Raw genomic sequence first — 47,307 nt, forward strand, 5'->3', positions numbered from 1 at the left:
GTGGGCGGTCTGAAAATCACCCGTTACGCCGCTCTCCGCACCCACCCCCTCCACCGCCCCCTCCCGCAGCGCGTCCCTCTCGCCTTGGTCGGGTGAGGGGGAGGGGGGTGGTTGCTGTGGGTGGGTGGGGGAGGGGGGTGGGTGCTGTGCGGGGGTGCGGGGGTGTGGGGGTGTGTGCCGGTTCGGTGACCGGGGTGTTGTGGGTGGGTTGCAGGCCGGGGGGTGGGGTGCCGGGGTGGGGTGGGGTGGTGGGAGGGTGGCGGGGGTTGAACGGGAGTGGGGGCGGCGGTGGGCGGACGGCTGGTGGGCGCGGCGGTGGCCGGGGTGCTGGTGTTCGGGGGCGGGGTGGCGGTGGCCGGTCCGGCCTCGGCGGTGCCGGTGGTGCGGCCGACGGCGTCGGCGTCGGCGGGGGTGGGGGGAACGGGCCCCGGGCGGGTGCACTCGGTGCGGACCGGGTTGAGGGCGCACCAGATCACCGAGCACTCCGCCGTTGCGCGGCACAAGCGCAAGGCCCGGCGCAGTGTGGTCGGCCGGGCGCTCGACGCGCTGTTCGGCTGGTTCGCCCTCGCCGCGCTGGGGGTGCTGCTGGTCGTGGTGCTGCTGGTGTACGCGCTCAGGCGTCGGCGGCAGGCGGGTTGAGGGCCCGTAGGGCGGCGTCGACCAGGCGGTCGGCGTGCTCGTGGGTGAGCGGGCCGATCCGGTACTGCCAGCGGTAGTAGATCGGGCCGTAGAGCAGTTCGACGGCGAGGTCGAGGTCGGCGTCGGGGGCGAGTTGGCCGGCCTCGCGGGCGGTGCGGAAGCGGTCGCGGGTGACCTCCAGCAGCGGGTCCAGCAGCCGGGTGCGGTACTCGGCGTGCAGCGCCGGGTCGTTGAGGATCTCGGCGATGATGGCGCGGTAGGTGCGGTCGGTGCCCGGGTCGGTGAGTTCGTCGCTGGTGGGGCGCAGGACGGCCCGTAGGTCGGCGGCGAGGTCGCCGGTGTCGGGGAGCGCCAGGCCGCCCTCGTGCTGGTTGGCGGCGAGGAAGGCGTCGAAGACGACGGCTCCCTTCGAGGGCCACCACCGGTAGATGGTCTGTTTGCCGACCCCGGCCCGGGCGGCGATCGCCTCGATGGTCAGCTTGCCGTAGCCGATCTCGGCGATGAGTTCGGTGGCGGCGGCGAGGACGGCGGCGCGGGAGCGCTCGCTGCGGCGGGCGGGGTCGGGGGCGGTTCTGGAGGCCATGGGGAAAAGTCTATGCGCAATGGCTAGACGAGACGTATCGTCTTGCCATGCCCGATGGCGAGACGGTCCGTCTCGTCTCATTCGCCGTTCCCGGAGGTTCTCATGACCCGCCCCCGCCCCGCACACATCCTGATGGTCTCCGTCCCGGCGCACGGGCACGTCAATCCCGGCCTCGCGGTGATCGCCGAACTGGTCGCCCGGGGCCACCGGGTCAGCTACGTCAACGACCCGTCCTTCCGGGAGGTCGTCGAGTCCACCGGCGCGGTGTTCGTCCCCTATCCGAGTGCGCTGCCGCTCGCCGACGACCCGGCCGGCTGGCCGGCGGACCCGGTGGCGATCCAGGACGTGTTCCTGGACGACGCGCTGTCGATGTGGTCCGTACTGCTGGAGAACTTCGAGGGCGACCGGCCCGACCTGGTGCTCTACGACATCGCGGGCTTCGCCGGGCGGGCGCTCGGTGAGCGGCTGGGCGTGCCGGTGGTGCAGCTGTCCTCCAGCTTCGTCGGCTGGGACGGCGTGGAGGAGGACCTGGCCGAGGTCTTCGAGGCGATCCGCAACGGCCCCGGCGGTTCCGAGCACTACCGCCGGTTCGGGGCGTGGCTGGCCGGGGCCGGCGCGGTGGAGCGCGACGTGGAGGCCTTCAAGAACCGCCCGGAGCGGTGTGTCGCGCTCGTCCCGCGCGCGCTCCAGCCCCATGCGGACCGGGTCGACGGGCGCCGGTTCGACTTCGTCGGCCCCTGCTTCGGCGACCGCTCCCACCAGGGGCGGTGGGAGCGCCCGGCGGACGCCGAGAAGGTGCTGCTGGTCTCGCTGGGCTCGGCCTTCACCGATCGGCCGGCCTTCTACCGGGCCTGCGTCGAGGCCTTCGGCGACCTGCCGGGCTGGCACGTGGTGCTCCAGATCGGCAAGCACACCGACCTGGCGGAGTTGGGGGACGTGCCGGACGCCGTGGAGGTGCACCGGTGGGTGCCGCAACTGTCGGTGCTCGCCCAGGCGGACGCCTTCGTCACCCACGCGGGGATGGGCGGCTCCAGTGAGGGGCTGTTCCATGCCGTGCCGATGATCGCGGTGCCGCAGGCCGTCGACCAGTTCGCCAACGCGGACGCGTTGGAGGGGCTCGGTGTCGCCCGTCGGCTGGATACGGGGGCGGCCACCGCGGCGGCGCTGCGGGGCGCGTTGCTGGAGCTGGTCGGGGATCCGGCGGTGGGGGAGCGGCTGGCGGTGCTGGCCGCCGCGGGTCGGGCCGAGGGCGGTACGGCGCGGGCGGTGGACCTGATCGAGGCCGAGTTGAAGGGGTAGGGCGGGCGGGGGTGCCCCGGGCGTGCGGTCCGGATCCGGGCGGCGGAGAATCCGCACAGCGGAGAATCCGGATGGCGAGCAGCTGTTGTCATATCTTCATTCACCTGGTGTGATTGTGTATATGGATATGCACAGTGCTGTGGCCCCCGACGCTCCGCTGGTCCAGGTCGGCAAGGCCGACGTCAGTGCGGAGGACGTACTGGCCGTCGCCCGGGGCAACGCCCGGGTCGAGATCGGCCCCGACGCGCTCGCCGAGATGGCGGTCGCCCGCGCCCGGATCGACGCCCTCGCGGCCGAACCGCGCCCCGTCTACGGCGTGTCGACCGGCTTCGGCGCTCTCGCCGTCCGGCACATCAGCCCCGAGCTGCGCGCCCAGCTGCAGCGCTCGCTGGTGCGCTCGCACGCCGCCGGGATGGGCCCGGCCGTCGAGCGCGAGGTGGTCCGCGCGCTGATGTTCCTGCGGATGAAGACCCTGGCCTCCGGCCGTACCGGCGTCCGGCCGCTGGTCGCCCAGACCATGGCCGCCCTGCTGAATGCGGGCATCACCCCGGTCGTGCGGGAGTTCGGCTCGCTCGGCTGCTCCGGTGACCTCGCGCCGCTGTCGCACTGTGCCCTGGTGCTGATGGGCGAGGGCACCGCCACCGGCCCGGACGGCGAGGAGAAGCCGGTCGCCGAACTGCTCGCCGCCGCCGGGATCGAGCCGGTCGAGCTGCTGGAGAAGGAGGGCCTGGCCCTCATCAACGGCACCGACGGCATGCTCGGCATGCTGGTGATGGCCATCGCCGACCTCCAGCGGCTGTTCACCACCGCCGACATCACCGCCGCGATGAGCCTGGAGGCGCTGCTCGGCACCGACAAGGTGCTCGCCCCCGAGCTGCACGCCCCGATCCGCCCGCACCCGGGCCAGGCGCTCAGCGCCGCCAACATGCTCGCCGTGCTCAAGGACTCCGGCCTCACCGGCCATCACCAGGACGACGCGCCGCGCGTCCAGGACGCCTACTCGATCCGCTGCGCCCCGCAGGTCGCCGGGGCCGGCCGGGACACCCTGGCGCACGCCCAGCTGGTCGCCTCGCGCGAGCTCGCCGCCTCGGTGGACAACCCGGTGGTGCTGCCGGACGGCCGGGTGGAGTCCAACGGCAACTTCCACGGCGCACCGGTCGCCTACGTGCTGGACTTCCTCGCCATCGCCGCCGCCGACCTCGGCTCGATCTCCGAGCGCCGCACCGACCGGCTGCTCGACAAGGCCCGCTCGCACGGCCTGCCGGCCTTCCTGGCCGACGACCCCGGCGTGGACTCCGGCCTGATGATCGCCCAGTACACCCAGGCGGCGCTGGTCAGCGAGAACAAGCGGCTCGCCGTCCCGGCCTCGGTCGACTCGATCCCGTCCTCCGCGATGCAGGAGGACCACGTGTCGATGGGCTGGTCGGCCGCCCGCAAGCTGCGCCAGGCCGTCGACAACCTCGGCCGGATCCTCGCCGTCGAGCTGACCGCCTCGGCCCGCGCGCTGGAGATCCGTCAGCAGGCCGACACGGCCGGCCGGATCGCCCCGGCCACCGCGGCCGCGATGGCCGCCGCCCGCGAGGCGGGGGTCGGCGGGGCGGGCCGGGACCGCTTCCTCTCGCCGGACCTGGAGGCCGCCGCCGCGCTGGTCGCCTCCGGGGACCTGGTGCGGGCGGTGGAGCGGGTCACCGGGCCGCTGGCCTGAGACGGCAGCGGTGCGGGACGGCTGGGGCTCAGTCCCAGTCGTTCCGCGACCGGCGGTCGTTCCGCTCGTCGCGGTCGCGGCGGTTGCCCAGCGCGGCGGCGAAGTTGACCCCGACGATGCCCGCCCAGCAGGCCAGCAGTCCGGCGAAGCCGCCGCCGGCCGGGTTGCTCGCGATCGCGGTCAGCGGGATGCCCAGGGCCAGCGAGACCACCGCGAGCTTGTTGCCGGACCGGTTGGAGGACCAGCCGCGGTGGGGGCGGCCGTGGTGCCGGTCCCGGTGGTGGGACGGCTCGTAGTCGTCCAGCCGCGCGGCCACCGAGCGCTCCACCCGGGCGTCCAGGCGGGCGTCGAGGCGCTTCATGAAGGAGTCGAGGAGCTCGTCCTCGTACTCCTTGCCGAGTTCCTTGCGGGCCTGGAGGGTGGCGTCGAGGTCGCGCCGCAGTTCGTCCTGGCGAGTGTCCATGCCAGTAGCGTGGCGCCACCGCCGGGCCCGGTCCATCCGTTCGCGGGGGGAATCCGGGCGGGCTCAGGGAGAAATCAGGGTTACCCCGAGGCCGCACCCGGAACGTCCGCTCTTCGGTGCCTTCTGTCCGGCACGACGTCCGAACCGTGGGACGTCTCATGAAGCGTCCCGTCGTACGAGACGTCTTTGCCAGCGGCGGCACTCTGCTGCACAGTCGTCGTCCGAACCGCACGCATCCGGAGGTACCGCTGATGACCGCCACCGACGAGGCCGGCACCGTCGGTCCCTCCGCCCGGCTGCTCCAGCTGTTCGAGGGCCACCGGCTGACCCCCACCCAGCGGCGGATCGCCCACTCGCTGGTCCGGCACGCCAACGAGGCCCCGTTCCTGTCCAGCGTCGAGGTCGCCGAACTCGCCGGGGTCAGCCAGCCCTCCGTCACCCGCTTCGCCGTCGCCCTCGGGTACGACGGCTACCCGGCACTGCGCAAGCAGCTGCGCGAACTCGGCGCCGGCGAGCCCGCCGCGCCCGAGACCCCGGACGACGCGGTGCGCAACGAGCACCAGCAGGCCGTCCTCGCCGAGATCGCCCACCTGCGCCACCTCGCCGAGCTGCTCGCCGACCCCGAACCGATCACCCGGGCCGCCCGGCTGCTCGCCGCCTCCCGCCCGCTGCCGGTGCTCGGCCTGCGGGCCGCCTCGGCCCAGGCGCGCGGCTTCGCGTACTTCGCGGCCAAGGTCCACCCGGACATCCGGCTGCTGGACGAAGGCGGCAGCATGCTCGCCGACCGGCTGGAACAGGCCACCGCGGCGGGAGCCACCGCGCTGCTCTGCTTCGCGCTGCCGCGCTACCCGCGGGAGTTGATGGACGCCCTGGTGGTCGCCCGGGACTGCGGGCTGACCGTGCTCACCGTCGCGGACAGCGCCTTCTCGCCGGTCGCCAAGCTCTCCGACCTGATGCTGCCGGCCGCCGTCGGCACCGGGCTGGTCTTCGACACCGCCTGCGCGCCGATGATGCTCGGCCGGGTGCTGCTGCAGAGCATGTGCGACGAACTCCCGGGGGCGGAGGCCAGGTTGGAGGCGATCGAGCAGTCCGCGGCGGCCCGGGGCCTCTTCTTGGAGTAGGGCCCGGCCTGGAGTAGGCCCGGCCTGGAGTAGGCCCGGCCCGGAGTGGGCCCGGCCTGAGTGGGCCCGGCCCGGAAACAACGGCCGAAGGACTACTCGTCACGAAGCCGGGCATCCCCTAGTGCAGGGGGTGCCGCCCATGCGCGTGATCCACGAGATGAAGTTCGTCGCCCGCCTTGCCTCGGGCTCCGACGAATGGTCCTGCCCCGCCTGCGGACGCCGCGTCACCCTGCGGCGCCTGCCCGAACCCGAACTGACCGTCCTCGACCCGGGCGACGAGTCCGCCGTGCACGTCGGCGTCATCGAACCCGACGCCCGTGCGTCGGCGGCCGCCGAGAAGTACGGCCTCGGCCCGGTCCAGAACATCCCCCGCCCACCGACCCCGCCCGCCCCCGACGCCGCCGACCGCCGCTGGCTCGCCGAGATCGGCATCGACTGGGACGGCGACGAGGCGGCGTGAATCAGGCGCGGGGGGCGTAGAGCGGCAGATCAGAGGTGTCCAGCTCGGCGGGCAGCGGAGCGGGCAGCGGGACGGGCTCGCCGTACTTGCCGTGCAGGACGCCCTGGTACTCGCCGTCGCGAGGGTGCGTACGGAGGGTCCAGGTGCCCTTGCGGGGGTCAACCGCGAGCAGGACCGGTACACCCGCGATCGCGTACCAGCTGGTTTTGGCTGTGATGAGACTGACTCGCTCAGAGGTGGAGATGACCTCGATGGCGAGCTCGACGTCGTGCGGGTCGGCCAGCCACTCGTCGTCGTCCTCCCAGTCGCGGGGCAGGACGACGAGGTCGGGTGTGGCGTAGTCCTCCGCATTGTCGGGCATGGTGATCGACGAGACCTCGTAGGCGCCCAGGCTTTCGGGGAGTCCGGCGTCGAGTTGGCGGGATAGGCGCTTGGTGGTCCCTGCGTGCTTGCCGCGAGGAGTCGGGGACATCACCAGGGTTCCTCCGATGATCTGGACGCGAAGTCCGGTGCTGCGCTCGATCTCCTCCGCCACGTCCCGGAGTCTGCCGGGCCGCACGCTGATGGCCGTCATCGTGTCCTCCGCTCCCTGGTACTGGGCCGAGTGGCTGGTGTTCGCCCGGGTTCAGGCTAGCGCGCCAAGTCGGCCGGTGCCGTTGCTGATCGGATTGTTTCGGGGTCTGGTCGAAAGCCGGTTGTCTAGTTATATTCAGTCGAGCAGAACTTGAATGAATCCATCCGCAGGGAGGCCGGGACATGGTGCAGCAGCAGACGAGCGGGCCGCGCGAGGTGCGTGCGGCGCGCGGGACGGGGCTCACGACGCAGGGGTGGCAGCAGGAGGCTGCCCTGCGGATGCTCATGAACAACCTCGACCCCGAGGTGGCCGAGCACCCGTCGAAGCTGGTGGTGTACGGCGGCACCGGAAAGGCCGCGCGGGACTGGCGCTCCTTCGACGCCATGGTGAGGACGCTGCAGGGGCTCAAGCAGGACGAGACCATGCTGGTCCAGTCCGGGCGGCCGGTCGGCGTCATGCAGACCCACGAGTGGGCGCCGCGCGTGCTCATCGCCAACTCCAACCTGGTCGGCGACTGGGCCAACTGGGAGGAGTTCCGCCGGCTGGAGAGCCTCGGGCTCACCATGTACGGCCAGATGACCGCCGGCTCCTGGATCTACATCGGCACCCAGGGCATCCTCCAGGGCACCTACGAGACCTTCGCCGCCGTCGCCAACAAGCGCTTCAACGGCAGCCTGGAAGGCACCATCACCCTCACCGCCGGCCTCGGCGGGATGGGTGGCGCCCAGCCGCTGGCCGTCACCATGAACGGCGGCGTGGCGATCTGCATCGACTGCGACCCGTCCCGGATCTCCCGCCGGATCGAGCATCGCTACCTGGACGTCGAGGCCAAGGACCTGGGCCACGCGCTGGAGCTCGCCACCGCCGCCCGCGACAAGAAGCAGCCGCTCTCCATCGGCCTGCTGGGCAACGCCGCCGAGCTCTTCCCGCAGCTGCTCGCGATGGACGCCCCGATCGACATCGTCACCGACCAGACCAGCGCCCACGACCCGCTGAGCTACCTGCCGGTCGGCGTCGCCTTCGACGACATGGCCGACTACGCGGCCGCCAAGCCCGCCGAGTTCACCCAGCGCTCGCGCGAGTCGATGGCCGCCCACGTCGAGGCCATGGTCGGCTTCCTGGACCGCGGCGCCGAGGTCTTCGACTACGGCAACTCGATCCGCGGCGAGGCCCAGCTGGCCGGCTACGACCGCGCCTTCGCCTTCCCCGGCTTCGTCCCGGCGTACATCCGCCCGCTGTTCTGCGAGGGCAAGGGCCCGTTCCGCTGGGCGGCCCTGTCCGGTGACCCGCAGGACATCCACAAGACCGACAAGGCCGTCCTCGACCTCTTCCCGGAGAACGAGTCGCTGGCCCGCTGGATCAAGCTGGCCCAGGAGAAGGTGCACTTCCAGGGCCTGCCCGCGCGCATCTGTTGGCTCGGCTACGGCGAGCGCGACAAGGCCGGCGAGCGCTTCAACGACATGGTGGCCTCCGGCGAGCTGTCCGCGCCGATCGTGATCGGCCGCGACCACCTGGACTGCGGTTCGGTGGCCTCCCCGTACCGCGAGACCGAGGCGATGCTGGACGGCTCGGACGCGATCGCCGACTGGCCGCTGCTCAATGCCATGGTCAACGTCGCCTCCGGCGCCTCCTGGGTGTCCATCCACCACGGCGGCGGCGTCGGCATCGGCCGCTCGATCCACGCCGGCCAGGTCACCGTGGCCGACGGTACGGCGCTCGCGGGCGAGAAGATCCGCCGGGTCCTCACCAACGACCCGGGCATGGGCGTCATCCGGCACGTGGACGCCGGCTACGACCGTGCCGTCGAGGTCGCCGACGAGCGTGGCGTGCGCGTTCCCATGGGTGAACTGTGACCTCTACGTTCAACGAGATGTGGGCGGAGCTGCTCCCCGTGGGCCGCTCCGCCGCCTCCGGCGGCTACCGCCGCTTCGCCTGGAACTCCGCCGACGCCGAGTGCCGCGCCTGGTTCGAGCAGCAGGCCCGCGACCGCGGCCTGACGTACGAGCTGGACCGCAACGGCAACCAGTGGGCCTGGCTGGGCGACCCGCACGGCCAGGGCGCGGTCGTCACCGGCTCGCACCTGGACTCCGTCCCGGACGGCGGCGCCTACGACGGCCCGCTCGGGGTGGTCTCCTCCTTCGCCGCGCTGGACGAACTGCGCGCCAGGGGAGCGGAGTTCACCAAGCCGCTGGCGATCGTCAACTTCGGTGACGAGGAGGGCGCCCGGTTCGGCGTGGCCTGCATCGGCTCCCGGCTGACCGCCGGGCTGCTGTCCCGCAGGGCCGCGTACGAGCTGCGCGACGCCGACGGCCTGCGCCTGCCCGACGCGATGGAGAAGGCCGGCTACGACCCGACCGCGATCGGCGCGGACGAGGAACGGCTGTCCCGGATCGGCGCCTTCGTCGAACTCCACGTCGAGCAGGGCCGCTACCTCACCGAGGAGCAGCCGGTCGGCGTGGCCGGGGCGATCTGGCCGCACGGCCGCTGGCGCTTCGACTTCCACGGCGAGGCCAACCACGCGGGCACCACCCGGATCGAGGACCGCCGCGACCCGATGCTGACGTACGCCAACACCGTGCTCGCCGCCCGCAAGAAGGCGAAGCTGGCGGGCGCGCTGGCCACCTTCGGCAAGGTCGCGGTGGAGCCCAACGGCACCAACGCGATCGCCTCGCTGGTGCGCGGCTGGCTGGACTCCCGGGCCGCCGACGAGCGGACGCTGACCGAGCTGGTCGCCGAGATCGAGCGGGCGGCCGCCGAGCGCGGTGAGCGCGACGGCGTCCGGGTCGAGCTGACCCGCGAGTCGTACACCCCCGTGGTGGACTTCGACGGCCCGCTGCGCGACCGGCTCGCCAAGCTGCTCGAAGCCCCGGTGCTGCCCACCGGCGCGGGACACGACGCCGGGATCCTGGCGTCCGCGATCCCGACCGCCATGCTGTTCGTGCGCAACCCCACCGGGGTCTCGCACTCCCCGGCCGAGCACGCCGAGGAGGCCGACTGCCTGGCCGGGGTCTCCGCCCTCGCCGACGTACTGGAGGACCTGGCGTGTCAGTGACCCCTTCGGTCAGCTACTGGGCGGAGCACGCCTGGCTGCCGCACCACAACGGGCCGGTGGTCGAGCCGGACGTGCTGATCGTGGTCGGCGCCGACGGGCGGATCGCTCGGGTGGAGCCGGACAGCGGGCCCTGCCCGCCCGGCGCCGTCCGGCTCGACGGACTGCTGCTGCCCGGCCAGGCCAACGCCCACTCGCACGCCTTCCACCGGGCGCTGCGCGGGCACGTCCAGGTCGGCTCCGGGACCTTCTGGACCTGGCGCGACACCATGTACCGGTTCGCTGGCGCGCTCGACCCGGACAGCTACCTGGCGCTCGCCACCGCCGTCTACGCCGAGATGGCGCTCGCCGGGATCAGCGCCGTCGGCGAGTTCCACTACCTGCACCACGCGCCCGGCGGCGCCCGCTACACCGACCCGAACGCGATGGGCGAGGCGCTGATCGAGGCGGCGGGCCGGGCCGGCATCCGGATCACCCTGCTGGACACCTGCTACCTGTCGGCCGGCTTCGGGGCCGAGCCCACCCACCCGCAGCTGCGGTTCAGCGACGGCGACGCCGAGGCCTGGGCCGCCCGCGCGGACGCGCTCAAGCCGCGTGAGCACGCCCGAATCGGGGCCGCCATCCACTCCGTCCGGGCCGTCCCGGCCGAGCAGTTGGGCACCGTCGCGCACTGGTCGGCGATGCGCCAGGCGCCGCTGCACGTCCACCTGTCCGAGCAGACCGCCGAGAACGACGCCTGCCTCGCCGCGCACGGCGTCACCCCGACCCGGCTGCTCGCCGACCACGGCGCGCTCGGCCCGCGCACCTCGGCCGTGCACGCCACCCACCTCACCGACGAGGACGTCGAGCTCCTCGCGGACTCGGGGACGACCGTCTGCATGTGCCCCACCACCGAGCGGGACCTCGCCGACGGCATCGGCCCGGCCCGCCGGCTCGCCTCGGCGGGCAGCCCGATCTCCCTGGGCAGCGACAGCCACGCGGTGATCGACCCGTGGGAGGAGGCCCGGGCGCTGGAGCTGGACGAGCGGCTGCGGACGCGGACGCGCGGCCACTGGACGGCAAACGGGCTGCTGCGGGCGGGTGGGGAGGACGGCCACGCCTCGCTCGGCTGGCCCGAGGCGGGGAGGATCGAGGCCGGGGCGCTCGCCGACTTCACGGCGATCGCGCTGGACTCGGTGCGGACGGCCGGGCCGCCTGCGCGGCTGGGCGCCGAGATCGCGGTGTTCGCGGCCTCGGCGGCGGACGTCCGGCACCTGGTCGTCGGCGGGCGGCACGTCGTCCGGGACGGCGTGCACCAGCTGGTGGCCGACGTGCCGGGGGCGCTGCGGGCTGCCATCGGCGCGCTGGACTACTGAGCCCGTTTCAATCCCCTTAGGAAGGCGTTGTCTTGAGCACCAGGACCACCTTGATCACGGGCATCGGCAGCCTGGTCACCAACGACCCCGGGCAGGGCGGCGGGCCGCTCGGCCTGCTGAGCGATGCGGCCGTGGTCATCGACGGCGGCATGGTTGCGTGGGTCGGCCCGGCCGCGCAGGCCCCGGCGGCGGACGAGCGCTTCGACGCCGAGGGCCGGGCGCTGCTGCCCGGCTTCGTCGACTCGCACGCCCACCTGGTGTTCGCGGGGGACCGGACCGCCGAGTTCAACGCCCGGATGTCCGGGCAGGCGTACTCGGCCGGGGGTATCCGGACGACGGTGGCGGCCACCAGGGCGGCTTCGGACGCCGAACTGGACGCCAACCTGGCCGGGTTCGTCCGGGAGGCGCTGCGCCAGGGCACCACCACCATCGAGTGCAAGTCCGGCTACGGGCTGACGGTCGAGGACGAGGCCCGGGCTCTGCGGATCGCGGCCGCCCACACGCCGGAGACGACGTACCTGGGCGCGCACATCGTGGCCCCCGAGTACGCCGAGGACCCGGCCGGGTACGTCGAGCTGGTGACGGGGGAGATGCTCGACGCCTGTGCGCCGCACGCCCGTTGGGTGGACGTGTTCTGCGAGAAGGGCGCCTTCGACGGCGACCAGGCGCGGGCAGTGCTCACGGCGGGGATCGAGAAGGGCCTCACGCCTCGGGTGCACGCCAACCAGCTCACGTACGGGCCGGGCGTGCAGCTCGCGGTGGAGCTGGGGGCTGCGTCGGCTGATCACTGCACGCATTTGACGGACGAGGACGTGGCGGCGCTGGCCGGGTCGGCGACGGTCGCGACGCTGCTGCCGGGGGCGGAGTTCTCCACGCGGGCCGAGTACCCGAGCGGGCGGCGGCTGTTGGACGCGGGGGCGGTGGTGGCGCTGTCCACGGACTGCAACCCGGGGTCGAGTTTTACGAGTTCGATGGCGTTCTGCATCGCGGTCGCGGTGCGGGAGATGGGCATGACCCCGGACGAGGCGGTGTGGGCGGCCACGGCCGGTGGCGCCCACGCCCTGCGGCGGACGGACGTGGGGACGGTCGCGGTCGGCTCGCGGGCGGACCTGCTGCTGCTGGACGCGCCCTCGCACGTCCACCTGGCCTACCGCCCGGGCGTGCCGCTGACGGCCGCGGTCTGGCGCGCGGGCGTCCGCGAGGTCTAGGAAACCTGTAGACGGCCCCCGCGCCCCCGGGGTGGCGGGCGCGGGGGCTCTGCGTTAGGGCCCGTCTTCAATGCTGATCAAGTGATGATGGATCATGTTCGTCATAGTGCGTCATCATGAGCTCTTGGACGCCGAGTGGGCTGTGCTGTCACGATTCCTGCCTACTTCGAGGGTGGCCGGTCGTCCGCGCTCGGACGACCGGCTGGTGCTGAACGGGATCGTGTGGAAGCTGCGGACCGGCACGTCCTGGCGGGACGTGCCGGAGCGCTATGGCTCCTGGCAGACCTTGTACACGCGTTTCCGCGGGTGGGCGCTGGACGGCACGCTCTCTCGGATGCTCCACGCGATCCCGGCTGAGAAGGACACGGCCGGGGACATCGACTGGCTGGTGTCGGTCGACTCCATCATCGTGCAGGCCCACCAGCACACCCCAGGCGGCAGAAAGGGGTACCTGATCGGGACGAAGCGGGTGATCACGCCCTCGGCCGACCCTGCGGAGACCTGGGCACCACACTCCACCTGACCTGCGACGGGCGCGGCCGCCAACTCGGTTTCGTCCTGTCGGGCGGCAACACCAATGACTGCACCCGCCTCGAGGCCGCCCTGTTCGACCGTGACGTCTACCGGCTCCGCAACGTCGTCGAACCCTGCTTCAACTGCCTCAATCAATGGCGGGGCCTGGCCACCCGCTACGGCAAGACCAGCAAGTCCTACCAAGCCGCCGTCACCATCGCCTCAATCGTGCTCCGGATCTGATCTTTGAAGACGACTCCTAGCGGCGCAAGGACCGAGGTGGCGGTTGGTTGGTCAAGACGCCCCAGGACAGGCTGTCCGGCCCGGCGTTGCCAGGTCACAGAGGACAGTTGCCCGCCGTTCGTTCGGGCCCGATTCCCCGGGGCGAACGGAACCCGTCAAGCCCGTACCGCTCGCCACCATCGCCATGCACAGGTCCGTACGAGCGGGTTTGACCGAACCTGCCCGCCCCTGCAACTCGACAGCTGTCGGGGGACCCGACCGGAGTGGGCACCCTCGGCGATCCTGCGCACGCGATGCCTCTGCCGTTGCCGAGGGGCGGCCGGAACCAAGGTCGCATCGCTACTGTCCCATGAGAAGCTGGGCTGTTGATCCCACTTACGACCGAGGGGAGAGGTTCGTGGCAGAGGGATTCAAGGTGGATCTGGAAGCGTTGGACAACGCGGCCTCGGGCATCACGGACACCCTGGCAAAGCTGCACTTCAAGAAGGTCAGCGATCTCGACCACAAGAAAGAGGACATCGGGCACAGCCACCTAGCCGATGTCCTTGGGAAGTTCTGTACCCGCTGGGAGATCGGCGTCGAGAACCTGGCAAAGGACGCCACACAGGTCTCCCAACGCCTGAACGCGAGCGTGAAGGCCTATCGGGAGATGGAAGGGCAACTTGTCGGCCATCTTCACGGCACGCTGAGCCGCGACAGCGGCGACGACCCGGGGGCAAAGTAGTGGCCAAGGAGCTGGGGCAGACTGCTAGCGCGAACGATCTCGTCCCGGGAGACCCGGACGCGATCGCTTCGACCGCCGCCTGGCTCAAGAGCTATGGCGACACCCTCCACTCGACAGGCGAGGGGCTCAAGCGGATCGACACCGCTGATGGATGGTCAGGTGAGGCTGGCGAAGCGTTTCGAGGGGCCTTCAAGGGCGAGCCGCAGAAGTGGCTGGAAGCAGGTGACTGCTTTCATGATGCATCCACTGCTCTCACCGCCTATCAGACGACACTGACATGGGCCCAGGGGCAGGCCACGGATGCGATCCGTCAGTGGAACGAAGGCCAGGCCGCCACCGACAAGGCCAAGTCTGATCACCAAGACGCGGAGAAGAACGCCGGCCACGCGCTGCCCTTCACCGACCCGGGCGAGGCTACTCGGACAAATGCTCGACAAACACTCAGCACCGCGAGAAGTCAGGTGAAGAGTGCGGGCGACACGGCTGCCGACAAGATCGCCAAGGTTCGAGACAAGGCGCCAGAAGAGCCGGGTTGGCTCGACAAGGTAGGCGACTTCTTCTCCGACGCCGGGGACCTCCTCCTGGACGCCGGCAAGGTCGTCGTCGAGGATCTGGCCTCCGTGGGCAACGCCATGATCCACGACCCAGGCGCCTCACTCGAAATAGCGGGCGGTCTAGGGCTCGCGACTCTTGGGGCCGGCGGCGAGGTGTTGGGGTTCGGACTGGACATGACCGGTGTTGGCGCGGCGATCGGCGTGCCGGTAAACGTGGCCTCAGCGGGTGTCATCGCCACTGGTCTCAGCATCGCCGGCGTCGGCGCCAGCCAAATCGCCCAGGATGCGTTCGGGCCCGACCGGGTTCACATGGAGGGAAACGGCGGGGGTGGCGGAGGAAGCAGTTCGCCCAGTATGGAAACCCGGCCTTCGGGGTCACCCGACCCGAACGCCACCCCGGGAGGTCGCGTCACCCCCATCGAAAAGAGTGACGATGCGACGACGGTTCGCTCGATCACCCGGGAGAACGAGTCTGCTGACATCCTGGCAAAGAACGGCTACAAGGTCGAGCAGAACCCCAAGGTGCCTGGCGACAAGAACCCCGACTATCGCGTCGAGGGAGAAATCATGGACTGCTACGCGCCCACGACCGACAAACCTCGTGCCATCTCCCACAAGATTCAGGAAAAGGTGGACTCGGGCCAGGCTGACCGAATTATTCTGAATATGTCCGACACTCCGGTCGACATGGCTGCGATGCGAAAGCAGCTGAACGACTGGCCAGTCAATGGCCTCAAGGAGGTCAAAGTGATCGACAAGTCTGGCAACATAGTCCACCTCTACCCGTGACCCAACTGAGAAAGACGGCCGATATGGCTATTTCCTACAGCTTCGAATTGGCGACGCCACTCAGCGCCGGCGAGGTCGCGACGAACCTTGCGGCAGTCGTACAGGGACTGCGGCTGTCCGACGCATCAGCAGACGCCGACACGCTACTCGGCGACGGCGCACGGACGCTGAACGGCACTCGCATCCAGGTGATACCGAAGAGCCCAGCCCCATGGGGGGATCCGCTCATCGGAGGCCGTGTTTTCAGCCCGACCGTCGCGGTCATCTTCCGTCTCGACAAGATGGCCAATATCGCTGGCCAACAGGACGTCGTCGTTCGGCTTGCGGTCGAATTGTTGTTGAGGATTCCCGATGATGCGGTCCTTCACTATGACTTCGAGGAGATCTGGCTGACGCGCCGGGATGGTGGGCTGAGCATCAACGAACGTTCCGACCTCTGGCCCCAACACCGCCTCGCCATCCTCTCCCTGCCTTACCGTCGGCAGACCCAGGAGTTCGACTTCTCGGAGGAAGGCTGAAGGGTGCGTCCGTGACAAGGCACCTACGCGGGTCACGCACAAGCGGCTGAGCCTTTTATGCATTGGCTGCCCGCGAAGCTGATCGTGGGCCGCCAATGCCGCTCCAGATGAAGAACCGGTGAACCGGCAGCCTTCTGGCCACTGCGGCCACCGCACGTTGCCACCCGATCTGCCAAGAAATCGCACGTGTCCCAGGAGTAGGCCGAGGCCCGAGGCGCGGACGAGTGGCCGCCCGAACAGAAGAGCCCCCGACTCGGAAGGGTCGGGGGCTCTTCTATTGGAGGACAGCTCACGCGTCGCTGAACTCGCCGTCCACGGTGGCGTGGACGAACGTGGCCCACGCCTCGGAGGTGAAGCGCAGGCGGGGCCCGTCGGAGTCTTTGGAGTTGCGGACTATCCCCGGGCGACTGTCGTCGACTTCGATGAAGTCCCCGCCCTGTCCGTTGCTGTAACTACTCTTCCGTCACCGGGCAAGGTGTTTCCTCGGAGCGCATCGGTAAATCCTTTCATGCCGATCTGATCGCGGCCTCAGAGTCACCTGGAGAAAGGGAGTGAGCCCTGAACAGATCGTAGAGCCCCTGGCGGTGTAGGGCCCACGGCCCCCGGGTGGCGGGCGCGGGGCTCTTCGCTAGTCGAACTCGCCTGCTTTGGCGCCCTGGAGGAAGACGGCGAACTTGGCAGGCGTGGTGCGGACGATGACCTCACCATCGTCTGACTCACGGAGTTCGACCGCCCCATCGAGTGCTCGAACCTCAACGCAGTTGTTGTTCGCCTCACTGAAACTGGACTTCTGCCACTCGGTGCTACTCATACCTGTCGTTCATTTCCTTCATGATTGAGCGAATATGGTCTCGCGACTCGCTCTCCGGGAGTGCGACTGCTTCGATGCGCTCAAGGATTGCGCGGTAGCCCGCCAGCTGGGCGGGCGAGTCGAAGATGTGGGAGCCGTGTGACGAGTCGGCCTGGACGGTGTCCAGCTCCGGCACTGGCCCTTCCGCGTAGAGAAGGTTCTCGCTCGGGCCCGGGAAGTCGGCTGTGTCAAACGGGACTACTCGTAGTGAGATCCCCGGAAGCTCGGAGTCCTTGACGAGGGAGTCAAGCTGGCTTCTCAGTACTGTCGGTCCGCCGTACTGGATGCGCAGCGCTGCTTCGTGGACAAGCGCCAGATAGGGCGTCTCGCCGGACCGAAAGATCTGCTGTCTCCGCAGACGGAAGTTCATCCTGCGCTCGATTTCTCGGTCGGAGAGAGGTGTGAAACCTCTCGCGAACACTGCCGTGGCGTAGGAGCTCGTCTGGAGCTGTCCAGGGATGATGCCGATGGTGAAGCTCTTGAGTCGCTTGGCGTGACCTTCGATCTCGGCCACATCAATCGGCGCAGCTGAAAGTTCCTCCCGATACTCGTCCCACCAGGCCACGTTCCGCTCCCGGGTCATATCTGCGAGTGCTTCGACTAGAGGCGTGTTGACGCACATGCAGGCTTCCGCGATCTCGTTCAGGCGCTCCACGCTGACGGCTGACTTACCGTTCTCCATCTGGGTCACCAAGGCGGGGGTCACGCCGAGCAGGCCGGCGAGGTGACTGCCACCGAAACCGGCCTGCTCTCGCATCCGTCGAAGTTCGGCACCGAGCCGACGCTGACGAAGTGTCGGGATCCGGTTGGCCATGGCGTCCTCTCTGCGGGTACAGGCGCCAGTCTGCCGTGCAGTGCGTGCGCGCTGCCACCGGGCCCGGTACACGATCGGGGGAACGTTCGCGCAACCAGCTTAACTTTAAGGGCCAGTGCGCTATCGTCGCCTCAGCTCGATCCGACGGATCGTCAGTAATGCCTGCATCAAGGGCAGTAGGCGCCTGCTGCCCTCCCGCGCGCCGCAGAGCAGCCGCCGCCCCGGCCTGGCTCACGGCGACGTATCCGCCGTCTCCCCTCTCCCACACCACAGCCTCCCGGAGGTTCCCGTGTGCACCCGTAACACCCCCTCTCCCTCCCTCGTCCTCGTGCTTGCCCGGCAGGCCCTGCGGGACGCCCTGGCCCGCAGCGGCTGGAACCCGGACACCATCCACGACGCCGAACTCGCGCTCACCGAGCTGATCGTCAACGCCTGGCGGCACGGTGGCACCCCCGTGCCCGTCGTCTGGTTCTCCCTCCTCGGCCCCACCCTCCACGTCGCCGTCTCCGACGAGAGCGACGCCCTCCCCCAGCCCCGCACCCCCACCCACCTCGCCGAGACCGGACGCGGCCTCCAGCTGGTCGAGGGCCTCACCCACCGCTGGGGCGTCGACCCCCAGAAGTGCGGCAAGACCACCTGGTACCAGCTGGACGCCGCCTCGTGACCCGCGACCCCATCGCGCCCGACGACCCCCGCATGCGCGACTACACCGAACCCCAGATCACCACCCTGCTCGGCGAGTTGCACCGCCGCGGCCTCCCCCACGGCCTCCTCTGGGGCTCCGCCGCCCCCGGCGAGACCACCCTCGACGGCCGCATCCTCATCGACTTCGGCAACGCGCCCGTCAGCACCCTCCTCAACCTCCTCCACCTGCTCCGCGACCTGGAGCGCGACGAGGCCTGGCACCGGTGAACTACTTCATCGGCGCGATCCTCCTCGCCCTCCTCGCCCTCGCCCTCACCACCGTCGCCCTCGGCGCCATCGCCACCCTCAAGATCCAGCCCCCCGAGGACCGCGACTGAAACACGCGAAGGCCCCCGCCCACCCCGGGCGAGGGCCTCGCGGGCGACTGGCTAGGCGGCAGCCGACCGCGCGAGCGGGTGCCCGGGACGGGGTACGAGGGCGAGGCCGAGCAGGCAGCCTGCCACCAGGCCTGCGCCGTGGTTGTTCTGCAGGAGGCACAGCAGCATTCCCGCGGCAGGGATCAGGAGCACGTACCAGGTGTCCCGGAACGGTCGGCGCGGCGGGTTCGCGCCCAGCAGGCAGCTGACGGCCAGGGCGCCCAGCAGGGCGCAGACGGCCACCGAGTCGCCGCCGCCCTGGGTCGACCAGCCGGCGAGGCTGACCACGTGCGCCAGGATGCCGCCGACGAGGAAGACGACCAAGGTCCGCCACCACCCGAGGGCGGCCTCGGTGACGGCGCCGACCACGAGCAGGGCCGGCAGGTTGATCGCGATCTGCGTGATGCCCGAGGACTGCACCAGCAGCGCGCTCCCGGCTCGCCACCACTGCCCGTCCGACAGGGCGCCCGGTTGGCGCATCAGGTCGCCGACGACGGAGGGCACCGCGTACTGGACCACGGCCATCACCGCCATCACCGCGAACAGCGCGAGGGTGACCCAAGGGCGCCGCGCCAACGCCGCGCGGACCACGGCCAGCACTTCACCCGGCCCGGCGCCGCCGCCCGCGGGGCCACCGGTTCCGGAGCCGTTCGCCGGCCCGGCCAGCACCAGTGTCCGCACTCCCACGCTGACCACCACAGCGGCGCTCGCGTACAACCCGATCTCGTGCGGCGACATCGCCCATCCCCCCGTTCGAACAACTCGGGGCAACTCACCCCGTCAACGTGGCCCATCCTGGCAATCGGGCGCCGCCGCGCACCAGGCCCGATGATCACCGGATGCCCATGACAGCCGTCACAACGTGCAAGATCAGCGCGCCAGAACGAGTGGCCCGAGCCGGACGTGAAGCGCTTGCTGTCCGCCTTCGCGGGCGCCCGTGAGGACCCTGGGGACAGGGCCGCATCCCGCAGCTGACAGCGGCACAAAGCGAAGTGACAAGCGTGAAGATCACGAGGAGGATGTGCCCGGCTTCCTGCGCATGCGCAGGAAGCCTCCAGCATCCGATCCACAGGGGGGTCTTCCGTGCGCCAGCGTCATCTCGCCGGCCTTGCCATCGCCACCGTCACCGCACTGGGGGCCGGTTTGCCCGCCCCCGCGTCCGCGGTCGCCGACAGCACCACGCTGTTCGTCAACTCGGCCACGGGCTGTACCGATACGGGCAGCGGCTCCCAGGCCGCGCCGTTCTGCACCGTCCAGGCCGCCGTCGACGCCGCCCGGCCGGGCCAGACCGTCCAGGTGGCGGCGGCGAAGTACCGCGAGCAGGTCACGCTCAGCCACTCGGGAGAGCCGGGCCATCCGATCACCGTTCGGGGCGGCAACATTCGGAACGGCCAGAAGACACTGTCGTTCGTCGGAGTCAACCCGGGCGGGACGACCCCGGACTACGGCTTCGTCCTCAACGGTGTCCACGACGTCACGATCACGGGTTTCGGCATCGGGGGCGCCCTCGGATCCGTCCAGCTGAACGGCACCCAGCAGGTGACCCTGGACGGCAACATCATGGGCGGCGGATCGTCGTCGGGCCCGCAGACCGTCGGCGTCCACCTCAGCGGGACGGCCCAGGGCACCACGATCAGCCGGAACATCATCAAGGGCAGGCCCCACTTCGCCGTAGTCGTCGACGCGGGTGCGACCGGCACCGTGCTCACCACCAACGCCGTGGACAACCAGGCGGGCGGCGCCGGCATCCAGGTCACCGACGCCCCGGGGACGGTGATCACGAGCAACACCGTCAGCTCGGTCTGCGGCCCGGCCATCGGCCTGCTGGGCGACTCGTCCAGGGCCGTGGTCGAGAACAACGTCCTCGCCACCGCTGCCGACACCGGGCACAACGCCCCCGCCTGCGCCCCGGACCAGAGCACGGCGAAGCTCTCCGTCTCCACCGGCTCGGTACCGGGCACCGTCGCCGACTACAACCTGGCCGAACCCTTTGCCGACGGGCCGATCTACAGCTGGGCGGGCAGCAGCTACGCCACCGCGGCCGACTTCACCAAGGCCGTCCCGCAGCAGGGCGCCCACGACCTCACGACCGAAGCGCACTACAGCGGGAACGCCGACACGGAACTCCCCATCGGCTCCAACTCCGCCGCCGTCGACTCGGCCGACGCCGACGCACCCGGCGAGCTCAGCACCGACCTCTACGGCTACCAGCGGATCGACCACCCCTACGTCGCCAACACCGGTACCGGGTCGAAGATCTACGACCGGGGCGCATTCGAGTACACGACCTCGTCCCGCTTCATCCTGGTCGAGGGTCGGCCGTGGAAGATTCCGGCCGGGGCGTCGACCACCGTCGCGATCCGCGACCAGGAGACCTGGTCGCCGGTCGTCTCCTACACCATTGACTTCGGTGACGGAACCCCGACCGTGACGACCACGGAGCTCGCGGTCCAGCACACCTACCAGACCGCGGGTTCCTACCAGCCCACAGTCGTCGCCACTGAGCAGAACGGCGACACCACCACCAGTAACGGCACGGTGGAGGATGTCGTGCCGCCCGCCCCGCTCGTTCCCAAGCTGACGTTCTCGCCGGACGGAGTCCCGCTCGGGTACAGGATCTCGGGCTCCAGTTCCACGTCCGCGTGGTCGTTGACGGGCTTCACCGTCGACTTCGGCGACGGCAGCGCCCCCGTCGCCGCCGACGTCTTCGGAGACACCACCCACAGCTACGCCAACGAGGGCGACTACACCGTCACGCTGACCGTGACCGACGCGGGTGGCCGCAGCGAGCAGACCACGCAGCTCCTGCACGTCGCGTACCCGGCAGGCTCCTAGCCCCCGACGGCCGTGGTGCGGCTGCACTGGCCGTCGGCCGGTCGCTCGCCCCTTCGGCCCGGCGCAGGAAGTCGGCCCGGCTGACTTCCTGCGCAGCAGACGGGGTGCCGGTGGGGTGCCGGTGGGGTGCCTGCGGGGTTCGGGTGGGGCGTTAAGTCAGATGACCGATGTGGCGTGGCCCGGTGCGCTGGCAGCCTCTGCGGTGGGCCGTTCCGCGTCCGCCGGGGGCCACGCCCCGTGCGGGGTCGTCGTCGGAGCCGGGCCGCACCACGTCGTCACCACTCCGAGGCCCGCACGTCATCGCCGGGCTCACGGACCAGAAGGGCAGCAGCAGACATGACCGCACCACCCCGCACCCCACTGCACCGCCGCAGGGCCTCCGGGTTCGTCGCCGCGGTGACCGTCCTCCTCGCCGCGCTGGCCGCCGTCTTCGCGGGCACGGCCCCGGCCGGTGCGGTCACGCCCTGGCAGGAGACGAACCACAACGGCAGCACCCCCGACTCCCCGGCGATGGCGTTCTACGCGGGGAGCAACGTCGAGGTGATCCGGGGGCAGGACAACAACCTCTGGTTCAACGTCGACAACGGCGACTTCAACCACATCGGCGGCGTCACGTACGCCGCGCCGTCGATCACCGTGTTCCGCGGCGAGCTGTGGATCTGGCACACCGGCCAGAACGGCGACGTCTGGGGCCAGAACCTTGCCAACCCCGGTGAGTCCAACCACCGGCGCTGGTACTGGAACCGGCCCATCCAGTTCAGTACCCAGAACATCGGGGGCTCCGGTTCGGCCGGAAGTCCGACCCTGAGCCCGGCGGTCGCGGCCTCCCCGGACCTGCTGCACTTCATCGTGGTCGGCGCCAACGAGCGCATCTACCACGCGACCATGGGCGTGAACCGCAACTTCAGCCGCTGGACCGAACTGCCGGGCGGCGCCCGTACCGAGTCCGGGGCCGGCGCCTCGACCTCGCCCGACAACCGGCTGACGGTCGTCCACCGCGGCACCGACAACCGGATCTACCGCCAGGGTCTGAACGTCCTGTACTGGCAGTGGGACAACAACTGGCAGCAGGTCAGGAACACCTACACCAACGCCGCCCCGTCGGTCGCCTACAACTTCCACGACGGCCGGATGATCCTGGCCTGGCGCCAGGCCAGCTCCGGCCAGATCCTGGCCTCCGAGATCTCGACGACCTCCGCCGATTCGACGACCCCCCAGGGCGTGCCCAACGGCAACAACGTCACCAGCCCGTCGGCCCCGCGCGTGGACACCGAGCCGGACGGCGTCGGCCTGACCATCCGGGGCGGCAACTTCCTCGACGTCCGGGGCAACTACTACCGGAACAACATCGTCTACAACATCCACAACTACTACCCCAACTGACGCTTCTCCCGAAGCCGTCCTGCTGCCCCCTCGGGTCTCCGTCCCCCGACCCGAGGGGGCGTCCGTCATTCCGCGCCCAACGAGCGCCGCAGGAAGCCGAGTTCGTGCCGGAGCAGGTTCTCCACCGTCGCTTCGTCGGTCGGCCGGTGTCCGGCGCCGCGCAGCGGCAGGACTTCGTGCGGGCGGCCGGCGGCGAGGAGGGCGGCAGAGAGCCGCAACGCGTGGACTGGGAAGACGTTGTCGTCGGCGAGGCCCTGGACCAGGAGGAGGGGGCGGCTGAGCTTCGGGGCCTCGGTGATCAGGTCGCAGGAGTCGTAGTGCTCGGGGTGCTCGTCCGGGTGGCCGAGGAAGCGTTCCTGCCAGTGGGTGTCGTACAGCCGCTGGTCGGTGGGCGCGGCCCCGGCGGAGGCGGCGTGGAAGACGTCCGGGCGGCGCAGCACCGCGAGCGCGGCGAGGAAGCCGCCGTAGGACCAGCCGCGGATGCCGACCCGGCTGAGGTCGAGCAGTCCGGGGCGCAGCCGGGCGGTCTCGTGCAGGCCCTCGATCTGGTCCTCCAGGGCCGGCCCGGCCTTGTCGCCCCAGATGGTCTTCTCCCAGCGCGGCCCGCGTCCCGGGGTGCCGCGGCCGTCCACCACGAGCACCGCGAAGCCCTGGTCGGCGAACCACTGCGAGACCAGGCCGAACCACGGGTCGCCGGTGGTGACCTTCTGCATGGCCGGCCCGGCGTACGGGTCGAGGAGTACGGGCAGCGGGGCACCCCCGGGCCGGTGGCCGGTGGGCAGGAAGAGGTGGGCGCGCAGCTCGCGCGGGCCGAGGCGGAGCGGTTCGGGGCGGGCGGTGACGACGGGCGGTTCGGCGTACGAGGCGAGGGGGAGGGGCGGACCGTCGGCCCGAAGGACGGTGGTGCGGGCGCCGTCGGTGAGCACCAGCGTGCCGCCCCGTTCGACGCCGCTGTGCAGTCCGGGTCCGCTGCTCAACCGCCGTATGCCGGAGCCCGGTTCGTACGACCACAGGTGGGTCTCGGTGGGTTCCTCGGAGGCGGTGAACAGCACCCGCTCGCCCACCGTCCCGTGGACGCCCCGCAGTTGCAGGCCCGCCGGGGTGACGGGTTTGCCGTCGACGGTCAGCTGCCGGGTGTCCTGGTGGTCGGCGGTGTCGACCAGCGCCCCGCCCGCCGTGCGGACCGGCAGCCCGGGCAGCAGCTCGACCCAGTGCGGGTCGGTCCGCTCGGCGAGCACCCGGGTCGTGCCGTCCGCCCCGATCGCCAGCGTGCGGACGGCGCGCTGGTCGCGGCTCTGCACGGCGGCGTACGGCCCGTGGTCGTCCCAGCCGGCGGCGGTGAGGTACTCGAAGGCGGCGCGGTCCCAGCGGACCTCCGTACGGGTGCGCCGGCCGTCGAGGCCGAGCAGCCAGAGGGTGACCTCGGCGTTGGCGGTGCCGGCCGGCGGGTAGCGGACGGCGCGCGGGGAGCGCCCCGGGTCGGCGGGGTCCGCGAGGAACCACCGGGCGACAGCCCGTTCGTCGACCCGGGCCGTGAGCAGCGCGGTGCCGTCGGGGGACCACCAGTACCCGCGGTCGCGGTACATCTCGCCGACGGCGACGTACTCGGCCAGGCCGTAGCTCACGTCCTCGGCCTCGGGTTCGGCCACCGCGCGGTCGTCCGTGCTGTCCGCGTCCGCGGAGACCACCCGCAGGGCGCCGCCGCTGACGTAGGCGATCCGGCGGCCGGTCGGGTCGAGCCGCACCTCCTGCGGTTCGCGGGCGGTGGCGATCGGGCGGGCCGAACCGGAAGTGCCGTCGGCCAGCCACAGCGTGCCGTCCAGCGCGAAGGCGGCGTACCGGCCGGTGGTGTCGGTGCTGTACGAGGCGATGCCGCCGGTGCTGCCGAGCGTGCTCGGGTCGATGACCAGCCGCTCCTCGCCGGTCGCGGTGTCCAGGGCCCAGAGGCAGCGGACCGGGTCGGCGCCGCCCCGGCTGCGCAGGAAGAGCACGGTGGCGCCGTCGGCGGTGGGCGCGGCCTGGGCGGGGGCCCCGAGCGTGAAGCTCCGGGTGCGGGCCAGTTGCCGGGGGAGGGAGTCGGTGGTCATGCCGGGGACCATAGGCACACTCGGTGCGGCCCCGTCGAGGCAATAAATCGGCCGGAAACGGCCGGGGCCGCCGCGGATCTCAGGAATCCACGGCGGCCCCGGGGCCTCAGCGGCCCGGCCTCATCGGAGCGGCGTCAGCGGACGTCGCCCATGAGCGACTGGACGCGCTTGCGGTAGCTGTAGACCGCGAAGCCCGCGAGGCACGCGAGGGCGGCCTGCATTCCGATGATGCCGGTGCCGTCCAGGTTGACGCCGGCCAGCGACAGGAGGCTGGTGGTGCAGTCACCGGCGGTGACGGCGAGGAACCAGACGCCCATCATCTGGGAGGCGTACTTCTGCGGCGCCATCTTGGTGGTGACCGAGAGGCCGACCGGGGAGAGGCACAGCTCGCCGATGGTCTGGATCATGTAGATCGAGACCAGCCACATCGGGGAGACCTTGGTGCCGTCGCCCGCCATGTTCATCGGGACGATGAAGATGAAGAACGAGGCGCCGATCAGGACCAGGCCCATCCCGAACTTCGTGATGGTGTTGGGCTCCTTGTTGCGGCGCGACAGCCACAGCCACAGCCAGGCGAAGACCGGCGCGAGCGCCATCACGAACAGCGGGTTCAGCGACTGGTACCAGGTGGACGAGAAGCCGAGGCCGAGGACCTTGTCCGCGGTGTTCTTGTCCGCGAACAGGGACAGGGTGGACCCGCCCTGGTCGTAGATCATCCAGAACGCGGCGGCCGCGACGAAGAACCAGATGTAGGCGGTCATCTTGGACTGCTCGCCGGCGTCCAGCTGCTTGTCGCGCTTTATGCGGACCAGCACGACGACCGGGATGGCCAGACCCGCGATGGTCAGCGGGACGAGGGCCCAGTTCAGGGTGTAGACACCGAGCGCGACGACGGCGGCGTAGAAGACGACGCCCGCGAGGATCACGGCGCCGGCCTTCATCAGCAGGTTCTTGCGCTCCGCGGCCTGCAGCGGGTTGGGGACGACGCTGCTCTTCGGGCTCAGGTGGCGGGTGCCCATGAGGAACTGGGTCAGGCCGAGGCCCATGCCGACCGCGGCCAGCGCGAAGCCCAGGTGCCAGTTGTACTCCTTGCCGACCGTTCCGATGATGAACGGGGCGGCGAAGGCGCCGAGGTTGATGCTCATGTAGAAGACGGTGAAACCACCGTCGCGGCGCGGGTCCTCGGGACCGTTGTACAGGTGGCCGACCATCGTGGAGATGTTGGCCTTGAGCAGTCCGGAGCCGACCGCGACCAGGAGCAGGCCGACGAAGAACGCCGCCTGGCCCGGGACGGCCAGTGCGAGGTGGCCCGCCATGATCACGAAACCGGCGACGGTGACGGTCTTGCGGGCGCCCCAGACCCGGTCGCCGAACCAGCCGCCCGGGTACGCCATGAGGTAGACCATGGAGACGTAGACGGAGTAGATGGCCGTGGCCATCGTCGCCTTCATCGCGAGGCCGCCGCCCTGGCTGCCGGCTGCCGCGTCGGCACCGCCGGAGACCAGGTAGTAGATCAGCAGGGCGCGCATGCCGTAGTAGGAGAAGCGCTCCCACATCTCGGTCATGAACAGCGTGGCGAGGCCTCGGGGGTGCCCGAGGAAGGTCTTGCCGCTGGGGGAGGCCGACGCGAGGTCGGCGGCCCGGGTGGTAGACGCCATGTGTAGTCGTTCCTTGCCTGACAGCGTCCGCCTTGGGGGGTGGCGGCGGACGAGGACTTGAACCACTCTACGTGGCGATATTTGGCGTTATCAGATGACAAACATTGCGAATCGCTCTGCTTAATAACAAAGTTGGCAACAGATCTGCCCGATCGATCCATGGTAGATGGGCGCGTCTTCCTTCGGTTCAAAGATCCAAGCGGGGATTCTTCGCCGAACGGCCGGTCGGCGACGCTCCGTTGGCCCTCGACGGCCCCTTCTATAACGATCACCGTCTGTGAACTAGCTCACAGGGGGTACGGGCATACGCGGGACGACTACCATCACCACATGACCTGTGTGCTGCTCGCCGAGGACGATCCGGCGATCTCCGAACCTCTCGCCCGGGCCCTGCGACGCGAGGGCTATGAGGTGCTCGTCCGCGAGGACGGGCCGACCGCACTCGCCGCCGGCCTCACCGAGGAGGTCGACCTCGTCGTCCTCGACCTCGGCCTGCCCGAGATGGACGGCCTCGAGGTCTGCCGCCGCCTGCGCGCCGACGGCAAGAGCTGCCCCGTCCTGGTGCTCACCGCCCGCGCCGACGAGGTGGACACCGTGGTCGGCCTGGACGCCGGTGCCGACGACTACGTGACCAAGCCCTTCCGCCTGGCCGAGCTGCTCGCCCGCGTCCGGGCCCTGCTCCGGCGCGGCAACGTCGACCAGCTCACCACCGGCGCGCACGGAGTGAAGATCGACATCGAGTCCCACCGCGCCTGGCTCGGCGAGGAGGAGCTGACCCTCTCCGCCAAGGAGTTCGAGCTGCTGCGCGTCCTGGTCCGCGACGCCGGCCGGGTGGTCACCCGCGAGGAGATCATGCGGCAGGTCTGGGACACCACCTGGTGGACCTCGACCAAGACCCTGGACATGCACATCTCCTGGCTCCGCAAGAAGCTCGGCGACGACGCGGCGAACCCGCGCTACATCGCCACGGTGCGCGGGGTCGGCTTCCGGTTCGAGAAGAATTAGCCGCGTCCGGAGATCATGGCCGGGCGGCGGCCGACGCAGTGGAACACCTCGGGGAGCAGCAGCGTGAAACGCAGGATGATCAACTCGCTGCTGGTCGTCGTCCTGGTGGTCGTCGTGGTGTTCTGCGTGCCGCTCGCCCTGGTCGAGAAGCGCAGCATCGTCGACGCCGCCCAGGACCGGGTGGACGCGACCGCCGTCCGGGTGCTCGCCCTGGTCGAGAGCCGGCTCGCCGCCGGTGAGTCGGTCAAGGAGGGGCGGGTCTTCGAGAGCCAGGTCACCGAGGGCAGCTACGTCGAGGTGCAGATCCCCGGCCAGCAGGTGCTCTCGGCCGGCCGCCCGCCCGCCGGGAACCACCTGCTGCGGGCCGCCGAACACGGCACCAGCGGCGAGATCGTCACCGTCGAGCAGTCCCGCGAGGACGTCGACCACGAGATCGCCAACAACCTGCTGCTGCTCGGCGTGGTCGCCCTGCTGGCCGTCCAGGCCGCCGTCGCGCTCGCCGTCTGGCAGGCCAAGCGACTCGCCCGGCCGCTCACCGACCTCGCCGAGACCGCCGAACGGCTCGGCTCCGGCGACCCGCGCCCGCGCAACCGCCGGTACGGGGTGCCCGAACTCGACCGGATCGCCGAGGTGCTGGACACCAGCGCCGAGCGGATCGCCCGGATGCTCACCGCCGAACGCCGGCTCGCCGCCGACGCCTCGCACCAGCTGCGCACCCCGCTCACCGCGCTCTCGATGCGGCTGGAGGAGATCACCGCCCTCGCCGAGGAGCCGGAGACCGTCAAGGAGGAGGCGACCATCGCCCTCCAGCAGGTCGAACGGCTCACCGACGTCGTCCAGCGGCTGCTCACCACCCAGCGCGACCCGCGCAGCCCTACCGCCGTCGCCTTCGACCTGGACGAGGTGATCAAGCAGCAGGTGGAGGAGTGGGGCCCGACGCTGCGCGAGCAGGGCCGGGTGCTGTCCCTGGAGGGCCTGCACGGGGTCACCGCGGTCGGCACCCCGGGGACGGTCGCCCAGGTGCTCGCCACCCTGATCGAGAACTCACTGATGCACGGCGCCGGGACGATCACCCTGCGGGTGCGGCCCTCCGGCACCTCGGCGGTGGTCGAGGTGCAGGACCAGGGCGCCGGAGTGCCGGCCGACCTCGGCAACCGGGTGTTCGAGCGGGCCGTCAGCGGCCGCAACTCCACCGGCATCGGCCTGGCCGTCGCCCGCGACCTCGCGGAGGCGGACGGCGGGCGGCTGGAGCTGCTCTCCTTGAAGCCCCCGGTGTTCGCGCTGTTCCTCGGGCGCAGCCACGAGGACTGAGCGGGGTACGAGGGCTACGCGGGCCACGAGGACGGAGCCGGGCGCGCGGACCGGGCGGGGTCAGCGGGCCCCGTCGAGCCGGACGTCGCGGACCACGTCGAGGTCGGTGAAGGTGGGCGGCGCGTCGCAGAGCGCCACCATCTCGCGGAAGATCCGGTCCGTCTCGGGGAGCTTCGAGTTGCGCATCGCCTCCTCGTAGGAGGGGAACTCCACGATCTCCACCACGTGGCGGGCATCCGAGCGGTCGGTGCCGACGACCGCGTGCGAGGCGGTCCGGCGGCCCTTGGTGGCCTCGACCCAGGTGTCCATGAGCCGGTTGAGGTCGTCGAGCCGGTCGGTCTTGCAGTCGATGATCTGGACGAACGCCATGGCGAGCCTCCTGGGACCCCCTCGGCCTCTCGATCGTCCGCGGGCCGTGCTCGCCCTCGGTCACCACTGTCCTCTCGCGGGGGCGGACCCGGCAAGGGGAGGGGGAGGGGCGGTCGCCGAGTGGCTACTCGGCCTTGGCGTAGCGGATCTGCTCGGCGGCCAGCATCAGCTCGGCCTGGGCGGCCAGCTCCCGGCCGTCGGCGGCCTCTGCGGCGTCCCCGGTCCGTGCGGTCTGTGCGGTCTGTGCGGCGTGTGCGGCCTGCGGGCTCGGCACGTTCGGTACGGGGGCCGTCTCGGGCAGCGCCTTGAAGACCCAGGTGCGGTACGAGACGAAGCGGAACACGGTGGCGATGGCGAGGCCGACGACCTTGGCGCCCATCTTCTCGAAGTTCGAGTCCAGGCCCAGCACGTACTGGGAGAAGCCGAGCACACCGGTCTCGATCAGCATGCCGAAGCCGCTGAACACCAGGAAGAGGGTGATCTCCCGCTTGCGGGAGTCGGCGTCGCGGTCCCGGTACAGCCAGTACCGGTAGCCGAGGTAGTTGGTGGCGATCGCGATCACCGTGGCGGCGATGTTGGACCGCAGCGAGGCGATGCCCAGGCCGATGTTGCAGACCCAGAAGACGGCGAAGTTGACCACGACCCCGCTCAGGCCGACGATGCCGAACTTCACGACCTCGCCCCTGATCCCACGCACCTTCTGCATGAGTGAGGGGTTCGAAGCTGTGGTCGTCGCCATACCGGGTGGCCTCCATGTACCTGCGGGGAAAAGGGCGTCCCACTGGGCCGGGGACACCCCTTGAGCCCTGCGTGCACGCACATGATCCGACCGCGCGGACGAGGACCTAGCCGTCCAGGCTACCCGCTTCCACCGAACGGCTCAGCCGTCCGGGGGAGGGGTTGACATCTACGCGCGTCCACTACTCACACCCCCACCGCGGCTCCATGGCCCCCCACCGGCCCGGATATCCTGGCGAGGTGACTTCCCCGGGCAATGTGAATTTTCCAGTGGTGGGCATGATCGGCGGCGGGCAGCTGGCCCGCATGGCACACCAGGCGGGCATCCCGCTCGGGGTCAGGTTCAAGCTCCTCGCCGACACCCCCCAGGACTCCGCCGCACAGGTGGTCTCCGACGTCGTCCTCGGTGACTACCGCGACCTCGACACCCTGCGCCGCTTCGCGGCCGGGTGCGACGTGATCACCTTCGACCACGAGCACGTCCCCACCGAGCACCTGCGGGCCCTGGAGGCCGACGGCATCGCCGTCCGCCCCGGCCCGGAGGCGCTGGTCAACGCCCAGGACAAGGGCGTGATGCGGGCCAAGCTCGACTCCATCGGGGTGCCCTGCCCCCGGCACCGGATCGTCGCCGACCCGGCCGACGTCACCGCCTTCGCGAACGAGGGCACCGGCTACCCCGTCGTGCTCAAGACCGTCCGCGGCGGCTACGACGGCAAGGGCGTCTGGGTCGTCGACGACGAGCGGGAGGCCCAGGCGCCGTTCCTGGCCGGCGTCCCCGTGCTGGCCGAGGAGAAGGTCGACTTCGTCCGCGAGCTGGCCGCCAACGTGGTCCGCTCGCCCAGCGGCCAGGCCGTCGCCTACCCGGTCGTCGAGAGCGTCCAGGAGAACGGCGTCTGCGCCGAGGTCACCGCCCCCGCGCCGGACCTCGACCCCGCCCTGTCCGACGAGGCCCAGCAGCTCGCCCTGCGGATCGCCGGCGACCTCGGCATCGTCGGCCACCTCGCCGTCGAGCTGTTCCAGACCCGGGACGGCCGGATCCTGGTCAACGAGCTGGCCATGCGCCCGCACAACTCCGGGCACTGGACCCAGGACGGCGCGGTCACCTCGCAGTTCGAGAACCACCTGCGGGCCGTCCTCGACCTCCCGCTCGGCGACCCCCGGCCGCGCGCCAAGTGGACCGTCATGGTCAACGTCCTCGGCGGCGACTACCCGGACATGTACCACGCCTTCCTGCACTGCATGGCCCGCGACCCCGGGCTGCGGATCCACATGTACGGGAAGGACGTGAAGCCCGGCCGCAAGGTCGGCCACGTCAACGTCTTCGGGGACGACCTCGACGACGTCCGCGAGCGCGCCCGCCACGCGGCCGCCTACCTGCGAGGAACGATCACCGAATGACCAACCCTCTTGTCGGCATCGTGATGGGTTCGGACTCCGACTGGCCGGTCATGGAGGCCGCCGCCCAGGCCCTGGACGAGTTCGAGATCCCGTACGAGGTGGACGTCGTCTCCGCCCACCGGATGCCCCGCGAGATGGTCGCGTACGGCGAGCAGGCCCACGGGCGCGGCCTCAAGGCGATCATCGCCGGCGCCGGCGGCGCGGCCCACCTGCCGGGCATGCTGGCCTCCGTCACCCCGCTGCCGGTCATCGGCGTGCCCGTGCCGCTGCGCTACCTGGACGGCATGGACAGCCTGCTGTCGATCGTCCAGATGCCGGCCGGCGTGCCGGTGGCGACCGTCTCGGTGGCCGGCGCGCGCAACGCGGGCCTGCTCGCGGTGCGGATGCTCGCCGCCTTCGACCCGGAACTCACCGAGAAGATGACCGAGTTCCAGGCCGAGCTGAACAACCAGGCCACCGAGAAGGGCAAGAAGCTCCGCGCCAAGGTGGCCGGCTCCTCGTCCTTCGGCTTCGGCAAGTAGGCCGCCCGGCGGGGTGGGGTAGAACAGCCCGTATGACTTCCGACTCCCTCACCCCGCAGGACCGATCGGATCTTCCGGACCCTTCGGGCCTTCCGGACCGCCTGGACCGCGCCCGCGCCCTGCTGCGCACCGCCCCCGTGGTGGACGGCCACAACGACCTCCCCTGGGCGATGCGCGAGCAGGCCGGGTACGACCTCGGCGCGCTCGACCTCGCCGCCGACCAGAGCGAGCGCTTGCACACCGACCTCGCCCGCCTCGCCGAGGGCGGGGTCGGCGCGCAGTTCTGGTCCGTCTACGTGCCCACCTCGCTGGCCGGCGACCACGCCGTCAGCGCCACCCTGGAGCAGGTCGACTTCGTCCACGCCCTGGTCGAGCGCTACCCGGACCGGCTGCGCCTGGCCCGCACCGCCGCCGACATGGAGGCCGCCCGCGCCGAGGGCCGGATCGCCTCGCTGATGGGCGCCGAGGGCGGCCACTCGATCGACTGCTCGCTCGCGACCCTGCGCGCCCTGTACGAACTCGGCGTGCGCTACCTGACGCTCACCCACAACGACAACGTGCCGTGGGCCGACTCCGCGACCGACAAGCCGGTGGCCGGCGGGCTGACGAAGTTCGGCGAGGAGGTCGTCCGGGAGATGAACCGGCTCGGCATGCTGGTCGACCTCTCGCACGTCTCCGCCGACACCATGCGGGACGCCCTGCGGGTCACCGAGGCGCCGGTGGTCTTCTCGCACTCCTCCGCGCGCGCGGTCTGCGAGCACCCCCGCAACATCCCGGACGACGTGCTGGCCCAGCTGCCCGCCAACGGCGGCGTCGCGATGGCCACCTTCGTCCCGAAGTTCATCCTCCCCGCCGCCATCGAGTGGACCCTGGCCGCCGACGAGAACATGCGCGCCCACGGCTTCCACCCGCTGGACACCACCCCGCCCGCGATGGAGCGCCAGCGCGCCTTCGAGGCCGCCAACCCGCGCCCGATCGCCACCCCGTCGACCGTCGCCGACCACCTCGACCACATGCGCGAGGTCGCCGGCATCGACCACATCGGCATCGGCGGCGACTTCGACGGCACCGCCTTCCTGCCCGACGGCCTCGACTCGGTGGCCGGCTACCCCAACCTGGTCGCCGAACTCCTCGGCCGCCACTGGTCGGAGGCCGACCTGGCCAAGCTCACCTGGCACAACGCCGTCCGCGTCCTGCGCGACGCCGAGTCGGTCGCCGCCACGCTGCGCGCCGACCGCCGGCCCTCCATCGCCACCATCGCCCAGCTCGACGGCTGATCCGAGCCTTCTAACCCAGCCGCGGGATCTCGATGGCCGGGCACCTGTCCATCACCATCGAGACCCCGGCGGCCCTGGTCCGGTCGTACGCGGCCTCGTCGACGACCCCGAGCTGGAACCAGACCGCCTTCGCACCGACCGCCACCGCCTGGTCCGCGACCTCCCCGGCCAGCGCGCTGTTCACGAACACGTCCACCACGTCGACCGGGAACGGGATCTCGGCCAGCGAGGCGTACCCGGGCTCGCCGAGGACGGTCTCGGCCTTGGGGTGCACCGGGACGATCCGCTTGCCGTGGCGCTGGAGCACCTGCGCCACGCCGTAGGCGGCCCGGGCGGTGTTGGTGGACAGCCCGACCACCGCCCAGGTGTCGCCGCTTCCGGTGAGGATCTCGCGGACGGTCGCGCCGTCGCCGTAGGTCGTCATGCCGGTGCCAACGACGGGCGCGGGCGAGGGATTCCGGGGGCTCAGGTGTTGAACGCGTCGAGCTTGACCCGGGCGGTGCCGTCGGCCTCGTAGTCGGCCCGCAGGCGCAGGACGGTGGCCTGCTCGGCCGGGCGGGAGCCGTCGGTCTCGTGGGCGTTGCCGAAGCCCAGGCCCGCGGACGTGTCGGTGTCGAGGCGGACGCGGGGGAAGGCGGCGGCCAGCCGGGCGGCGAGGTCGGTGCGGGGCATCCGGAACTCGGCGGTGTAGCCCCGCTCCTGCCAGCCGCCGTTGTCGGCGCAGGTGGCTCCGGTGGCCTCGGCGGGCAGCGAGCCGCCGGCGAAGGCCATCACCTTCGAGCAGTCGGCCGCGGCCGGGCTGCCGTCCCAGTTCGCCAGTGCGTACCCGGCGTAGGCGACGGGTGCGAGGACGGCGGCCGCCGCCGTGGAGCCGATCAGCCACCGGTACCGCTTGCGCATGAGGGTCCCCCCGGTCTCCGCAGTGTTCGTCGGAGGATCTTCGCATGCGACGTGAACGTGTTCGAAGGAGTCCGGGCGCGCAAACGCCCGCCCCGGGGGAGCCGGGGCGGGCGGTGCGGTGCGGTGCGGGCGGTGCGGGGCCGGGCGTCAGCTGGGGCGGCCCAGGGCGCGGTAGGTCCAGCCGGCGGCGCGCCAGGCGTCCGCGTCGAGGACGTTGCGGCCGTCGAGCAGTCGGCGCTCGGCCACCACGGCGCCGAGCTCGGCCGGGTCGAGCGCACGGAACTCGGCCCACTCGGTGAGGTGGAGGACGACGTGGGCGCCCTCGGCGGCCTCCAGGGCGGAGTCGGCGTAGGCCAGGGAGGGGAACATCTTGCGGGCGTTCTCCACGGCCTTCGGGTCGTAGACGGTGACCTGGGCGCCCTGGAGCTGGATCTGGGCGGCCACGTTGAGCGCGGGGGAGTCCCGGATGTCGTCCGAGTTGGGCTTGAAGGCGGCGCCGAGGACGGCGACCCGGCGGCCCAGGAAGCCGCCGCCGCACTGCTCGCGGGCCAGTTCGACCATCCGCGAGCGGCGCCGCATGTTGATCGAGTCAACCTCGCGCAGGAAGGTCAGCGCCTGGTCGGCGCCGAGTTCGCCGGCCCGGGCCATGAAGGCGCGGATGTCCTTGGGCAGGCAGCCGCCGCCGAAGCCGAGGCCGGAGTTGAGGAACTTGCGGCCGATCCGCTCGTCGTGCCCGAGCGCGGTGGAGAGCAGCGTGACGTCCGCGCCGGCCGCCTCGCAGACCTCGGCCATCGCGTTGATGAAGGAGATCTTGGTGGCCAGGAAGGAGTTGGCGGCGGCCTTCACCAGCTCGGCGGTCGCGTAGTCGGTGACCAGGAACGGCACCCCGGCCGCGATCGGCTCCGCGTACACCTCGCGCAGCAGCCGCTCGGCCCGCTCGCTGTGGGCGCCGACCACGATCCGGTCCGGCCGCAGGGTGTCCTGGACGGCGAAGCCCTCGCGCAGGAACTCGGGGTTCCAGGCGAGTTCGGCGCCCGCGCCGACCGGCGCCAGCGCGGCCAGCCGCTCGGCCAGCCGGGCCGCCGAGCCGACCGGGACGGTGGACTTGCCGACCACCAGGGCCGGGCGGGTCAGGTGCGGTGCGAGCTCGTCGATCGCGGTGTCCACGTACGACATGTCGGCGGCGAACTCGCCCTTGCGCTGAGGGGTGTTGACGCAGACGAAGTGGACGTCCGCGAACTCCGCGGCCTCCTTGGCGGAGGTGGTGAAGCGCAGCCGCCCGGTCGAGCCCTCGTGCCCGGCCACGTGCTTGAGCAGCAGCTCGGACAGGCCCGGCTCGTACATCGGGACCCGGCCCGCGGTGAGCGTCGCGATCTTCTCGGGATCGATGTCCAGACCCAGCACCTCGAAGCCGAACTCGGCCATCGCGGCGGCATGCGTGGCGCCGAGGTAGCCGGTGCCGATCACGGAGATGCGGAGGGTCACGGGTTCCCCTTGAGTTGCGGGTTCGGCCAGTAGAGGGTGCCCCTGATGCTATCCGTCCCGCCCGGGTCGGTACGGATCGCCCGCTCGCCGAGGACGCTAGGCAGCCGCAGGTCGGAGCCCTAGGATCTCTACTGAACGGTAGTTAACCGCGATTCGACTCGGATCCGACGCCGATCGGACAACGGTCTGCGTCGGCCACTGGACGACGAGGCAGGCATCATGGCGGGCAGCGCAGGGGCGGCTGACTTCGATCTCTTCCGTATCTCCGAGGAGCACGGGATGCTCCGTGAGGCGGTGCGTTCGCTGGCCGAGGCGAAGATCGCTCCGTTCGCGGCGGAGGTGGACGAGCAGGGCCGGTTCCCGCAGGAGGCGTTGGACGCGCTGACGGGCAACGATCTGCATGCGGTGCACGTGCCGGAGGAGTTCGGTGGTGCGGGGGCGGACGCGTTGGCGACGGTGATCGTGATCGAGGAGGTCGCGCGGGTGTGCGGCTCGTCGTCGTTGATCCCGGCGGTGAACAAGCTGGGGTCGTTGCCGGTGCAGCTGTCGGGTTCGGAGGAGTTGAAGGCGAAGTACCTGGGGGCGCTGGCGCGGGGCGAGGGGATGTTCTCGTACTGCCTGTCGGAGCCGGAGGCGGGTTCGGACGCGGCGGGGATGAAGACGCGGGCGGTGCGCGACGGTGACTTCTGGGTGCTGAACGGGGTGAAGCGCTGGATCACCAACGCGGGGGTGTCGGAGTTCTACACCGTCATGGCCGTCACGGACCCGGAGAAGCGTTCGAAGGGGATCTCGGCGTTCGTGGTGGAGAAGGGCGATGCGGGGGTGTCGTTCGGGGCTCCGGAGCGGAAGTTGGGGATCAAGGGGTCGCCGACGCGTGAGGTGTACTTCGACAACGTGCGGATCCCGGCGGACCGGATGATCGGTGCGGAGGGCACGGGCTTCGCGACGGCGATGAAGACGCTGGACCACACCCGGGTGACGATCGCCGCGCAGGCGGTGGGTATCGCGCAGGGTGCGTTGGACTACGCGAAGGGCTACGTCCAGGAGCGTAAGCAGTTCGGGAAGGCGATCGCGGAGTTCCAGGGTGTGCAGTTCATGCTGGCGGACATGGCGATGAAGCTGGAGGCCGCGCGGCAGATGACGTACGTGGCGGCGGCGAAGTCGCAGCGTGGGGACGCGGATCTGACGTTCTTCGGTGCGGCGGCGAAGTGTTTCGCGTCGGACGTGGCGATGGAGGTGACCACGGACGCGGTGCAGTTGCTGGGTGGTTACGGGTACACGCGGGACTACCCGGTGGAGCGGATGATGCGGGACGCGAAGATCACCCAGATCTACGAGGGCACCAACCAGGTCCAGCGGATCGTGATGGCCCGCAACCTGCCGTAGTCGCCCGGTCCTTCGAAACGGCCCCCGACCGCCGCCGTGCGGTCGGGGGCCGTCGGCCGTCCGGCTGTTCGTCCGGCTGTTCGTCCGGCGTCGAACCCTCCTGGACGAGCGGGCTGCCGGATGTCATAAATGATCGTCAACTCGTTTGCCGAGCACGATCATTGCGGGAGTCCACGGATCATGAGCAGCACCCCCGAGCAGCGCACCGACGGCAAGGTCTGGCTGATCACCGGCGCCAACTCCGGCTTCGGCCGGGCCATCGCCGAGGCCGCCCTGGCGGCCGGCGACACCGTGGTCGCGGCGGCCCGCCGCCCCGAGGAGCTGGCCGAACCGGCCGCCGCCCACCCGGGCCGGCTGGTCCCGGTGCGGCTGGACGTCACCGACCAGGAGCAGATCCTCGCCGTGGTCGCCGAGACCGTGCAGCGGCACGGCCGGATCGACGTCCTGGTCAACAACGCCGGGCGCGGCGTGATCGGCGCCGTCGAGGAGACCACCGACGCCGAGCTGCGCGACCTCATGGAGCTGCACTTCTTCGGCCCGGCCGCGCTCACCCGGGCCGTACTGCCGCACATGCGGGCCCGGGGCACCGGCGCCGTGGTGCAGATGAGCAGCATGGGCGGCCGCTTCTCCTTCCCCGGCGTCGGCGCCTACTCCGCCACCAAGTTCGCCCTGGAGGGGCTCTCCGAGGCGCTGGCCCAGGAGGTGGCTGGCTTCGGGATCAAGGTGCTGGTCGTCGAGCCGGGCGCGTTCCGGACCGGCTTCGCGGGCGGCGGCGCGCTGGCCCACTCCGCCCCGATCGAGGCCTACGAGCCGCTGGTCGGCCCGGTCCGCACCGGCCTGCCGGACTCCGACGGCAAGCAGCCGGGGGACCCGGCGAAGGCCGCCGCGGCGATCCTGGCCGCGCTGGCCGCCGAGCGGACCCCGCTGCGGCTGGCGCTCGGCACCGACGCGGTGGACGCCGTCCTCGGCAACCTGGACGGTGCCCGCCAGGAGGCCGAGGCCTGGGCGGCGGTCGGCCGCGGCACCGACTTCCCGGCCGGGAGCTGACCTCTTGCCCCGGCGGCCCGCTGGGGTAAACCGGGCGACGACGGGCAGCCCGGCTGCCTAGGCTGCCCGCCATGCGCACCACGACCGACACGCTCGGCCTCGCCCGGCTCACCCCCGAGAACATCGACGCCGCCCTCGCCCTGCGGGTCCGGCCCGACCAGGAGGGCCTGGTCGCCCCGGTGGCGAAGTCGCTGGCCGAGGCGTACGTGTACGGGGACACGGCCTGGCCCCGGCTGATCCTGGACGGCGGCCGGCCGGTCGGCTTCGTGATGGCCTTCTTCGACATCCGCTTCCACCCCGAACGGCCCGACGACCGCCCCCGTTCCGGCCTGTGGCGCCTGCTGGTCGACGCCGGGCAGCAGGGCGGCGGCTACGGCCGGTTCGCGGTCGAGCAGGTCTGCGCGGAGATCCGCCGCCGCGGCGGCACCCGGGCGACGGTCACCTACCACCCGGGCCCGGACGGCCCGGCCGGGTTCTACGCCCGGCTGGGCTTCCGGCCCACCGGCGAGCTGAGCGGCGACCAGGACGTGGCGGAGGTCGAGTTGTAGGGGACCTTGTCCGGGCCGGCTCAGTCGAGCAGCGCGGCCGCCTGCTCCCGGGCCTGCCGCAGCCACTCGGCGCGCTCGGCGGCGGGGGCGCCGGTGACGGTGCGGAACACCGTCCGCCGGACGTCGGCGACGCCGACGTACGGCAGCACGCAGGCCGCCCAGATCCGCTCCAGCGGGTCGCCGAACTCCTCGCGCTCCCGGGCCTCGGGGGTGTCCGAGGTGTTCAGCACCAGGGCCCGCCCGGCGCGCAGCAGTCCGGCGGGTTCGCCGTCGGCGGTGCCGAGCTTGTACGCGACGCCGGGGGCCAGTACCCGCTGCACCCAGCCCGCCAGGACCGCGGGCGGCATGCCCCACCAGTTGGGGTGGATCAGTACCAGGGCGTCCAGGGTGGCCACCTCGGCGCGGTGCGCGGCGAGTTGCGGGTCGGTGGCGGTCCCGGCGTCGTCGACCGTGCCGGTCTCCCCGGCGGTGAGCAGCGGTGCGAACCCGTCGGCGTACAGGTCGTGCGCCCGCACCTCGCAGCCGCGCCCGCGCAGTTCGTCCACCACGGCCTGGTACAGCGCGTGGTTGAAGCTGCCCGGCCGCGGATGCGCCAGGTAGACCCCGATCCGGTTCATGTTCCGCCCCCCTCAGGCTGGTTGGAGGCCGATGCTACTGGCCGGCCGTTCCGGTCGCGGCCCGTGGGGAGCCCGTCGACGCCCGGTACTGTGTGCACACGCACGCAACCTCGGTACGATGAACGGCATGGACCGTGCCGATCTCTCCCTGGGCCCCCTGTCGGAGCAGGACCACGCCTTCTACGGCCTGGTCTGGGCCGGCGCCACGCTGGCCGCCCGGGTGGACCGGGAACTCGCCCGGGTGCACGGTCTGCCGCTGTCCTGGTTCGAGGTGATGCTCTGGCTGGCCGGGCAGCGGGAGCCGGTGGCGGCCTCCGACCTCGGTGCCAAGACCATGCTGAGCCGCAGCCAGGTCTCCCGGGTGGTGGACGCCCTGGCCGGGCGCGGGCTGGTGGCCCGGACGCCCTCGGCCTCGGACGCGCGCTCGGTGCGGATCGAGCTGACCGAGCAGGGCCGTGCGCTCTTCGCCGAGGCGGACGCCACCCGGCGGGCCGCCCTGGCCCCGGTGTTCACCGACCGGCTGGACCCGGCGGACATCGCCGCCCTGGAGACGGTCTGGCGCAAGCTCAAGGCCTGAGCCCCACCGGCGGCCGCCCGACGCCGGGCCGGCGAGCGGGACAAGCGGGATAACACGCCGCCGTGACCTCGCGCCCTACGGGGGTGGCGCGCGACGCGCGGCCGCTCGTGCCATGATCCCTGCATGGGTTCCAACGTTTTCTTCGACATCACCATCAACGACGAGCCGGCGGGCCGCATCGTCTTCAAGCTGTACGACGACGTCGTCCCGAAGACCGCGCGCAACTTCCGCGAGCTGGCCACCGGCCAGAACGGCTTCGGCTACGAGGGCTCCGGCTTCCACCGCGTGATCCCCGCCTTCATGCTGCAGGGCGGTGACTTCACCAACCACAACGGCACCGGTGGCAAGAGCATCTACGGCGAGAAGTTCGCGGACGAGAACTTCCAGATCAAGCACACCCGCCCGGGCCTGCTGTCGATGGCCAACGCCGGCAAGAACACCAACGGCTCGCAGTTCTTCATCACCACCATCGTCACCGACTGGCTGGACGGCAAGCACGTCGTCTTCGGCGAGGTCGTCGAGGGCATGGACATCGTGACGAAGATCGAGGGCCTCGGCTCGCAGAGCGGCCGCACCTCGGCCGTCATCAAGATCGCCAAGTCCGGCGAGGTCGAGTCCGTCTGACCGCAGCCCTCCTGGGCCCCTGACGCACGCCACCGCCCCGGAGCGGGGAGTCGGATCTGCCGATCTCCCGCTCCGGGGCGGTGGCCGTCTCCCGTGGCGTCTTCCGTGGTGCCTCCCACGGTGTCTCCCGGGGCGCGTCCTAGGCCGAAGGACCGATGCCGCACCCCCGCCGCCCGGGTGGAGAATGGGCGGGTGGATCATGAAAATGCGTACGAGGGGCCGGTCCCGGCCGTGCGGACGGCCTACCTGGAGCGGATCGGGGTGCCGGATCCCGGGGAGCCGTCGGTGGCGGGCCTGGCGCGCTTGCAGGAGGCCCATCTGCGGGCCGTCCCGTTCGAGAACCTGAGCGTCCACCTCCGCGAGCCGATCGTGCTGGACCCGGCGGCGCTGGTGGCGAAGGTCGTGGACCGGCGGCGCGGTGGCTTCTGCTACGAACTCAACGGCGCCTTCGCCGAGTTGCTGACGTCGCTGGGCTACCGGGTGAGCCTGCTGGCCGCCCGGGTGTTCGACGGGGAGCGGCCCGGGCCGCCGTTCGACCACCTGGCGCTGCGGGTCGACCTGGACGAACCCTGGCTGGTCGACGTGGGGTTCGGCCGGTTCACCCGGCACCCGGTGCGGCTGGACGGGCGCGCGGCCCAGACCGACCCGCACGGTACGGCGCTGCTGCGGCCGTACGGCGACGACGGCGACCTGGACGTCCTGCTGGACGGGGTGCCGCAGTACCGGATCGGCCGGCACCCGCACCCGCTGTCCGACTTCACCCCGACCTGCTGGTGGCACGCGACCTCGCCGAAGTCCCCGTTCGCCCGGGGGACCACCTGCTCGATGCTCGCCGCGGACGGCGGGCGCACCACCCTCAACGGCACCCGGCTGGTCCGCACCGCCCCGGACGGCACCCGCACCGAGGAGGAACTCACCGGCGCCGCCGCGCTGTCCGCGTACCGCGAGCACTTCGGCATCGTGCTCGACCGGCTGCCGGGAGCCGTCCCGGCCTGAACGGGCGCGGGGGCCCGTCCGTCGGACGGGCCCCCGCGCGGCTACTTGAACTCGGGTGCCGCTACTTGAACTCGGGTACCGCGGTGTCGTTCTTGAACGCCTCGAAGACCTGCTTGGACTTGGCGGCGTCCCACTGCACCGCCGACTCGCCGGTCTTGGTGTGGTAGTCGGCGTTGCCGATCGGGACGGTCATGGTCTTGCCGCCGCCGCCGTTGACGTCCTTCATGGCGAGGAAGAGCGAGCCCAGGTCGGTCAGCCCGCAGTCGTCGTCGACGATCAGGGTGCCGAGCGCCGAGTCGACCAGCGGGTAGAAGGTGAACGGGTTGAGCACGGTGCCCGGGGAGGCGGCCTGGTGGGCGAGGGCGCCGAGGAACTTCTGCTGGTTGCGCATCCGGCCGAGGTCCTGGTCGGCCATCTGGTGGCGCTGGCGGACGAAGGCCAGGGCCTGGGTGCCGTTGAGGGTCTGGTCGCCGGCCTTGAGGTCGAGGCCGGAGTCCTTGTCCTTGATGTCCTGGTCGATGTGCATCTCGACGCCGCCGACGGAGTCGACGATGCCCGCGAACCCGGCGAAGCCGATCTCGGCGTAGTGGTCGATGCGGATGCCGGTGTTCAGTTCGACGGTCTGCACCAGGAGGCGGCCGTTGCCGGTGGCGAAGGCCGAGTTGATCTTCGAGGTGGTGGCCTTGACGGTCTTCCCGGCGCTCGTCCTGAACTCGGGGATCGGCACCCAGGAGTCGCGCGGGATGCTCATCAGCGTGTTCCCGTTGTCCCCGATGTGCAGGATCATCATCGAGTCGCTGCGCTTGCCCTCGACGTCGTGGCCGGTGTGCATGGTGTCCATCTGGGACTCGCTGAGGCCCTCGCGGCTGTCGGAGCCGACGATCAGCCAGTTGGTGCCCTTGCCGGCGGCCGGGCGGCCCGGGTAGCCGGCCAGCACGTTGTCGTGGTTGAGCTTGGAGTCCGCCCAGAACCAGGTGGACACGGAGGTCACCATGACGGCGATCAGCAGGCCGAAGACCGTCCACTTGACGATCCGCCGCCGCGGCCAGCGCCGGGACTGCGCGCCGCCCGGCCGCGCACCGGCGGGACCACCGGGGCCGCCGGGGCCACCGGGCCGACCCGGTCCGCCCGGGCCGCCGGGGCCCGGCCGTCCGGGGCCGCCGGGGGTGCCCTGCGGCGGGACGCCGCCGAGCCGGTGCGGGGGCTCCGGCTGCCGGGGCGCGGGCGCGCCGGCCCCGCGCGGGTTGAGGGAGGCCGGCAGCGGTCGCTCGGACGCCGGGCCGCCGCCGTTGCCTCCGTAGGGGTTGCCTCCGCCGCCCGGGCGGCCCTCCTGCCACGTGTTCATGCCGTCGAGGATGCCCGACCCCGGTCCGGCTGACTCCCCCCGGGGTCCCTGCCAGGCCTCTTGTAGCAGTTTTGATGCACGTACCGGATCGTTCCGGCGTGAAATGCGCCCGTCACCCCCGTTCCGCTTGCTGAAACGTTCCTTGACCGGTTCGAACGCACCGTGTTTGCATTTCGACATGGATCAGAGTCGGGCACTCACGCGTCGGCGCCACGTCGACCTCCAGCGTGTGTCCGGTTCGCTCTGTCGTCGCTGAAGCGCGCCCGTCGAGACCCCCGACCCGCTTCCAGCCAGAGGTGAACCCATGGCCACCGTCCTGTCCGTTTCCGGCTCCCCGTCCGCGACCTCCCGCACCACCCGGCTGCTGCGCCACGTCGACGCGCGCCTGGTGGACCGCGGCCACCACGTCATCCCCTTCGAGGCCCGCAGCCTGCCCGCGCAGGCCCTGCTGTCCGGCGACTTCGACCACCCCGGGATCGTCGCCGTCACCGAGCTGTTCGCCCGCGCCGACGGCGTCGTCATCGGCACCCCCGTCTACAAGGCCGCCTACTCGGGCCTGCTCAAGGCCCTGCTGGACGTGCTCCCGCAGTACGCGCTGGCCGGCAAGGCCGTCCTGCCGCTGGCCACCGGCGGCTCGCCCGCGCACGTCCTCGCCGTGGACTACGCGCTGCGCCCGGTGCTCAGCTCGATGGGCGCCGGCCACATCACCCAGGGCTGGTTCGTGCTCGACCGCCACATCACCGCCGGGGAGGACGGCCGGACCCTCGTCGAGTGCGAGACCGACGCCCAACTCGTCCCCGTCGTGGAGGGGTTCGCCGACGCCCTGGAACGGCTGGCCGCGCCGGTGCTGACCGGCTGAGCCGCCGGCGGGCCCGACCCCGTACGGGGCGTCCCCGAGAAGGCCCGCGGCGCCCCCTAGGGGGAGGGGGCGCCGCACCCGTAGAACCTTGGTTGCAGCGCTTCATTCCGACGGAGGACGAGCCGACCGGGACCGGCTCCTAACGTGGTTCCTACATCCCCGCCCCGCAGTGCGCGGCCCGATCCGATCGGGTCCGCCGGCCGACCGCGTCGGAAGGGTGGGGGTCGACGGGTGGGCCACTTCTTAGGAGACTCCAGTGACGACGGCAGCAGCCGTGTACGACCCCCAGCTTCCCGGCGGACCGTCCGCCGTCGCCGCCTCGGCCCGCCAGGTGACCAAGGCCTACGGTTCGGGCGAGACCAGGGTCACCGCGCTCGACGCGGTCGACGTGGACATCCAGCGCGGCCGCTTCACCGCGATCATGGGCCCCTCCGGCTCCGGCAAGTCGACCCTCATGCACTGCCTGGCCGGGCTGGACACGGTCACCAGCGGACAGATCCGGATCGGCGACACCGAGATCACCGGCCTCAAGGACAAGCAGCTGACCCGCCTGCGCCGGGACAAGATCGGCTTCATCTTCCAGGCGTTCAACCTGCTGCCGACCCTGAACGCGCTGGAGAACATCACGCTGCCGATGGACATCGCCGGCCGCAGACCCGACCAGGCCTGGCTGGACCAGGTGGTGGAGACCGTCGGCCTGGCCGGCCGGCTCAAGCACCGCCCCACCCAGCTCTCCGGCGGCCAGCAGCAGCGCGTCGCGGTGGCCCGCGCCCTGGCCGCCCGCCCCGAGATCATCTTCGGCGACGAGCCCACCGGGAACCTGGACTCCCGGGCCGGCGCCGAGGTGCTGACCTTCCTGCGCCGCTCGGTGGACGAACTGGGCCAGACCATGGTCATGGTCACCCACGACCCGGTCGCCGCCGGCTACGCGGACCGCGTGCTCTTCCTCGCCGACGGCGTGATCGTCGACGAGATGCACGCGCCGACCGCCGACTCCGTCCTCGAACGCATGCGCCGTTTCGACGGCAAGCGCACCAGCTGACGGCGGGACGACGAAACCATGCTGCTCAAGACCTCACTGCGGAGCTTCTTCGCCCACAAGGGCCGGATGGCGCTCTCGCTCATCGCCGTCGTGCTGTCGGTCGCCTTCGTCTCCGGCACCCTGGTGTTCTCCAACACCGCCACCAGCACCTTCTCCAAGCTGTTCGCCGCGACCGCCTCCGACGTCTCGGTCCAGCCGCCCAAGCCCGCCGACGACGAGGACCCGCAGGCCGGCAACAAGCCCGCCACCGTCCCGGCCGCGCTCGCCCAGCGGATCGCCGGGCTGCCCGGCGTGAAGACCGCCGTCGGCCAGGTGATGGTCGGCAACGCGATCCTGGTCAACCCGGCCACCGACAAGCTCGTCGGCCCGACCAGCGGCGCACCCACCCTGGTCGGCAACTGGACCGACACCCCGCGCAACGCGGTGAAGCTCACCTCCGGGCACGTCCCGCAGAACTCCGGCGAACTGGTGCTGGACGCGGACACCGCCAAGAAGGCCAAGCTGGCCGTCGGCGACCGGATCCGGGTCGACAACGCGGGCGGGCAGCACCCGTACACGATCGTCGGCATCGCCACCTTCACCACCACCAACCCCGGTGCGGCGCTGGCCTTCCTGGACACCCCGACCGCCCAGCAGGTGCTGCTCGGCGAGCAGGCCTACACCTCCGTCGAGGCCTACGGCGACGGCAGCCGCAGCGACGACCGGCTCAAGGCCGACGCCCTCGCCGAGGTCGGCGGCGGCTACCAGGTCAAGACCGCGACCGAGCAGAAGGACGAGAACACCAAGTCCATCGGCAGCGGCCTCGACTTCATGAAGTACGCGATGCTCGGCTTCGCCGGGATCTCGCTGATCGTCGGCGGCTTCCTGATCATCAACACCTTCTCGATGCTGGTCGCCCAGCGCACCCGCGAGATCGGCCTGCTGCGCGCCATCGGCGGCAGCCGCGCCCAGGTGAACGGCTCGGTGCTGGTCGAGGCACTGATCCTGGGCGTGCTCGGCTCGACCCTCGGGGTGGCGGTCGGCCTCGGCGTCGCCGTCGGCCTGATCAAGCTGATGAACGCGATCGGCATGGACCTCAAGGCGAGCGACCTGGTGATCGGGCCCGACGTCTTCGCGGCCGGCTACGCGGTCGGCGTCCTGATCACCGTGATCGCCGCCTGGATCCCGGCCCGCCGGGCCAGCCGGATCGCCCCGATGGCCGCCCTGCGCGACCACGGAACCCCGGCCGAGGCCCGCTCCAACGTCGTCCGGACGATCCTCGGCGTGCTGCTCACCGGCGGCGGCGCCGGCCTGCTGGTGCTCGCCGGCACGGCGGACAAGGCGGGCACCGGCGGGCAACTCCTGGGCCTGGGCCTGCTGCTCACCCTGATCGGCTTCGTGGTGCTCGGCCCGCTGCTGGCCACCGTCGTCATCAAGGTGCTCGGCGCCCTGCTCCCGGCCCTGTTCGGGCCCTCCGGAAAGCTCGCCCAGCGCAACGCGATGCGCAACCCGCGCCGGACCGGTGCCACCGCCGCCGCGCTGATGATCGGGCTGGCGCTGGTGATCGGCTCCTCGGTGTTCAGCGCCTCGGCGGTGACGTCGGCGAGCGAGCAGATCGACAGGTCGGTGGGCGTGGACTACATCATCGGCGGCGGCCCGACGGGCGTCACCGGGGAGATGATCGACGCGGTGAAGCGGACCCCGGGCATCGACCACGTCACGACCCAGGAGAACTTCCAGAGCGCCAAGGTCCGGCTGTCCGGCGGACAGAGCGCCAAGACGGACCTCACGGCGGTGCCGGCCACGTTCTTCGGCACGGACTTCCACCCCACCGTCAGCTCCGGCGCCGTCGACTCGATCGGCCGCGGCTCGCTCGGGATCGGCGAGAACTTCGCCAAGGACCACGGCCTCAAGGTCGGCGACCAGGTGACCGTCGACTACGGCAAGGGCCGCACCCAGACCCTGCCGGTGGGCGTGGTGTTCCAGAAGGGCGGACTGCTGGGCGACGGGACCTTCGTCGACCTGGACACCGCGACCAAGGTGGTCCCGGCCGCCGAGCAGCCTCCGGTCCGGACCTTCTTCGCCAAGGCCACCCCGGGCACCGACGTCGCCAAGACGCTCACCGCCCTGGAGGACGCGCTGCGGCAGTACCCGCAGCTGACCGTCAAGGACCAGGCCGGCTACAAGGAGCTCGTGCAGTCCCAGGTCAACACCCTGCTCTACCTGATCTACGGCCTGGTCGGCCTGTCGATCACCGTCGCGGTGCTCGGCGTGGTCAACACCCTGGCCCTCTCGGTGGTGGAGCGGACCCGCGAGATCGGCCTGCTGCGGGCGATCGGGCTCTCCCGCCGCCAGCTGCGCCGGATGATCCGCCTGGAGTCCGTGGTGATCGCCCTGTTCGGCGCCGTGCTCGGCACCGGGCTGGGCCTGGCCTGGGGCGTCACCGCCCAGCGGGTGCTGCGGGACCAGGGCCTCGGGACGCTCTCCGTCCCGACCACCACGGTGGTGGTGACGCTGGTCTCCTCGGTGGTGATCGGTCTGGTCGCCGCCCTCGTACCGGCCTTCCGGGCCGGACGGATGAACGTCCTCGCGGCCATCGCGACGGACTGACCCGGCGACGGGGGACGTCGGGTCACCCCACGGGGGAACGGGGGAACCGGGGGGGAACGGGGGGCGGGGGGCGGGTGCGCACGAGCACCCGGCCCCCGCCCCGGGCCGGGCGCCCGCCGGTGCCCGGGCCCCCCCAACCCCCCCCCAATGCGCACGGGTCCCCCGCCCGGGGGGGCCCGGGCGCCCGG

46 protein-coding genes and 2 pseudogenes are annotated in these 47,307 nt (G+C 71.4%); 32 read left to right on the forward strand and 16 right to left on the reverse strand.

Annotated elements, in window-relative coordinates:
• Positions 1 to 288 precede the first annotated feature (288 nt).
• Entirely contained in the window at positions 289 to 639 is a 351-nt protein-coding gene (locus tag ACFV8H_RS29520) for a hypothetical protein (RefSeq protein ID WP_380405969.1), read from the forward strand.
• Here ACFV8H_RS29520 and ACFV8H_RS29525 read toward each other — a convergent pair.
• Positions 614 to 1,222, reverse strand: coding sequence for a TetR/AcrR family transcriptional regulator (locus tag ACFV8H_RS29525; RefSeq protein ID WP_380405972.1), 609 nt, complete (start codon positions 1,220 to 1,222; stop codon positions 614 to 616). The two genes, ACFV8H_RS29520 and ACFV8H_RS29525, sit on opposite strands and share 26 nt — an antisense overlap.
• Positions 1,223 to 1,324: 102 nt before the next feature.
• Here ACFV8H_RS29525 and ACFV8H_RS29530 point away from each other — a divergent pair, with 102 nt between their 5' ends.
• On the forward strand, positions 1,325 to 2,521 hold the full coding sequence (locus ACFV8H_RS29530) for a macrolide family glycosyltransferase (RefSeq protein WP_380405975.1): 1,197 nt from the start codon (positions 1,325 to 1,327) through the stop codon (positions 2,519 to 2,521).
• A 121-nt stretch (positions 2,522 to 2,642) separates the two neighbouring features.
• Positions 2,643 to 4,226 carry a histidine ammonia-lyase gene (gene hutH, locus ACFV8H_RS29535; RefSeq protein ID WP_380405977.1) on the forward strand — a complete coding sequence of 528 codons (1,584 nt, stop codon included), beginning with the start codon at positions 2,643 to 2,645 and terminating at the stop codon, positions 4,224 to 4,226.
• A 28-nt stretch (positions 4,227 to 4,254) separates the two neighbouring features.
• On the opposite strand, the gene ACFV8H_RS29540 is transcribed toward hutH, so the two are convergent.
• Positions 4,255 to 4,689, reverse strand: coding sequence for a hypothetical protein (locus ACFV8H_RS29540; protein WP_380405980.1), 435 nt, complete (start codon positions 4,687 to 4,689; stop codon positions 4,255 to 4,257).
• Between the two features lie 251 nt (positions 4,690 to 4,940).
• Between ACFV8H_RS29540 and ACFV8H_RS29545 the strand changes: the two genes are divergently transcribed.
• A complete protein-coding gene (locus tag ACFV8H_RS29545; RefSeq protein ID WP_360239715.1) occupies positions 4,941 to 5,810 on the forward strand; it encodes a MurR/RpiR family transcriptional regulator in 870 nt (289 codons plus the stop codon).
• Between the two features lie 139 nt (positions 5,811 to 5,949).
• Positions 5,950 to 6,270: a hypothetical protein gene (locus ACFV8H_RS29550; RefSeq protein ID WP_380405982.1), complete on the forward strand. Its 321-nt coding sequence runs from the start codon at positions 5,950 to 5,952 to the stop codon at positions 6,268 to 6,270.
• A gap of 1 nt (position 6,271) precedes the next feature.
• On the opposite strand, the gene ACFV8H_RS29555 is transcribed toward ACFV8H_RS29550, so the two are convergent.
• Positions 6,272 to 6,844, reverse strand: coding sequence for a Uma2 family endonuclease (locus tag ACFV8H_RS29555; protein ID WP_380405984.1), 573 nt, complete (start codon positions 6,842 to 6,844; stop codon positions 6,272 to 6,274).
• A 182-nt stretch (positions 6,845 to 7,026) separates the two neighbouring features.
• On the opposite strand from ACFV8H_RS29555, the gene hutU reads away from it, so the two are divergent.
• The 8 genes from hutU to ACFV8H_RS29595 all read left to right on the forward strand — a co-directional run bounded on the left by hutU (position 7,027) and on the right by ACFV8H_RS29595 (position 15,797).
• Positions 7,027 to 8,697, forward strand: coding sequence for a urocanate hydratase (hutU, locus tag ACFV8H_RS29560; RefSeq protein ID WP_380405986.1), 1,671 nt, complete (start codon positions 7,027 to 7,029; stop codon positions 8,695 to 8,697).
• A 17-nt stretch (positions 8,698 to 8,714) separates the two neighbouring features.
• On the forward strand, positions 8,715 to 9,896 hold the full coding sequence (locus ACFV8H_RS29565) for an allantoate amidohydrolase (protein WP_375894818.1): 1,182 nt from the start codon (positions 8,715 to 8,717) through the stop codon (positions 9,894 to 9,896).
• A complete protein-coding gene (locus ACFV8H_RS29570) occupies positions 9,887 to 11,248 on the forward strand; it encodes a formimidoylglutamate deiminase (RefSeq protein WP_380405989.1) in 1,362 nt (453 codons plus the stop codon). Before ACFV8H_RS29565 ends, ACFV8H_RS29570 begins: the two co-directional genes overlap by 10 nt.
• Before the next feature lie 32 nt (positions 11,249 to 11,280).
• Positions 11,281 to 12,456, forward strand: coding sequence for an imidazolonepropionase (gene hutI, locus ACFV8H_RS29575; RefSeq protein WP_380405992.1), 1,176 nt, complete (start codon positions 11,281 to 11,283; stop codon positions 12,454 to 12,456).
• Between the two features lie 124 nt (positions 12,457 to 12,580).
• Entirely contained in the window at positions 12,581 to 12,979 is a 399-nt protein-coding gene (locus tag ACFV8H_RS29580) for a transposase (RefSeq protein WP_380405995.1), read from the forward strand.
• A gap of 630 nt (positions 12,980 to 13,609) precedes the next feature.
• On the forward strand, positions 13,610 to 13,936 hold the full coding sequence (locus ACFV8H_RS29585; protein WP_375894760.1) for a hypothetical protein: 327 nt from the start codon (positions 13,610 to 13,612) through the stop codon (positions 13,934 to 13,936).
• Positions 13,936 to 15,279, forward strand: a complete 1,344-nt coding sequence (locus ACFV8H_RS29590) for a putative T7SS-secreted protein (RefSeq protein WP_380405998.1) — start codon at positions 13,936 to 13,938, stop codon at positions 15,277 to 15,279. The genes ACFV8H_RS29585 and ACFV8H_RS29590 overlap by 1 nt, the downstream gene beginning before the upstream one ends.
• A gap of 23 nt (positions 15,280 to 15,302) precedes the next feature.
• On the forward strand, positions 15,303 to 15,797 hold the full coding sequence (locus ACFV8H_RS29595) for a SitI3 family protein (protein WP_380406001.1): 495 nt from the start codon (positions 15,303 to 15,305) through the stop codon (positions 15,795 to 15,797).
• Positions 15,798 to 16,086: 289 nt separating this feature from the next.
• On the opposite strand, the pseudogene ACFV8H_RS29600 reads toward ACFV8H_RS29595, so the two are convergent.
• The 3 genes and pseudogenes from ACFV8H_RS29600 to ACFV8H_RS29610 form a co-directional block, all read right to left on the reverse strand.
• A pseudogene (locus ACFV8H_RS29600) lies at positions 16,087 to 16,248 on the reverse strand (DUF397 domain-containing protein); the annotation flags it as partial.
• A 177-nt stretch (positions 16,249 to 16,425) separates the two neighbouring features.
• On the reverse strand, positions 16,426 to 16,608 hold the full coding sequence (locus tag ACFV8H_RS29605; protein WP_380406004.1) for a DUF397 domain-containing protein: 183 nt from the start codon (positions 16,606 to 16,608) through the stop codon (positions 16,426 to 16,428).
• Entirely contained in the window at positions 16,601 to 17,461 is an 861-nt protein-coding gene (locus ACFV8H_RS29610; RefSeq protein WP_380406007.1) for a helix-turn-helix domain-containing protein, read from the reverse strand. The genes ACFV8H_RS29605 and ACFV8H_RS29610 overlap by 8 nt, the downstream gene beginning before the upstream one ends.
• 289 nt (positions 17,462 to 17,750) lie before the next feature.
• On the opposite strand from ACFV8H_RS29610, the gene ACFV8H_RS29615 reads away from it, so the two are divergent.
• Both ACFV8H_RS29615 and ACFV8H_RS29620 read left to right on the forward strand, forming a co-directional pair.
• Complete coding sequence (locus tag ACFV8H_RS29615; protein ID WP_380406010.1) at positions 17,751 to 18,125, forward strand: ATP-binding protein; 375 nt, start codon at positions 17,751 to 17,753, stop codon at positions 18,123 to 18,125.
• Positions 18,122 to 18,373, forward strand: coding sequence for a hypothetical protein (locus ACFV8H_RS29620; RefSeq protein WP_380406013.1), 252 nt, complete (start codon positions 18,122 to 18,124; stop codon positions 18,371 to 18,373). Before ACFV8H_RS29615 ends, ACFV8H_RS29620 begins: the two co-directional genes overlap by 4 nt.
• Before the next feature lie 161 nt (positions 18,374 to 18,534).
• Here ACFV8H_RS29620 and ACFV8H_RS29625 read toward each other — a convergent pair whose 3' ends face one another.
• Positions 18,535 to 19,260 (reverse strand): rhomboid family intramembrane serine protease, encoded by a 726-nt coding sequence (locus tag ACFV8H_RS29625; protein ID WP_380406016.1) that lies wholly within the window; start codon positions 19,258 to 19,260, stop codon positions 18,535 to 18,537.
• Positions 19,261 to 19,605: 345 nt separating this feature from the next.
• On the opposite strand from ACFV8H_RS29625, the gene ACFV8H_RS29630 reads away from it, so the two are divergent.
• Together ACFV8H_RS29630 and ACFV8H_RS29635 are read left to right on the forward strand one after the other, a co-directional pair.
• Complete coding sequence (locus ACFV8H_RS29630; RefSeq protein ID WP_380406019.1) at positions 19,606 to 21,357, forward strand: PKD domain-containing protein; 1,752 nt, start codon at positions 19,606 to 19,608, stop codon at positions 21,355 to 21,357.
• Between the two features lie 336 nt (positions 21,358 to 21,693).
• Complete coding sequence (locus tag ACFV8H_RS29635) at positions 21,694 to 22,740, forward strand: hypothetical protein (RefSeq protein WP_380406021.1); 1,047 nt, start codon at positions 21,694 to 21,696, stop codon at positions 22,738 to 22,740.
• Positions 22,741 to 22,805: 65 nt separating this feature from the next.
• On the opposite strand, the gene ACFV8H_RS29640 is transcribed toward ACFV8H_RS29635, so the two are convergent.
• Together ACFV8H_RS29640 and ACFV8H_RS29645 are read right to left on the reverse strand one after the other, a co-directional pair.
• Positions 22,806 to 24,827, reverse strand: coding sequence for a prolyl oligopeptidase family serine peptidase (locus ACFV8H_RS29640; RefSeq protein WP_380406024.1), 2,022 nt, complete (start codon positions 24,825 to 24,827; stop codon positions 22,806 to 22,808).
• 134 nt (positions 24,828 to 24,961) lie between these two features.
• Entirely contained in the window at positions 24,962 to 26,485 is a 1,524-nt protein-coding gene (locus tag ACFV8H_RS29645; RefSeq protein ID WP_380406027.1) for a peptide MFS transporter, read from the reverse strand.
• A gap of 330 nt (positions 26,486 to 26,815) precedes the next feature.
• Here ACFV8H_RS29645 and ACFV8H_RS29650 point away from each other — a divergent pair, with 330 nt between their 5' ends.
• Both ACFV8H_RS29650 and ACFV8H_RS29655 read left to right on the forward strand, forming a co-directional pair.
• Positions 26,816 to 27,490, forward strand: a complete 675-nt coding sequence (locus ACFV8H_RS29650) for a response regulator transcription factor (RefSeq protein ID WP_030290974.1) — start codon at positions 26,816 to 26,818, stop codon at positions 27,488 to 27,490.
• Positions 27,491 to 27,553: 63 nt separating this feature from the next.
• Complete coding sequence (locus ACFV8H_RS29655; protein WP_380406030.1) at positions 27,554 to 28,801, forward strand: ATP-binding protein; 1,248 nt, start codon at positions 27,554 to 27,556, stop codon at positions 28,799 to 28,801.
• A gap of 66 nt (positions 28,802 to 28,867) precedes the next feature.
• Here the strand turns inward: ACFV8H_RS29655 and ACFV8H_RS29660 are convergent.
• Together ACFV8H_RS29660 and ACFV8H_RS29665 are read right to left on the reverse strand one after the other, a co-directional pair.
• A pseudogene (locus ACFV8H_RS29660) lies at positions 28,868 to 29,170 on the reverse strand (ester cyclase); the annotation flags it as partial.
• A gap of 124 nt (positions 29,171 to 29,294) precedes the next feature.
• Complete coding sequence (locus ACFV8H_RS29665; RefSeq protein WP_380406033.1) at positions 29,295 to 29,876, reverse strand: GtrA family protein; 582 nt, start codon at positions 29,874 to 29,876, stop codon at positions 29,295 to 29,297.
• A gap of 290 nt (positions 29,877 to 30,166) precedes the next feature.
• Here ACFV8H_RS29665 and ACFV8H_RS29670 point away from each other — a divergent pair, with 290 nt between their 5' ends.
• Genes ACFV8H_RS29670 through ACFV8H_RS29680 form a run of 3 tightly spaced genes read left to right on the forward strand, consistent with a single transcriptional unit; the run spans position 30,167 to position 33,104 of the window.
• The gene (locus ACFV8H_RS29670) at positions 30,167 to 31,306 is read left to right on the forward strand and encodes a 5-(carboxyamino)imidazole ribonucleotide synthase (RefSeq protein ID WP_375894794.1); all 1,140 of its coding nucleotides are present in this window, start codon (positions 30,167 to 30,169) and stop codon (positions 31,304 to 31,306) included.
• Positions 31,303 to 31,827, forward strand: a complete 525-nt coding sequence (gene purE, locus ACFV8H_RS29675; RefSeq protein WP_380406040.1) for a 5-(carboxyamino)imidazole ribonucleotide mutase — start codon at positions 31,303 to 31,305, stop codon at positions 31,825 to 31,827. The genes ACFV8H_RS29670 and purE overlap by 4 nt, the downstream gene beginning before the upstream one ends.
• A 32-nt stretch (positions 31,828 to 31,859) precedes the next feature.
• Positions 31,860 to 33,104, forward strand: a complete 1,245-nt coding sequence (locus ACFV8H_RS29680; RefSeq protein WP_380406043.1) for a dipeptidase — start codon at positions 31,860 to 31,862, stop codon at positions 33,102 to 33,104.
• Positions 33,105 to 33,114: 10 nt separating this feature from the next.
• Here the strand turns inward: ACFV8H_RS29680 and ACFV8H_RS29685 are convergent, their stop codons facing one another.
• The 3 genes from ACFV8H_RS29685 to ACFV8H_RS29695 all read right to left on the reverse strand — a co-directional run bounded on the left by ACFV8H_RS29685 (position 33,115) and on the right by ACFV8H_RS29695 (position 35,489).
• Complete coding sequence (locus ACFV8H_RS29685) at positions 33,115 to 33,528, reverse strand: CoA-binding protein (RefSeq protein WP_380406046.1); 414 nt, start codon at positions 33,526 to 33,528, stop codon at positions 33,115 to 33,117.
• Positions 33,529 to 33,569: 41 nt separating this feature from the next.
• Entirely contained in the window at positions 33,570 to 34,004 is a 435-nt protein-coding gene (locus ACFV8H_RS29690; RefSeq protein ID WP_380406049.1) for a hypothetical protein, read from the reverse strand.
• Positions 34,005 to 34,151: 147 nt separating this feature from the next.
• Positions 34,152 to 35,489: a UDP-glucose dehydrogenase family protein gene (locus ACFV8H_RS29695; RefSeq protein ID WP_375894807.1), complete on the reverse strand. Its 1,338-nt coding sequence runs from the start codon at positions 35,487 to 35,489 to the stop codon at positions 34,152 to 34,154.
• A 219-nt stretch (positions 35,490 to 35,708) separates the two neighbouring features.
• Between ACFV8H_RS29695 and ACFV8H_RS29700 the strand changes: the two genes are divergently transcribed.
• The 3 genes from ACFV8H_RS29700 (at position 35,709) to ACFV8H_RS29710 (ending at position 38,470) form a co-directional block, all read left to right on the forward strand.
• Entirely contained in the window at positions 35,709 to 36,875 is a 1,167-nt protein-coding gene (locus ACFV8H_RS29700; RefSeq protein WP_380406052.1) for an acyl-CoA dehydrogenase family protein, read from the forward strand.
• Between the two features lie 180 nt (positions 36,876 to 37,055).
• On the forward strand, positions 37,056 to 37,922 hold the full coding sequence (locus ACFV8H_RS29705) for an oxidoreductase (protein ID WP_380406055.1): 867 nt from the start codon (positions 37,056 to 37,058) through the stop codon (positions 37,920 to 37,922).
• A gap of 71 nt (positions 37,923 to 37,993) precedes the next feature.
• On the forward strand, positions 37,994 to 38,470 hold the full coding sequence (locus ACFV8H_RS29710; RefSeq protein ID WP_380406058.1) for a GNAT family N-acetyltransferase: 477 nt from the start codon (positions 37,994 to 37,996) through the stop codon (positions 38,468 to 38,470).
• Between the two features lie 20 nt (positions 38,471 to 38,490).
• Here the strand turns inward: ACFV8H_RS29710 and ACFV8H_RS29715 are convergent, their stop codons facing one another.
• The gene (locus tag ACFV8H_RS29715; protein ID WP_380406061.1) at positions 38,491 to 39,087 is read right to left on the reverse strand and encodes an NAD(P)H-dependent oxidoreductase; all 597 of its coding nucleotides are present in this window, start codon (positions 39,085 to 39,087) and stop codon (positions 38,491 to 38,493) included.
• A gap of 127 nt (positions 39,088 to 39,214) precedes the next feature.
• Between ACFV8H_RS29715 and ACFV8H_RS29720 the strand changes: the two genes are divergently transcribed.
• The 3 genes from ACFV8H_RS29720 (at position 39,215) to ACFV8H_RS29730 (ending at position 41,284) form a co-directional block, all read left to right on the forward strand.
• Entirely contained in the window at positions 39,215 to 39,664 is a 450-nt protein-coding gene (locus ACFV8H_RS29720; protein ID WP_380406064.1) for a MarR family winged helix-turn-helix transcriptional regulator, read from the forward strand.
• A gap of 123 nt (positions 39,665 to 39,787) precedes the next feature.
• Positions 39,788 to 40,288 (forward strand): peptidylprolyl isomerase, encoded by a 501-nt coding sequence (locus tag ACFV8H_RS29725; protein ID WP_380406067.1) that lies wholly within the window; start codon positions 39,788 to 39,790, stop codon positions 40,286 to 40,288.
• Between the two features lie 192 nt (positions 40,289 to 40,480).
• Positions 40,481 to 41,284, forward strand: a complete 804-nt coding sequence (locus ACFV8H_RS29730) for an arylamine N-acetyltransferase (RefSeq protein WP_380406070.1) — start codon at positions 40,481 to 40,483, stop codon at positions 41,282 to 41,284.
• Between the two features lie 61 nt (positions 41,285 to 41,345).
• Here ACFV8H_RS29730 and ACFV8H_RS29735 read toward each other — a convergent pair whose 3' ends face one another.
• On the reverse strand, positions 41,346 to 42,629 hold the full coding sequence (locus ACFV8H_RS29735; RefSeq protein ID WP_380406073.1) for an LCP family protein: 1,284 nt from the start codon (positions 42,627 to 42,629) through the stop codon (positions 41,346 to 41,348).
• Positions 42,630 to 42,807: 178 nt separating this feature from the next.
• Between ACFV8H_RS29735 and ACFV8H_RS29740 the strand changes: the two genes are divergently transcribed.
• The 4 genes from ACFV8H_RS29740 to ACFV8H_RS29755 all read left to right on the forward strand — a co-directional run bounded on the left by ACFV8H_RS29740 (position 42,808) and on the right by ACFV8H_RS29755 (position 47,119).
• Complete coding sequence (locus ACFV8H_RS29740; protein WP_350517968.1) at positions 42,808 to 42,885, forward strand: putative leader peptide; 78 nt, start codon at positions 42,808 to 42,810, stop codon at positions 42,883 to 42,885.
• A gap of 48 nt (positions 42,886 to 42,933) precedes the next feature.
• Complete coding sequence (ssuE, locus tag ACFV8H_RS29745; RefSeq protein WP_360244294.1) at positions 42,934 to 43,488, forward strand: NADPH-dependent FMN reductase; 555 nt, start codon at positions 42,934 to 42,936, stop codon at positions 43,486 to 43,488.
• A gap of 256 nt (positions 43,489 to 43,744) precedes the next feature.
• Positions 43,745 to 44,530 (forward strand): ABC transporter ATP-binding protein, encoded by a 786-nt coding sequence (locus ACFV8H_RS29750; RefSeq protein ID WP_350509632.1) that lies wholly within the window; start codon positions 43,745 to 43,747, stop codon positions 44,528 to 44,530.
• Positions 44,531 to 44,548: 18 nt separating this feature from the next.
• Complete coding sequence (locus tag ACFV8H_RS29755) at positions 44,549 to 47,119, forward strand: ABC transporter permease (RefSeq protein ID WP_380406077.1); 2,571 nt, start codon at positions 44,549 to 44,551, stop codon at positions 47,117 to 47,119.
• The last annotated feature ends 188 nt before the right edge of the window (positions 47,120 to 47,307 follow it).

Source organism: Kitasatospora sp. NPDC059827 (assembly GCF_042731675.1).
GTDB lineage: Bacteria > Actinomycetota > Actinomycetes > Streptomycetales > Streptomycetaceae > Kitasatospora.

Coding starts and splice junctions, on each gene's coding strand:
- ACFV8H_RS29525 (WP_380405972.1), bottom strand. CDS start 1,222: ATGGCCTCCAGAACCGCCCCCGACCCCGCCCGCCGCAGCGAGCGCTCC.
- ACFV8H_RS29530 (WP_380405975.1), top strand. CDS start 1,325: ATGACCCGCCCCCGCCCCGCACACATCCTGATGGTCTCCGTCCCGGCG.
- hutH (WP_380405977.1), top strand. CDS start 2,643: ATGGATATGCACAGTGCTGTGGCCCCCGACGCTCCGCTGGTCCAGGTC.
- ACFV8H_RS29540 (WP_380405980.1), bottom strand. CDS start 4,689: ATGGACACTCGCCAGGACGAACTGCGGCGCGACCTCGACGCCACCCTC.
- ACFV8H_RS29545 (WP_360239715.1), top strand. CDS start 4,941: ATGACCGCCACCGACGAGGCCGGCACCGTCGGTCCCTCCGCCCGGCTG.
- ACFV8H_RS29550 (WP_380405982.1), top strand. CDS start 5,950: ATGCGCGTGATCCACGAGATGAAGTTCGTCGCCCGCCTTGCCTCGGGC.
- ACFV8H_RS29555 (WP_380405984.1), bottom strand. CDS start 6,844: ATGACGGCCATCAGCGTGCGGCCCGGCAGACTCCGGGACGTGGCGGAG.
- hutU (WP_380405986.1), top strand. CDS start 7,027: ATGGTGCAGCAGCAGACGAGCGGGCCGCGCGAGGTGCGTGCGGCGCGC.
- ACFV8H_RS29565 (WP_375894818.1), top strand. CDS start 8,715: ATGTGGGCGGAGCTGCTCCCCGTGGGCCGCTCCGCCGCCTCCGGCGGC.
- ACFV8H_RS29595 (WP_380406001.1), top strand. CDS start 15,303: ATGGCTATTTCCTACAGCTTCGAATTGGCGACGCCACTCAGCGCCGGC.
- ACFV8H_RS29605 (WP_380406004.1), bottom strand. CDS start 16,608: ATGAGTAGCACCGAGTGGCAGAAGTCCAGTTTCAGTGAGGCGAACAAC.
- ACFV8H_RS29610 (WP_380406007.1), bottom strand. CDS start 17,461: ATGGCCAACCGGATCCCGACACTTCGTCAGCGTCGGCTCGGTGCCGAA.
- ACFV8H_RS29625 (WP_380406016.1), bottom strand. CDS start 19,260: ATGTCGCCGCACGAGATCGGGTTGTACGCGAGCGCCGCTGTGGTGGTC.
- ACFV8H_RS29635 (WP_380406021.1), top strand. CDS start 21,694: ATGACCGCACCACCCCGCACCCCACTGCACCGCCGCAGGGCCTCCGGG.
- ACFV8H_RS29640 (WP_380406024.1), bottom strand. CDS start 24,827: ATGACCACCGACTCCCTCCCCCGGCAACTGGCCCGCACCCGGAGCTTC.
- ACFV8H_RS29645 (WP_380406027.1), bottom strand. CDS start 26,485: ATGGCGTCTACCACCCGGGCCGCCGACCTCGCGTCGGCCTCCCCCAGC.
- ACFV8H_RS29650 (WP_030290974.1), top strand. CDS start 26,816: ATGACCTGTGTGCTGCTCGCCGAGGACGATCCGGCGATCTCCGAACCT.
- ACFV8H_RS29665 (WP_380406033.1), bottom strand. CDS start 29,876: ATGCAGAAGGTGCGTGGGATCAGGGGCGAGGTCGTGAAGTTCGGCATC.
- purE (WP_380406040.1), top strand. CDS start 31,303: ATGACCAACCCTCTTGTCGGCATCGTGATGGGTTCGGACTCCGACTGG.
- ACFV8H_RS29680 (WP_380406043.1), top strand. CDS start 31,860: ATGACTTCCGACTCCCTCACCCCGCAGGACCGATCGGATCTTCCGGAC.
- ACFV8H_RS29685 (WP_380406046.1), bottom strand. CDS start 33,528: ATGACGACCTACGGCGACGGCGCGACCGTCCGCGAGATCCTCACCGGA.
- ACFV8H_RS29690 (WP_380406049.1), bottom strand. CDS start 34,004: ATGCGCAAGCGGTACCGGTGGCTGATCGGCTCCACGGCGGCGGCCGCC.
- ACFV8H_RS29700 (WP_380406052.1), top strand. CDS start 35,709: ATGGCGGGCAGCGCAGGGGCGGCTGACTTCGATCTCTTCCGTATCTCC.
- ACFV8H_RS29705 (WP_380406055.1), top strand. CDS start 37,056: ATGAGCAGCACCCCCGAGCAGCGCACCGACGGCAAGGTCTGGCTGATC.
- ACFV8H_RS29710 (WP_380406058.1), top strand. CDS start 37,994: ATGCGCACCACGACCGACACGCTCGGCCTCGCCCGGCTCACCCCCGAG.
- ACFV8H_RS29715 (WP_380406061.1), bottom strand. CDS start 39,087: ATGAACCGGATCGGGGTCTACCTGGCGCATCCGCGGCCGGGCAGCTTC.
- ACFV8H_RS29720 (WP_380406064.1), top strand. CDS start 39,215: ATGGACCGTGCCGATCTCTCCCTGGGCCCCCTGTCGGAGCAGGACCAC.
- ACFV8H_RS29725 (WP_380406067.1), top strand. CDS start 39,788: ATGGGTTCCAACGTTTTCTTCGACATCACCATCAACGACGAGCCGGCG.
- ACFV8H_RS29735 (WP_380406073.1), bottom strand. CDS start 42,629: ATGAACACGTGGCAGGAGGGCCGCCCGGGCGGCGGAGGCAACCCCTAC.
- ACFV8H_RS29740 (WP_350517968.1), top strand. CDS start 42,808: ATGGATCAGAGTCGGGCACTCACGCGTCGGCGCCACGTCGACCTCCAG.
- ssuE (WP_360244294.1), top strand. CDS start 42,934: ATGGCCACCGTCCTGTCCGTTTCCGGCTCCCCGTCCGCGACCTCCCGC.
- ACFV8H_RS29755 (WP_380406077.1), top strand. CDS start 44,549: ATGCTGCTCAAGACCTCACTGCGGAGCTTCTTCGCCCACAAGGGCCGG.